The organism is Nonlabens xiamenensis (assembly GCF_003865345.1).
Taxonomy (GTDB): Bacteria; Bacteroidota; Bacteroidia; order Flavobacteriales; family Flavobacteriaceae; genus Nonlabens; species Nonlabens xiamenensis.
Window position 1 is genome coordinate 1 of record NZ_RMVE01000007.1, and the last position, 57,671, is coordinate 57,671.

The window sequence follows — 57,671 nt, forward strand, 5'->3', positions numbered from 1 at the left end:
TTTCCAACCAAACTTTTCTGCAAAAAAATTAAAGTTTTTTTAAACCCAATTCTCAATTACCTCATTTCCAATACCAAACACAAAAAGTTTTTTTTAGCCTTTACCCCTTACCCCTCAAGAACCTGATCAGACTCCGCAATAGCCCACACAACAAACCCTAGAATAAATACACGCATCAATACTTTCGCGAAAGCGATCAATCTATACGTAGAAAGAAATGGATCATGCTGTCGGTAGTTGGAAATAAAAGGTGGAACCTTCATTTTCCTCACTGAAAACTTTAATGGTCGATTCGTGTAACTCCAGAATCTTTTTTACAATAGCCAACCCAAGACCTGCTCCATTTTTAGCAAAACCCTCGCTGGTTTGCTTGAATCTTTCAAAAATCGTAGACTGCATTTCAGGAGCGATGCCTATACCAGAGTCGTTGACTTTAACGGAGCAATAACCGGCTTTTGTTTCCAGTTGTATGGTTATTCGACCATTTTCAGGAGTGAACTTAAGGGCATTGTCCAACAGGTTCTGAAGGGCTCTCTCAATCAAGCTTATATCAGCGCGCACCAAAATATTCTTATTGTCTGCTACCTCCAGACGGAGATCTATATTCTTTTCGGTGGCGAGTATCTGGTATTTGGACACCAAATCCAAACACAGATCCGTGATAGAGAATTGCTCGATCAATGGTTCTATCTGTTTGGCCTCAAGTTTTGAATATTCAAAAAGTTGTTCCACTAAACCGGTGAGCTTATCAGTATTGGAGCTGATGACTGCAAGGTATTTTTGTTGTTCCTCTACGGACAATGTATCGGATTTTTCTTGAAGGGTTTCGGCATAGCCTTTAAGTATAGCCAGCGGAGTACGTAAGTCATGGGATACATTGGCAATTAACTGCCGGCGCAATTCATCTACACTTTTTATTTCTTCTAAATTGGCATTGATGGTGTCTGCCATATCATTAAAGGTATGTGCGACCACGGCGATATTTGTTTTTTCGGGATGCTCTATCCTAGCGCTGAGATCGCCTTCTTTAAATCGACGGGCTGCCAGTGTGATTTTCCTAAGGTTCTTTGTTAAAAACCAAATGGCTCCCAATCCAATGAGCAACGTGAATAAAGTGGTCAGTCCAATGGCTCCAAGGCCAAAACTCTTGATGTATTTACCGAATATATTAGCGCTAGCGGTTTGGTAAACCTCACCAGACAATATTATATATATGTAACCAGACCGACCTTGATCGGTGAAAGGTGCAGCGGAAAATATCTTCTGTTCCTGTGGATCTCTGGGATCATCCCCCAGATAAAAACCAGTTCCATTACTAGCCAAAAAATCGCTGATGGGTGTGGTATTCACATATTTGGTCGGTTCGCCTGGGTTATGATCCAATACGACAGAGTAAAGCACCTCACCGTCATCGGCCAGCATATACACCTCTATACTGCGATTGACCGCCATCATATCATGCATCAAATCTCCAAAGACCGCCTTATTGACGCTTCCATCCTCTAGGAATGGTCTGGCTTCTGCAAATTTTTCATCAATTAAGTGTTGGGCTAGTGGTGCATTGATCTCTTGTTGGGTAGCCAGATGATGCTGGTTGGAAAAATGATTTGTGATCAATATATAGGATACTGCCATTCCCAAAATAAGCAGTGAAAGAGCAACCCATAATTTAAAAACCAATCTAGGTGTCAGGGTGGCTGAAGTCTTGCGGCTCATATTAAATCTCTTCATTAAAACGATATCCTATACCCCAAGTGGTCAATATATATATAGGATGTGACATATCGGGCTCAATTTTAGCACGTAGTCGATTGACATGGGAATTCACGGTGTGTTCATATCCTGAGAAATTATACCCCCAGATGATGTCTAACATTTCGGAACGACTATAACTGCGACCAGGATGGGTTCCCAACAGCACGAGCAAATCAAACTCTTTGGGTGAAAGTTCTATTTTTTTGTCGTTGAGAGTGACCCGCCTCATTTCCACATTAATTTTCAGGTCCCCAAAATCCAATTGAGAATGATCTGAGGAGCCAGTGGTTTTTTTCTCACTCCTTCTCATGACTGCCTTGGCACGTGCTTTCAATTCGCGAATCGAAAAAGGCTTGGTGATATAGTCATCCGCACCGATTTCCAGCCCCAGGACTTTATCTATCTCTTCGCTCTTTGCGGTCACCATGATCACTGGTGTATCTTTTTTCTTTCTGAGTTCTCGGCATACTTCTACTCCATTGATTTCAGGAATGGAGAGATCCAGAAGAATGAGGTCATAATCGTTAGACAAAGCTTTATCTAATGCCGATTTACCATCATTTACACTTTCCACATCCGCGTTGAGATCCTTCATATGGATTTCGAGCAAATCGACGATATCTAAGTCGTCCTCCACAATGAGTATTTTATTTTCCATATTCACAAAGCAAGGAAAAGCCTATCACAAAAAGGTCACGAGATGTCTCAAAAAGTTGATCTCATGGTTATCCCCTTGAGATATGATAAGGGTTAGTTTGTACTGTAAACATAAAACAATTAATCATGAAAACTTACATTTCCCTTTTCGCTATGGCTATCCTACTATTTTCTGGATGCTCGAGCGATGATGATGCTGGTGAGCGAAATACCACATCCAATCTTAATCTAAATATCGACAAATTGGAAGACCTAGGACCCAATTATGCTTATGAAGGCTGGGTGATGGTTAATGGGTCGCCCGTTACCACTGGAACTTTTACTGTAGATGGTAACGGTAATTTGAGCCAAACCAGTTTTCCAGTCGACACTGAAACCTTGGAAGCAGCGACAGCCTTTATTTTAACTATTGAGCCTAGTCCAGATCCAGATCCTGCACCTGCCGCTAGCAAGTATTTGGCTGGAGAATTCACTAATAGTACAGCTAGTATTTCTACCAACTTCGGTCCTGCTCCCGGTGACTTTTCCAATGCAGCTGGATCGTTCTTTTTACGCACTCCCACCGATGAAACAGGAATGAACAATGGAAATGACACTAGTGGTGTTTGGTTTGGATTACCAGGCATGCCTCCCTCTGCAGATTTTGTTCTTCCAACCCTTCCTGAAGGATGGATTTATGAAGGCTGGGTTGTGGGTGATACAGGTGCTTTGTCTACAGGAACCTTTACAGATTTTGGTGCACGTGACAGCAGCAACGGCTTTTCTGGAACACAGAACAATGCAGGACCGCCAGTACCAGGAGAAGATTTCTTCAATAACCTACCCGCCGGAGAACCTTCCCCATTTTTGGTTCCTGGACGCAATGTTGTGATCACGGTGGAACCGGTACCAGACAACTCTCCTGCCCCATTCACTTTGAAGCCATTGGCCAAAATAGCCAACTCTGATACCGCGCCATCGGCTCAAAGCTTTGACAACAATGTCACCAACACTTTTCCCACAGGTACAGTTTCAAGATAGTTTTTTGGTTGGTTAGTTTGGAAAGCGCTCGATGAACAATGGTCCATCGAGCGTTTTTTTATTGGGGGTCAATGTCTAATAGAAATCAACGCTTTTAGTATGAATAGAGTTAAAGATTCTTTCAGTGAAAAGAGGTAGAAGTAAGTGAATAAATGAAAAGGTAAGCCCGAAAAGAAACTCATTTCACAAAGATGACGGAGTTCAAATGATCCCCATCTCCAAACTCACAAGTCTCATTGGTAGGATCCATTATCCAATTTCCGTCAACAATGAATTTATATTGATATTTTTCATAGGATAAGGGTACCTGAACAGTCCAATAATCTCCCTGCCTGTTCATAGGTTTCTTATTGTGTTGCCAGTTTGAGAATCCGCCGGCAAGAAACACTTCTTGATAAGCTTTATCCTATAAACGGAATTCGACAGCTTTCATTTTAGTGATAAGACTGTTGTATTCTCCGTACTCATTGGGAACCTTCAAGGCAATTTTTAGTCTTTTACCTTCCAATAGGGTTTTCATGATGATACCATGTCTCTTTCTTTTAAAAGTTAGAGAGTCTGTAGCACGGTCGGTGAGATAGATTTGATCAATTCGATTGCCTTTGCGGTCAGTTTCAAAAAGGGTGATTTGTTTCAGGAAAAAATCAATGTAGACCTCAAAGCCCTTCAGGTTATAGTATCCTAGAATTCCATTGATCTTAGATCGGGTAACACGCTCAATATGACTGAGGTTGATCAGGTCTGCATAATTTAGAGTCCATTTCAAAACCATCGATCAGTAGTTGGTTGATATTAGCTTCCCTTACATAGCTTAATTCTTTATTGATCGAGAAGGCTCCTTTTGACCCTGAGCCATTCCCATAAATACGTTTATTAAGTACCATCGCGAGGAACCAGTATCAATAATAAAAGGTCCGGTAGCTCCATTGACAGAGGCTATGACTGTAATTAAGTTACCCTTTAATTCAAAAGGCATACGAACTGTATGTTCACTCAGCTTTTCAGCGGAAGGGAAGCTTACGGGTGTGTCTAGCGGAATAATGTCAGTCGCACGGGTAGTATGAACCGCCAACAGCAGACAAAGTAAAGTCAGGTATTTCACGAGTCTAAAGTCTTGGTTACACATAACGACCTGAACATAGGCGATTTGTTACATGCAATATACTAAGAAAGTTACTGATCCCGCTTCTTGACCTGGTATGGGTGTTTAAGAAACGCTTTCGCGAAAGCGTAACCTTGAGCATAATTTCGTCTGAAAAATTCAATGGCGATATGAGCCAGAACGGCACAACCGGCTAACATAGCAAATAATGGGAGTAACGAGTCGGTGAGGTAGTGGGCGACAAACCAACTCGCCAGGGAACCGAAAATCATACTAATTGCCCCAACAAATGCACTTGCACTTCCTGCCCTTTTGGTAAACGGATTAAGGGATAAGGCGGTAACATTGGGGTTTTGAAAACCAATAAGCGTCATCATACAGAATAAAGTTGGATAGATCATCCAGAATGAGTCTCCATCTTCAAGGATATAGATAAAGCCAATAACGCTGACCAGCACCAATAGCGTACTCACTACATAGGTAATTTGGAAAGTAGTAAAGCGGATTAGAAAAAGACGATTGATCTGGCTGCCCGCGATCAATCCTGCAGCATTGCTCCCAAAAATGTATCCAAAACTTTCCTGACTCATTCCAAAAAAGTCCAAAAAAATAAAGGGTGCTGCCGCTACATAACCCAATAACATACCGATCACAAAACCTCTTGCCGTTGAAAAAAGAAAGAAGTCATGATTTCTATAAATACCCCAATACTCGCGTAAGACAGGTATGGGGTGCAAAGGGGCTGCGGGATTGGGCCGCGTGCTTTCAGGGAGCAAAAAGACCACATTAAATAACATCAGAGAGGCAAATCCGGCCAGTCCATAAAATATCATCTCCCAATGGTAATGCGCAATTACATAACCGCCAATGGTAGGTGCAATAATAGGAGCAATTCCCATAATCAGCATTAGTGTGGAGAGAACGTCGGCAACTTTATCCTCATCAAAAAGGTCCCTTACAATCGCCTTACTCGCCACCATTCCAGCACATGCGCCGAGGGAAGTGAAAAATCTCAAGGTGGCCAATGAAAGTACATCCCAGGCAAAGGCACTTAACAAACTTGTAGAAATATAAAGTATCAGACCAAAGATCAATGGTTTCCTGCGACCAAAACGATCCATAAGCGGCCCGTACGCCAGCTGTCCCAAACCAATTCCTATAAAATAAGTGGTAAGAGTAAGACCGATGGCACTGGTATCCACCTTAAAATCACCCGCTATCTGTTTAAAGGCGGGTAAGTAAGCATCGATAGAAAAGGGTCCTACGGCAATCAATAAGCCTAAGATCAAGATGATACCGACTCTACGGCCCTTACTCATTTTATTCTTCTCCACCAATTTTGCCTTCATTTTGCAAAACTAAGTTTATCCTGAACTATGATAAAGCTATTCACAAAGCTTTACCATTTCCTAACGGGAGTTAATTTGTATTTTTAGGCTTCAAATTTGAATCTATGAGAATACTTTGCTGCATCCTTACCTTGGGATTATTGCTTTCCAGTTGTAAACAAGACAAAAAAGCACCCCAGGAGGTCGCACCTACCGAGTCCAGAGAGCCCTCGGAAGCAAGCCAGAAATCTAACTCAACCGAGGAACCAGACATCACAACTAAGGCTGGTTTGGTGGCTCAACAAGCCGGAATTGAACAATGGAAACAAGTGGAACAAGTCCAATTCACCTTTAATGTGGAAAAAGGAGGAAAAAATCTAGTGTCCCGTCAGTGGACCTGGAATCCCAAAAGCGATATGGTCCAATTGATTTCTAAAGGAGAAACGGTAAATTTCAATCGGCGGTCACTCAATGATACGATTACCAAAAGCGCTGATCGCAGTTTTGTAAACGATGTATACTGGTTGTTACCACAATTCAAGTTGGTTTGGGATACCGGAACAAAAATCACCTATCCCACAGAAGACTTAGTCAGAATAGCGTATGTAGGTGATGGTGGCTACACCCCAGGAGACCGATATGACTTGCGTCTGAATGACCAAAATAGGATCACCCAATGGGAGTATTACCCGCAAGGCTCAGACAGCCCTACAATGACCACCACTTTTGAGGATTACAAAACTTTCAATGGTATCGAAATTGCCCAACAGCACAAGGCGGTGGACGGTGATCTGAACATTTATTTTACAGATATCAACATCCTTAAAAACAAGCAATAATGGCTTTAGAAACAAAGCTTGAGGAAGCACACGAGTTGGATAAAAAGGATACGCTATCCCGCTTTCGCGAAAGCTTCCACATTCCAAAACACAAGGATGGCAGCGATAGTATTTATTTTTGCGGGAACTCGCTGGGACTTCAACCCAAACAAACCAAAGAATTTCTCGAACAGGAGCTTAATGACTGGGCGGGTCTGGGAGTAGAAGGACATTTTCACGCTCAAAACCCGTGGATGCCCTATCATGAATTCCTATCTAAAAAGATGGCAGAAATTGTTGGCGCGCAACAGCATGAAGTGGTGGTAATGAATACGCTAACAACCAATCTACACCTGATGATGGTTAGCTTTTACCGTCCTGAAGGCCGCAGGCGCAAAATACTAATCGAGGGTGATGCTTTTCCCAGTGATCGCTACGCAGTAGCTTCTCAAATTAAATTTCACGGTGGAGATCCCGCTACAGACCTGATTACTTGGCAACCCAGACCTGGGAATAATACGCCAGACATGGATGATCTGAAAACAATTTTAGAGCAACAAGGTGACCAGATTGCATTGATCATGGTTGGAGCCGTCAACTATTACACCGGACAGTTTTTTGATCTGAAGAGCATCACTGAACTGGGTCACAGTTATGGAATTATGGTAGGTTTTGACTGTGCCCATGGCGCTGGCAACGTGGATTTGAGACTGCATGAGTCAGGAGCAGACTTTGCCGTATGGTGTACCTATAAGTATCTGAATTCAGGACCAGGGAGCTTGGGGGGTTGCTTTGTACATGAACGCCATGCCGACCGACCTGAATTGCCCAGGTTTACCGGTTGGTGGGGACATAATAAGGAGACCCGATTCAAAATGCGGGACGATTTTGAGCCCATGTATGGGGCTGAAGGATGGCAATTGTCCAATCCGCCGATTTTAAGTATGGCTGCGATTCGGGCCAGTCTGGATCTATTTAGTCAGGCTGGTTTTAAGGCCTTGAGAGAAAAATCCGTTCAACTTACCGCCTATCTGGAATTTTTACTACAACAGATGCAAGGTGATCGTATTTCCATCATTACTCCTTCCGACCCCAACTGGCGAGGCTGCCAATTATCCCTGGCAGTAAAGGATGCAGACCGTAGCCTTTTTGATGCTATCACTGCCAAAGGTGTGATTGCCGACTGGCGTGAACCTGATGTGATACGTATTGCTCCGGTTCCTTTATATAACAGTTTTGCAGATTGCTGGAAGTTTGTTGATATTTTAAGCTCAGAGATGTGAGTCACAAGAATCCCTTAATAAACCACTTGCAAGCTTACGTGTTGCTCTCTATGGCTAGTATGTTGCTGCTTACAATAGGTTGGGTGTTCCTGCGATCTATTGAAAATAATGTATGGTACAATATTCATTTAGTGGCTGGTTTTGTCTTGTTTGTATTGCTTATACAGTGGGTGACGCTTAAACAAGCCAAAATGAAAAGTATCATGGGCTGGATTGCCTTGTCAATATCCATTGTTCTATCAATGATAACCAGCTTATTCATCATTCCATTGATATTCATCCTGATAAAAGGATCTGTATCCATCTTAGATGCAACCGACCAACTCCAGGGTATGAGTTTTGTTATACTTCTGCTCCTGCAGCTGAGCTTGATTATCCAATTTATCCGTTCCTACCGCAAAAGCTTACATAACGTATGAAAACATCAAACAAAGACACAAAAATACTGATTGCTGGTGCTGGACTCTGCGGATCCCTACTGGGATTGCGACTGGCTCAACGTGGCTATCACGTGGATATTTTGGAAAAGCGCCCAGACATGAGAAAACAGCTGGTGGATGGCGGTAGATCTATTAACCTGGCTTTGTCTGATCGTGGACTAAAAGCCCTCGAACTTGTGGGACTTGAACAGCAGGTAAGGGAACTGTGTATACCCATGCATGGTAGATTGATCCATAATGTGGACGGTAGTACTTTCACTTCCAATTACAGCGGTCGTGCAGGAGAATATATCAACTCTATTTCGCGGGAGGAATTGAACAAATTGTTACTGGATGAAGCTGATCGATATGATCGTGTACAGGTGGATTTTGACGACGAGATCCGATCGGTAGACCTTAAAAATGCCCAGCTCACCTATCAAGATTCAGAGAGCGGCCAAGAAAAAACATGGAACGCAGATATCTTACTGGGTACCGATGGAGCAGGTTCGGTTGTGCGCAAGGCGATGTCCCGTCAGCGTGATTTTCTATTTTCCAACAGTTTAAATTGGCTACCCCATGGCTATAAAGAATTGAGTATACCACCGCAAGAAGATGGTGGCTGGCGCATTGAAAAAAATGCTCTGCATATATGGCCTAGAGGAGGTTTTATGCTCATCGCCCTGCCTAATCTCGATGGTAGTTTTACCGTGACTCTTTTTATGCCCTATACCTCAGACGGTCCTTGCTTTGATCAATTGAAGGATGATCAGGAAATAATGGGCTTTTTTAGGACCTATTTTCCAGATGTGGTCGAACTCATACCAGATTTGACCGAGCAATTTCATACCCATCCCACGCCACCTTTGGGAACGGTGCGTTGTTCTCCCTGGACGGCTTATAATAAAACTTTGTTGTTGGGAGATGCGAGTCATGCTATCGTACCTTTCTATGGACAGGGGATGAATGCTAGCTTTGAAGATGTAAGTATTTTTGATCAATTGTTGGACAAGCATGAAATCTGGGGCGAACTTTTTCAGGCGTTTTCAAAACAGCGCAAACCAGATGCCGATGCCATCGCTGATCTTGCACTAGACAACTTTGTAGAAATGCGTGATAGTGTGGCACACCCCAATTTCAAAACCAAAAGACAGATTGAAATGAAGTTGGAGTCCGCTTTCGCGAAAGCGCAATACCAATCTAAATATTCCCTGGTCACTTTTCCTGCTCCTGGCGTAGGTTACAGGGAAGCCATGCTGCAAGGTCGTGCCCAGGATAAAGCCATTTTATGGTTGCTCGATCAAGGAATGATTACAGGAGAGGAACCTGCAGAAGAATTGCTTGAAAAGATTAAAGCCAAGGCCAAGGAAGTGCGATGGCTGCAACAATAAGCCTCATCAACCAATCATAAATTAGTCATCTAAAATTTAAGCATATGGGAGTACTATCAGATAAAGCAAAACCAAGGGGAAGATATCCTCATATCAAGCGAGTAGGTGATTTCCTGATGGTTTCAGGAACAAGTAGCCGTAGACCTGACAATACCTTTGCCGGTGTAGAAGTAGATGAGATGGGAACCACTAACTTGGATATCAGAGCACAAACCAAGGCCGTCTTAGAAAATATAGACGCCATCCTCAAAACAGAAGGTGCCAGTCTCAAAAATGTAGTGGATGTCACGACTTTTTTGGTGAATATGAATGATTTTGGCGGATATAATGAAACTTACGGCCAATTTTTTGATTACGATGGTCCAACCCGCACCACGGTAGCCGTGCATCAATTACCGCATCCACATCTGCTGATTGAAATTAAGGCGATGGCTTATCTACCACTTTGATGAGTTAGTTGTCAATCTTTTTAAAAAAATAATCAATCATGAACAGACGCAGATTCATCCTCCAATCCTCTAAGGCAGGGGTTGCCTTAAGTTTGGGTGCTACCCTGATGGCCTGCATCGATCAAAATACAGATACTGTGGTTCAACCTAAAAAATCAAAAGTCATTGCCCTCTGCACTTGGGGCTTTTCTGAAGCCAATGCCGCTGCTGGTAAAGCTCTGGAATCAGGTTCTACTGCATTGGAAGCTGCCATTACTGGTGTAGCTGTAGAAGAAGCAAATATCAAAAACAGCACAGTAGGTAAAGGTGGTGCCCCAGATAGAGAAGGAAATGTCACTCTAGATGCCTGTGTAATGGATGCCAATGGAGATTGTGGCGCGGTGGTTTGTGTGCAAAATATCACCCACGTCGCCGCTCTCGCAAAAGTTGTCATGAAAGAAACTGAGCATGTCATGCTGGCCGGCGAAGGCGCTGAAGAACTGGCTTACCGTCACGGTTTTCAAAAAGAGAACCTACTGACGGAAAAAGCTGCTGAAGATTATAGAGCTTGGTTAAAAACAAGCAAATACGAGCCTATCATAAACATTGAAAACCACGACACTATAGGAATGTTGTGTATGGACCAGCATGGTGATATCGCTGGAGCCTGTACCACCTCTGGTTTATCTTATAAAATGAAGGGACGTGTCGGTGACTCTCCGATTATTGGCGCAGGTTTATTTATAGACAATGAGGTAGGTGGAGCTGCTGCCACAGGAATGGGCGAAGAAATTATGAAACAAGTAGGCAGTTTTCTGATCGTTGAACTGATGCGTCAAGGTAAGAGTCCGCAGGAGGCATGTGAAGTGGCCATGCAAAGAATTGTATCCAAAAATAAAGATATCAATAAATTTCAAGTTGCTTATATTGCAATCAATAAAGCTGGAGCTACTGGAAGTTATTGTATCCACCCTGGTTTTTCCAGAATGGAATATAGGAATGGGAAAAATACCCGTATTCCATCAGCCGCGCATTTTACCAACTAATTAAAAAAACCAATGACAACAAAATCACAAAAGAGCTTCGGCTCTGCCTTTGCCTTTCTGACCAGCCTTTTTTTCATGTGGGGTTTTATTACCGTTTTGGTGGATGCCCTGGTTCCTAGATTGAAAGACGTATTTGAATTGAGTTACGGTCAGTCAATCATGGTGCAATTTGCCTTTTTCGGCGCTTTCTTTTGTTTTGCTATTCCTTCAAGTTTTTTATTAGAGAAAATAGGTTATCAACGAGGTATAGTTACAGGTCTATGTATTATGGGAGTTGCCTGTCTCCTATTCTATCCGGCAGCAAGTTATCGCGAATTCTGGATTTTTATTACGGCATTTTTCACCTTGGCCGCAGGGATCACATTGCTACAAGTAGCAGCTAATCCTTATGTCACACTGTTGGGAGATGAAAAGACAGCTTCCAGCCGACTCAACTTATCCCAGGCCTTTAATAGCTTTGGGACACTTTTAGCGCCTATTGCCGGAGCCTTATTTCTTTTGAGCGATTCTGTCATGACCAGCGAGGCAATTTCAACCCTCTCTGAGCCCGACAAGATTGATTATTATGCCCAAGAGGCCTTGACCGTGCAAGAACCTTTTTTGATCATAGCAGGAGTGCTTTTTGCACTAGCTGCGGTATTTGGTTTTACCAAACTGCCCTCGCTTCTCAAACAAGCGCCAAAAGATGGTTACAAACAACTCTTAAGTAATCCAAAGTTCATGCTCGGTGTCTTGGGTATTTTTATGTATGTAGGTGCCGAGGTATCCATCGGTAGCTTTCTAGTTAATTATTTTGAAGAACTAGAGGTTATTCAAGCCATTAAATCCAGTGATTTCTTAAGTGGGCTTTCTTCATTTTTGCTGATTGGAAAGGATATCACTGATGTGGACGCTAAGGCGATTCTGGGCTCATTTGTCACCCTGTATTGGGGAGGTGCGATGATAGGACGATTTATTGGTGCTTTCCTGATGAGATTTATCAGCAGCGGGAAGTTGTTGATGATTTTTGGAATGTCGGCGATGGTGATGATCATCCTCTCGGTGAGCAGTAGCGGAACCACAGCGATGTTTAGTATTCTGGCTGTAGGACTCTTTAACTCCATCATGTTCCCGACTATTTTTAGTCTGGCATTGGATGGGCTGGACAACCTAAAAGCTCAAGGCTCTGGATTATTAGTCATGGGAATTGTAGGTGGAGCCTTTATTCCTAAGATTGTCGGAACCATAGCTGATGCGTTTGGGACCGAAGCAGATGGGTCGACAACAGGAACAGGGTTGAGTATCGCATTTTTGACGCTTTTATTGTGTTATGCATACATTGCTTTTTATGGATCCAGTAAACGTCATGTATAAGTCATTAAAGGTTTGGTTTGATATCCGTTCCTGGCAATTATACACCAAATGAAAAACAAAAAACCCGATCCTTGAGGATCGGGTTTTTTAATGAGCATTTGTCTAAATTACTAATTCCCAAATAAGTTACTTAACTATATTGCTCAATTTCAAATTCCCGCTTAAGCTATGCTATTGATAACAAAAGGAGGACAACAATGATACAACCCAATTATTGCTTGCGCAATGTATCTAAAGGCTTAAAACAGGGTATATAACGAGTATTGAACACCTGTGAACGAAAAAATAAGATTTGTAGGAAAAGTAGACGTCAAATTATGATGCTTGCATAATAAAAGTCTGCAATTTTATACAGCAGTTCAATTGAAGCAACAAAAAAGCCTGGATGTAGGTCCAGGCTTTTTAAGTATTTTAAACAGAGGATATTTATCCACCGAAATCATCAAAACGGATGTTTTCAGGATCCACACCAAAGTCTTCTGCCATTTTACCTACGGCATTATTCATCAAAGGCGGACCACAGAAATACACTTCAAGGTCTTCAGGTGCCTCGTGTTTGTTCAGATATTGATCAATCACCACTTGGTGTATAAACCCGACAAATCCATCACCTTCCTCGTCATGAATGTCCTTTTTGACTTTCCAATTGTCTTCTTCCAATGGCTCAGAAAGTGCCATAAAAAATTTGAAGTTAGGGAACTCTCTTTCCAACTCACGGAAGTGCTCTATATAGAACAATTCGCGCTTGGAACGCCCTCCATACCAATAAGTGACCTTACGGTCTGTTTTAAGCGTTTTAAAAAGTTGATACAAGTGAGAACGCATAGGCGCCATCCCGGCTCCACCACCTACATAAAGCATCTCGGCATCAGAGTGATTAATGAAGAATTCGCCATAAGGTCCTGAAACGACGACTTTATCTCCGGGCTTTTGGTTAAAAATATAAGAACTGGCTACCCCAGGGTTGACATCCATCCAACCATTCTTGGCTCGATCCCAGGGCGGTGTGGCAATACGTACGTTCAACATGATATCGCGCCCTTCTGCTGGGTAGGAAGCCATGGAGTAAGCACGTTCAACGGTCTCTGGGTTTTTCATTACCAATGGCCATAAGTTGAATTTGTCCCACTCATCCTTAAACTTGTCAGGAGTTTCATGTTCTTCAGGGTGTGCAGTAATATCCATTTCCTCGTAACGCACCTCGCATTTTGGAATTTCGATCTGGATGTATCCACCCGCTTCGTAATCCATATCTTCTGGCAAGCGCACAACAAACTCTTTGATAAAAGAGGCTACGTTATAATTACGTACAACTTCGGCCTCCCACTTCTTGATTCCGAATACCTCTTCTGGAATCTCGATCTTCATGTCTTGTTTCACCTTTACCTGGCAACCCAATCTCCACCCTTCAGCGATTTCCTTTCTGGTAAAATGTGGCTCTTCTGTCGGAAGAATGGTACCTCCACCTTCCATGACAATACATTTACATTGGATACAGGTTCCACCTCCACCACAAGCAGAAGGAAGGAAAAGCTTGTTATCTCCCAAGGTTCCCAAAAGCGTGCTTCCAGAGCCAGTCGTTATATCCTTCTCTCCGTTTACATTAATGGTCACGGGACCAGAAGGCAAGAGTTTGGATTTGGCTCCCAATAAAAGGGAAACCAGTAAAAGAATAAGTGTAAGGAAGATCAATACACTTGCAAAAATGGTAATCATATTAGGATCCATACCTGATGTCGTCTTTTAAATTTCTATTCCCATAAAACTCATAAAGCCCAAAGCCATGAGTCCGGTTATAATAAATGTAATTCCCAATCCTCTCAAGGGAGCTGGAACATTAGAGTAAGCAATTTTTTCACGAATAGCGGCGATCGCTAGGATGGCCAAAAAGAATCCAAAACCACTTCCTACTCCATAGGTAAGTGCTTCAGAGATCCCGCCAAAATCTTTTTGTTGCATAAATAATGATCCACCCAAAATCGCACAGTTTACAGCAATCAAAGGGAGGAAAATACCCAAAGCACCGTACAATGCTGGAGCAAATCGCTCTACTACCATTTCCACCAGCTGCACCATACTCGCAATTACAGCGATAAACATGATAAAGCTTAGGAAGGAAAGGTCAACCGTTGCATATTCCGGATCAAGCCATACCAAGGCACCAGGTTTTAACAAATAGGTATCCAGCAACCAGTTGATCGGCACTGTGATTCCTAATACAAATACCACGGCAGCTCCAAGACCGACCGCTGTCTTGACCGACTTTGATACGGCCAGATAAGAACACATACCTAAGAAATAGGCAAAGACCATGTTCTCAATAAAAACGCTTCTTACAAAGAGGTTAATTAAATCCATTTTCTCTATTTCTTAAGTTTAGTTTTGTTCGATGAGGGTTCTGTTACGACTGCGTTGTACCCAGATGATGATACCTACAGTAATCAAAGCCATTGGTGAAAGCAACATCAATCCATTATTGGCATAACCAAAGTCATAAAAGGATTCAGGAATCACTTCGCTTCCAAAAAGTTTACCAGCTCCTAATAGTTCTCTAAAAAAGGCTACCAAAATCAGGATAAAAGCATAACCAGCGGCATTACCAATACCGTCCAAAAATGATTTATATACGCCATTCCCCAACGCAAAAGCCTCCAAACGTCCCATCACGATACAGTTGGTAATAATCAACCCAACAAATACTGACAATTGTTTGGAAACGTCATAGGCATAAGCCCTTAACACCTGGTCTACCAAGATCACCAAAGCTGCAACAACCACCAATTGAACGATGATACGTATACGAGACGGAATCAAATTACGGAGAGCACTAACGATCATGTTACTGAATGCCATTACGGCCATAACCGCCAGTGACATCACTATCGCTGGCTTCAATTGAACTGTAATCGCCAAGGCACTACAAATCCCCAATACCTGAACCGTAATCGGGTTGTTGTCGGTAAGGGGATCAGATAAAAGTTTTCTGTTTTTCTTCCCCAAAAGCCCTTCCCTTTCATCCGTATCGGACAGGAACAGGATGAGTTCTTCTTTTTTCTTTAAATCTTTTTCTTCAGCCATTCGACTAGTTTTTTATCGCTTTCGCGAAAGCGGCATCTCCTTATAGGTTAGCAGCCACTTTTACGTTAGTGTTTTCTTTGAAATAAGGCAGGTAATTTTTGAGTCTTTCGGAGATCATGTCGGTCACGCCATCACCAGTAATGGTCGCTCCAGAAATAGCATCCACGGCATTATCATCTTTGTTATCGCCCCCTTGGTAACCTTTGGCAACGGACACACCGATAAAATTACCTGATTCATCCAGGATCTTCTCGTCTTCAAATCTCTTTCTGAACCATTCTTGGGTGATCTCTGCCCCCAAACCAGGAGTTTCTCCCTTGTGGTCAAATACGGCTCCTTTGATGGTGTTCACATCATCCTTTAGAGCTACATAACCCCAGATGGCATCCCAAAGCCCCTTCCCTCTTAGCGGAACCACATAATATTTGACCCCTTCCACATCAGCCACATATAAAGGAAAAGATTGCTCCTCTACTGGCTTTTTGAGTTCTTTTTTAAGATCGACTTCAAAGGCATTGACCTCTGGCTTTTCTTTACCGTCAGCACCCAAGGCAATACGCTGGGTGATGTGTTTATCAAAAAGTACTTGTGCGCTATCTCTGGAGGTAGAAATCCCTACCGTACCGAGGATGTTTTGCATTTTTTCTTCCTTGACGTTTTTGGCCTGAGCGGGTTGCAGTTGCGTCGCCGCAAAAGCAAGTGCACTGGCTACTACCGCAACAAGAATTACGGCAAACAAAAAAGTATAGCTATTTGAATTCCTATCCATTACTAAGCAGTTTGAAGTTTAACCTGTGCTTTTTTGGCACGTTTCTTACGTTTACTCACGTTGGCCTGGATCACATAATGATCGATGGTCGGCGCAAAAACATTCATCAACAATATCGCCAACATGATTCCTTCCGGATAAGCTGGATTGAAGATACGTATCATGATTCCAAAGAAACCGATCAGGATTCCGTAGATCCACTTTCCTTTAAAAGTTTGTGCAGCACTCACTGGGTCAGTCGCCATAAATACGATACCAAACAATATACTACCTACCACCAGATGTTGCCAGAATGGGAAATTGATCAACTGGTTGGTTCCTAATTCCATTAGCGTTGCGTCCCAACCACTTAAATTAAGTGCATCTACCGCTGATGCATCATTATATACCTGATCCATAGTGATTCGGTCACTGTCGACCAATTGCATAATAAAATCACTACCTAAATCACCAAAGAAGTTAAAGATAGCTCCCATGGCTGCTCCACCGATCAATCCGCCCAAGATAATTCTCCAGCTACCGACTTTGGTAGCGACGAGGATGATGGCACCAATGAGCACCATCAAAGCAGAAGTTTCAGCAACGGATCCCGGAATATAACCCATGAACATGTCGTTAAAAGAGATATTGGTCATTACCGAGGATTCTTGTACAGGCACACCAGTAAACGCCACAGATTCTGCAGCGGCGCCCATTATTTCACCGTCATAAGTACCACCTGCCAAAGCTCCCAGAATAGTTTCTCCAGAAACGGCATCGGTAGAACCTTCATGCACCCAAATTGCGTTACCTGACATATATAGTGGGTAAGCAAAAAAGGCAAAGGCACGAGCGGTTAAAGCTGGGTTTAAAATATTCATTCCAGTACCACCAAAGGCTTCCTTACCGATCAATACGGCAAAAGCTACAGATAGTGCCAGCATCCAAAGTGGGATATCAACTGGAAAAATCATCGGAATCAAAAGACCCGTAACCAAGTATCCCTCATTGACCTCGTGTCCGCGATAAATTGCAAAGATGAATTCAATGGTCAGTCCTACAATGTAACTCACCAAAATAAGTGGAGTTACCAGTATCGCTCCTTCCAGGAAAGCGTCCCAGAAAGGCACATCAAGTACACTTCCCAACTGTCGCTCCTGATAAAGATACTGGGCACCCGTGTTCCACATCCCAAAAAGCAAAGCTGGAATCAAAGCAAATACCACTGTAATCATGGTACGCTTCAAGTCTACCACATCACGGATGTGAGCCCCTTTTTTTGTCGTGTGGTTAGGAGTGAATAAAAAAGTGTCAAAAGCGTTGATCGCTGGAGCAAATTTTTCAAGTTTTTGTCCAGGTTCAAATGGCTTTCGCGCTTGGTCTAATTTGTTTCTAACCCATTTCATAGTCTATCCTACTTCTGTTATCATTAGATCCAACCCCAGACGAATGGTTTCCTGTGCCTCAAGTTTGGATGTATTTGTAAAATCAATAAGTGCAAAATCTTCTGGAGCAACCTCATAGATGCCCAGGTTTTCCATCTTTTCGATATCTCCCGACATACAGGCTTTGATCAGCTGTAGCGGATAGATATTCATCGGCATCACTTCTTCCATCTCACCAGTCACTACCAATGCACGTTCCTCTCCATTGAGGTTGGTATCGACTTTTTTCTTACCGCCGAAAAGTTTAGCCAACGAAGTACCCGCATTAGAAGGTACACTGTTCCTTGTAAAAGGCAACCAACCCAATAAAGCGTATTCATTTCCTTCTGGTATGAGGGTTAAGGTGTTGTGGTAAAAATTTAAATACTGGTCATTGCTCAATTTGTCACCAGTAAGGACATCTCCAGAAATGATTCTCGTCTTCTGGGTATTGACATTTTTAACGATGGTATTGACATTGGCACCAGCGATAAATCTGTAATACTTCCGGTCAGCCTCAGCCACATCAGTACCCGCCAGCGCAACAGTTCTTTCTGGTTGATAGGTTCCTGTTAGAAATAGATTTCCAATCGTCACCACGTCTTCGGCACCTACAGTCCAAACACGCTCACCCATATTGATCGGATCGATCTTGTGAATTTGCACCCCCACGTTTCCGGCAGGATGTGGTCCTTTGACCTTATGTATAACAGCATCCTTTACTGATGTAAGTGCAGAATCTTTTTTCACACCCAGATGAACGGCACCAGAAGTCAACTTGCTTAAGGCAGTAATTCCCGCCTGGAAAGCTTCCATTCTATCAGAAATGATAAATTCTGCATCTCCAGCCAATGGCGCAGTCGTGTAAGCAGAAACAAAGATAGATTTTGGTGTATCTTCAGAGTTGGCTACAATGCTATACGGACGCTGAATGATAAATGGCCAGCAACCGCTTTCCAACAATGTCTCACGTATTTGATCCGCACCAGCTGTAGCAGGATCCAATTTACCGTGATTGACCGCCTCATTGGTTCCATCTGGCTTGATGTGTACCTCTAGGATTTTTCTTTTGGCACCTCTTACGATCTCCACCAAAGTTCCACTTACCGGAGCGGCAAATTTGACCTTTTCGTCGTATTTGGAATAAAAGAGAGGCTCACCGGCTTTTACGGTAGCGCCTTCTTTGTATAATAATTTGGGAACGACAGCGTGAAAATCAGTTGGCTTCACGGCATAGATGGCAGACTGCGGTGCTTGTACAAGCTGCTTGTCAGCCTCACCTTTGAGCTTAAGGTCCAGCCCTTTTCTTACTCTAATGTCCTTTGACATAGGATGTTGGATTTAGTCCTTTTTAAAAGTCCGCAAATTTACGCAATAAAGCACGTAATAACATGGGTGATTTTTATTTAGAAATATTCTAAATAGATGCTGAAGCTGATTTTGGCACCGCTTTCGCGAAAGCAAACACCAAACAAGCTTTTTAAGCTATATTTACCCTCAAGCAAATTTGTATATGAAGTCGCAACTGCTATCAATACTTACAATTGGCATGGCTTTAATGTCTGGCATGTCCCAAACCATGGATGAACTGGTCAATGACCCAGATTATATCAAAACGGTCACTTTTAATAAACCGCCAGAAAACATGTTGCCAATCTTTGAAATGGGAGAGGTTTTTGCCCTGAGTTTTGACGATGTGATCGCTGATGAAGCCGACTACTATTACCAGTTTGAGCATTACGATTACGACTGGAAACCCAGCCGACTTTTTAAGAATGAATTTCTGGAAGGTATCGATGATATGCGCATTTTCAATTATCGCAACTCCTTTACGACTGTTCAGCCTTATTCGCATTACGAGCTGCGCATCCCCAATCAATTTACCCAAGGCTTCAAAGTCTCTGGTAATTATATGATTCATATCTACAATACGGATCGGGAGCTCGTTTTTTCTAGGAAATTTATGGTGTTGGATGAAAAAAGTAGTGTGGGTGTAGAAATCAAACGGGCTAGAGATCTAGAATATGTTAATACGCAACAGCGGGTTCAGTTTTTTGTCGATAGTCGAGAAATCAATTTTCTTAACCCAGATCAACAGTTAAAAACAGTATTGATCCAAAATTGCGATCTGACGACCGCTATATCCGGCATCAAACCCCAATTCAATCTAGGCAACAAGCAAGTGTACCGCTATGATGAAGAAACTTCATTTTGGGCTGGCAATGAATATTTGAACTTCGAAAACAGGGATTTTAGATCGCCCAATGTCAATATTGATTATGTCACCAAAGAAGAACTCTACAATGCGTTTCTGTTTGCGGATGGTCCTCGCATACTGGACGAGTACACGTTTAATCCGGATATCAACGGGAATTTTCTGGTTACCACCCTTGATAACGAGGACAATGCCGTACAAGCAGAATACGTGAACATCCACTTTGCGCTGGATCCCAATGGATTAGAATTAGCCCCTGATGCTCGCATTTTTGTGATGGGTAATTACAATGCTTTCCAGTTGCAGCCAGAAAACGAGGCTATTTTCAACCCTAAATCTGGGCGATATGAGGCCACTATATTGCTGAAACAAGGTTTTTACAATTACAGATACACCGTAGTGTATGAGAACGGTCAAGTTGCTCCTGGATTGATCAGTGGCAACAAATGGCAAACAGAAAATCAGTACAGCGTCCTCGCTTACTATCGCGAGTTAGGCGGCAGGTACGATCAGTTGATCGGTATTGGAGAAGCTAATTCAAGGAATATTACCAATTAGTCTAGCGACAAGTAATTCTATAGTTTATGAAGTAATTTTTAATGACTTCATTTTTACCGAATACATCTTGATAATTTAATGGTACTACAGAATTTGTTTTTCCTCTTGGAGACATTTGGTAAGAAACAATAGTGTATTCTTCTGATTCATTATCAGAGATATCGGCTCGCGACATAAATTGATCCTCACATTTGCTAAATTCACCTTGTCTATCTAATGCTCCTAAATGTTCCAGCTGGATATAAATACCATCTTTTTCCAGGAGAATTTCGCGACTTGAAATATCAAAATTGGCTTCATCGCTTCTACCGGCAAGTATATCCTATGGCTCAGTTGAGAATAATAGACTGTCTTTCGTTGTTTCAATAGACTTAAAAACATTAAGCCTTACCATGAATTTATGATTTTTAAGCTCATTTCGAGCATCCCTTCGCATCCCTCTATGTCTTTCAAATTCTAATTCAATAGAAACCAAACGCTTATTTAGTGACTCAAATATTGGTCGTAATAAAGAAGTGATATTATAAGAAATGACTTGATTACCTAATTTTCTCGATTTCTTTATTTTTCTGTTTGAATAGGTTTGCTTTTGAATCTGCTAAAAAAACGCTTTCTAGAATTTCAATATTGGTGTTAAAAAAATCGCGTCTTTAGCTTCCGATTTAAATAGTTGTAAGTTCGTAAAACCTATTGAGGTAATACTCAATTTTGATGTATCGGCAAAAATTGATAAATCAACTGACCCTTTTTGGATTACTATACGTAGCGTTTTTTTCTGAAGTAACGTTTACAAAAGGAATAATATCTTTTGAAGAAATATCTAGAACCATGACTTCTTGACAATAAACTACAGGACTGATTAACGGTGAAATACAAGCTAACTTATCCATAGTAATTTTATTTAAAAACAGACGCGATTTTTACAAATCGCACCTGTTTAAAATATTTGAGGGAATTAAGCTAACTATTCTTGAGTTTAAAATCCTATAAGGATCGCATCTCAGTTACCACTATCCTAGTCAGTACTGCTTATTATTAAACGCTTTCTAGCAATTTTCTTCAAAGAGGGAAGAGCTAGCAAAGTAGCAAGAGAAAGAACGAAAAACATCAAAAAAATAAGAAAACCAACAAGGGAAAAATAATACTTCCATCCAGAAGGAGAATGTAATGTATGAATATTATTCGAGAAAGTGATCCCTGAAAGAATTGTCGCAACAATCGAGATCAAAAGGCTGAAAATAATCATAGCTTTACCCCAAAAAAACAATAATTTATTCCAGTTCATATAGATTGTTAATTGTTTATATCCTTGCAAAGATATCACATAATAAAAACAAAAAGACGAGTTGAGAGAATGATAAGCATCCATTAACAAATCATTGTGAAAATTGTAAAATCTATGTAAACTACATGTTATTAAACCTATAATTCCTATTTTCTATACAATAATTATATTTAACCGCAATTTACCGTCCTTACATGAAACCAACCACCCGATCGCTTATTAAATATCGTGGAGAAGAATGCCTGAATTGTGGTGTTCCTTTGGATGAGCTCGACAAATATTGTCACCAATGCGGCCAACTTAATTCGACCAAAAAACTCGCGCTCAAGGACTTCTTTAGCGAATTTTTCTCCAATGTATTTTCTTACGATAGCAGAATTTGGCTTACCATCAAGCATCTATTGTTCAAACCAGGTTATGTGAGTAAACAGTTCATCAAAGGCAAGAGATTGAGTTATGCCAATCCCTTCCGATTTTTCCTGAGCGTGTGTATTGTTTTTTTTCTAATGGTTCAAGGTCAGGAATTACTCGATGAGTTTACCGACGATCAGATCCAAAAGGCAGTGGAAAAAATGGTCGACAAGGAACTGGCTGACAACGAACAGGCTGACAACGAGATCGAGTTGGGCAACGGGATAATCAAGATCCAGCCAGATGAAGAAAAAGACCTGAAGGACTTGACTGAAGAAGACCTGGCCAAAATTGAGAAAAAGCCTGTTGTGGGGAAATACGTGGCCAAGAAAATACGTGATGAACAAAAAAAACTGGAAAAGGAAACAAAATCTAAGCCTGTTGAGAAAAAGGATACGGTAGTCAATGGAGAAAACTCGATAATCTCTCAGCTAGAATTGGACTCCCTGGGCTCAGTGAAACGTTTTTTTACGCAGATAGATGAATACCAGGATTTCCATTATCGCACTAAAATTGCAGACCCCTCCACCGCGTTGGAAAAAATGGAGCACCGCAATACAGGATACAATCGATCTATGTACGACAAAGCTGTGTTAGCTGATACGATTACCAAGGACCCCTCAGTACTATCCGCGATTATCGTTCCCAAATTACCAATTTTTCTGTTTCTATTCACCCCATTTTTAACCTTGGTTTTTTGGCTATTGTATGCGCGACGATCCTTCAATTATATGGAGCACCTCATCTTTGCATTCAACGTATTCACCTTTGTTTTTTTGAGCTGCATCATTTTATTGTTGGTCCAATGGCTCTCATGGGGCTATGTCGATCTCACCGAATTCTTCTTTTGGTTCATCGGGCCCTTTTATATGTATAAAGCCATGCGCAATTTTTACGGCCAACGGCGTTTTAAAACCTTTATAAAATTTTTAATGGTAAGTTTTATCTTTGCCATAGGACTAATGATAGGCTTAAGTTTATTACTTTTGATAGGTATTGTTCTCCACTAGAATATGATACAACAGGTAACAAGAGGTATAAAGATCTCGGTTCGCACGAGTTTTGAAGGTACATTTTATAAGAATTATAAGATGCACTTTGCCTTTTCGTATATCATCACCATTGAGAATCAAAGTAAAGACAGCGTACAGCTCAAGTCCCGTCATTGGAAGATCAAGGACAGTTTGAGCCGCACAGAGCATGTGGATGGCGAGGGTGTAATTGGAAAAAAACCTGTCCTAAAGCCTGGAGATTCACATACCTATCAAAGTGGCTGCCTGTTGAGTTCGCCATTTGGGAACATGAGCGGCTTCTATAGCATGGTCAATTTTACCACCACCAATCAGTTTGGTGTAGTAATTCCAGCGTTCAAACTCAGTGCTCCCTTTGCTCTGAATTGATATCGCTTTCGCGAAAGCGGACAACTTCCCATACTATTGACGCCAGCACTTACCAAGCTCAGATTCGAATTTATCTTTGGATTTCTTTAGCCTTATCCGCTAGTCCTTCCGAGGGGAAATTTGTATTTTCACCGGCAAATCAAAAAAATTTCACATGGCAAAAGGATTTTTCAATGTGCCCGTTGCAGTCAACGAGCCCATCAAGTCATATGCACCAGGAACACCAGAACGTGAAGCCGTACTTTCGGCCTATCGTAAATTATGGAACACCCATACCGAGGTTCCTTTATATATCAACGGAAAGGCGGTCACCACGGGAGACACCCAGGAAATCAGACCACCTCATGATCATCAGAAAGTAGTGGGAACTTACCACCGCGCCGGAAAAAAAGAGGTACAAAAAGCCATTGCCAGCGCATTGGAAGCACGTAAAAAATGGTCCCAAATGCGTTGGGAACAACGTGCTGGAATATTTTTAAAAGCAGCCGAGTTAGTGGCTGGACCCTATCGCAACCGCATCAACGCTGCGACGATGATCAATCAGTCTAAAACAATCTTTCAGGCCGAAATTGACAGTGCTTGTGAATTGGTTGATTTCTTAAGATTCAATGTCGAGTACATGACAGAGATCTATGCAGAGCAACCTGAGTCAACCTCAGATGCCTGGAACCGATTGGAATATCGACCTTTAGAAGGTTTTGTGTATTGTATTTCACCTTTCAACTTTACAGCCATTGCAGGAAATCTTCCTGCCAGTGCAGCCTTAATGGGGAACGTGTGTGTTTGGAAGCCCAGCGATCACCAGATGTTAAGTGCGCAGGTCATCGCCGAAGTCTTTGAGGAAGCAGGTGTGCCACCGGGAGTAATCAACATGGTAAACGCTGACCCGGTAATGATGACAGATGAAGTAATGACCCATCCTGATTTTGCTGGGGTACACTTCACTGGATCTACCACTGTATTTAAAGGGCTTTGGAGCAAGATCGGTGAAAACATCAACACCTATAAAACCTACCCACGCATCGTTGGGGAAACTGGAGGTAAGGATTTCATCGTCGCTCACAACACAGCTGTTCCAGCGCAAGTGGCAACGGCCATAGTGCGTGGTGCATTTGAATTTCAGGGACAGAAATGTAGCGCCGCTTCCAGGGCTTATATTCCCAAAAGCCTATGGCCAGAGATTGAAGAATTGATTCGCCGTGATGTTGAAAGTTTTAAAATGGGCTCGCCAGAAGACATGAGTAACTTCATCACCGCCGTGATCCATGAAGGTTCATTTGACAAATTGGCCAAATACATCGACCAAGCTAAAAAAGATAAGGCAACCGAAGTCATTATCGGTGGAAATTACGACAAGTCAAAAGGTTGGTTTGTTGACCCTACCGTTATTGTTACCACAGATCCTCATTATACGACCATGGAAACTGAGTTGTTTGGTCCTGTGATTACCGTTTACGTTTACGAAGATGACAAGTACAGCGAGATGTTGGAATTGGTAGACAACACCAGTGAGTATGCATTGACCGGAGCTATTCTAGGACAGGATCGTTATGCGGTGGAAGAAGCAACCATGGCCCTACAAAACTGCGCAGGAAACTTCTATATCAACGATAAGTGTACCGGAGCAGTAGTGGGACAACAGCCATTTGGTGGTGCCAGAGCCTCTGGAACCAACGATAAGGCTGGCTCAAAACTGAACCTATTGCGTTGGGTTTCTCCACGAATGATCAAGGAGACATTTGTCCCTCCTACTGATTATCGTTACCCTTTTATGGGTTAATCCGATTCGTCCAGAGGATATAAAATAAAAAGCTTCAATCTAAATGATTGAAGCTTTTTTAATTTTCATTGCTTAATGAATTCGCACATGGACAAAAAAAAATCCGAATCTTTTAGATTCGGATTTTATATCAATGCTGCTCTAGCTTAATCAAAATCTTGGTTCACACCGATGGCAGCTCTTTGCACGTTCACAACGCTTCCAGAATCATTGACCACAAAAGCAACGATTTCTGCATTGTTAGCATTTCTCAGACTAGAAACGTTTGCAGAAAGAGTAGTTTCATATACATTCCCTGCGGCTTGTTGATCAGCAGGAATATCATCACCAAACAAGTTAGTAAGATTAGCTCTCAACACGTGATCATGCTCAAAGTTCACTATGGTGGAGGCACCTCCGTAGTTATTCGTGTAATTGGTTTGGTTTTCAGTAAGATTATTCTCCAAAACATATACGACTAATTTCAGATTTTCCTGATCTAAATCAAAACCAGTCTTAACTGTTGTGGTAACAGTTGATCCTGAAACTGAAGAGTTGATGGCCAAACCAACAGGAACAACTTCTTGAAGATAACCAGCTGGCTGAGATAGGTTCATGGCATCACCACTCTGTGCGTTCCAATCTGCACCTCTGTTTAAAATTCCAGTAGGAAATCCACGTACACCGAATTGATTACGCATCTGCCCTTCTCCAGAAAAAGTCATAGAGTCTCCATTATGTATAGCTATACTAATGTATTTATCTCCATTGTCTTGCGCATTGAGGTTTTCAATAGACTGAGACATTCTTGGACACCAGCCGCACCAAGCTCCTGTATAATCTTCAATCAACATTTTTGTAGTATAGGATGGCTCGATTACTTCTACCGTAACGGTATTGGAGGTCTCCGTATCAATAGTCGCCATGATACTTTTGGTTCCTGTACCCACTAGACGGGCAATGTTACCTGTTAAGGCGACGTCATCTACAGTGATTGCAGCTTGCGAAGTTACATCAGTACTTCCTCTAAATACAGTTACTACAACAGAGGTATTGTCGAATACCTGGGACTTATTGACTTCCAGGGTAAGCTCATTATTATTTGAAGACGTATCTCCGTCATCCGTCCCTTCAGAGGAACAGGAAGCAATACTAACGGCTAAAAACAAAGTGAGGATTTTGAAATAATTGGTAATTTTCATAGTTTAGGGTTTTAACATTTAATTATGGATAATGTAAAGATATATATTTTTTTGACATTCAAGTACTAAAATTTATTTTTTTGAATAAATATCTGATTTGCAACTACAAGTATTAAACATAGTTCAGAAAATTAATTATCATTGCACTTCAAAACTATTCCTTTATTATGAAAAATTTAATAATCTTACTTTTCTTGATAACAGCCTGTCAAGTTCATGCCCAGACTGAGCTCCCCGAAGTCAGCCTAAAAAACATTAAGGGTAAAAAAATCAATCTCCAAGAACTATCTAAAGACAAGCCAGTGGTGTTATCTTTTTGGGCCACATGGTGTACTCCTTGCATGCGAGAATTGGATGCCATCAAAGAAGACTACACTGAAAAACAAAATGAGTTTGGTTTTGAACTGGTAGCCATCGCAACAGATGATGCTAGAACCAAGCAGCGAGTAAAAACTGAATCTTTGGGAAGGTCCTGGCCCTATGAAATCCTTCTCGACACTCGTAATGAAATCATTCGAGCCTTAGGGAACCCTCAGATTCCTCTTACTTTGATTGTGAAAAACAACAAGATCGTTTACAGACATTCCAGTTTTACCCCTGGTGCAGAAGACGAACTTTTTGAAGAGTTTCAAAAACACTTGAACTAATTAGTTGTTTTCAACCTAACTATCCAATTTCACATGAAGTATTTTATTTATATGGTGATCATTTGTTGCTTCACCCTCAACCTTTATGGCCAAGACGGAAGCTTTTCAGGTGGTTTTGAATCAAACACACAATGGTACCAGACTGATGAAGGCCTAGGAGTACAAGCACCCCAGGATCAGTTGAGATCCAACAACTATTTTAAGCTCAACTATTCCTACGGGAAATTTACTGTAGGCGCTCAGTATGAAATGTATCAGCCCTCTCCATTGTTGGGATATTTCCCAGGATATGATGATAACGGTATCGCCACCTACTTTGCCAATTTTAGACACAAAAACCTGGACATCACTGCAGGGAATTTCTACGATCAATTCGGTAGTGGTTTAATTTACAGATCTTGGGAAGACCACACCTTAGGAGTAGACAACTCTATAAGAGGTATAAGGGTGAATTATCAATTTACCGATTATCTAGAAGCCACTGGCTTTATAGGTAATCAGCGAACTGGTTTTGAACTTTCCGAAGGAACCGTTCAAGGTCTTAACACAGAATTTGACCTGGGAGGTTTACTCGAGTTAGAAACAAGTATCAATATGGGCGCGAGTTATGTAGGACGCTTTCAAGAATCGACCAGCCCTGATCCCGATTTCCCTGCCACAGTAAATGCCTATAGCTTAAGGTCTGATGTGTTCTTTTCCAGATTGAATGTCGGTATTGAATATGTCTATAAAGAACCTGATGCTTATGTATTAAATGGCACGGTACTCAATGGAAACTACAGCGATGGGCAGGCACTATTGATCAATACTGGATACGCTCTTCCTGGACTCGGAATCAATGCTACTTTTAGAGCTTCGGAAAACATGGGATTCTTTTCTGACCGTGAAGCAGCCGGCAATGCCTTCCTGCAACAAACCATCAATTTTATCCCAGGTTATACTAAACAAAGCAGTTATGCCGTGAGCAATATTTATGTTTATGCACCACAAGCCATACTTTCTCCAATTGAAAATAAGGCAGGTGAAATAGGTGGTCAAATAGATGTGGTATATACTGCTCAACCCGGCACCTGGATTGGTGGTAAAAAAGGAACCACTTTTTCCTTTAATTATTCTAATTGGTCTGGGCTTGACGCCGAATTTGACCTTACGGATAATACTTATGAGGCCTCTTTATTTTCAAGAGGCGAGCGTTATTTTGAAGAATTCAGCCTGGAAGTGTATAAAAAATTCAACGATCACTTTTCTACCAAACTTACTGGTACCCAAACCTATTACAACGGTGTAATCATTGAAGGTTCCTCTTTTGAATTGAATGGTACTGCTATTATCGCCGATTTCCTTTACGATCTTGATCAAGGTCGCAGCATTAGGTTAGATGTTCAACACTTGTCGGCCGATGCCGATAGAGGAAATTGGGCTGCATCTACCTTAGAATATGCTTTCAATACCTCACTCTCCTTATATGTAGCCGACCTGTATAACTATGATGAAACCGATATTCATTACTACTCTGTAGGTGGAAGTTATACCAAAGGACGTACCCGTGTCGCTGTCAACTATGGAAGACAACGTGGCGGACTAATATGTGTAGGTGGTGTGTGTAGGTTTGTTCCAGAAAACACAGGATTTACCTTAAACTTGAGCACTAACTTTTAAAAGTTATAGATCACAATAAATGACGCCATCCTCAGGGATGGCGTTTTTATTTATAATGGTAGATGAACTACTTTCTTTGTTTCAAAAAATGGATCTTCAAAGACCTGATCCAACTCATAAATCTGTGCCTTGGGAAAAGAGGACAACTCTACACTAAGATCTCCACCTTTTAAATATAGGATCCCATTCTTGATCGCGTGATGACTCTCCTTGCGTACTTTATTACGTGTCCATTTGACAAAATCTGGCATATTCGTTACTGCCCTGGAGACGATAAAGTCAAATTTCCCTTTGACTTTTTCTGCTCGTCCATGTTCAGTAGTCACATTGGTTAATCCCAATGCTTCTACGACTGCATCTACCACTTTTATTTTCTTCCCAATTGCATCAATTAAGTGAAAGCTGGTTTTGGGAAACATGATAGCCAGTGGAATACCCGGAAAACCTCCACCAGTGCCGACATCCATCACGCGAGTTCCACCAGGTTTATTGGGTAAGCTTTCGCGAAAGCGAACTACAGAAACGATCCCCAAAGAATGAAGGATATGTCGGGTGTACAACTCGTCAATATCCTTACGGGAAATCACATTGATCTGGGCATTCCATTCCTGATATAAATCACCCAACTGGGCAAATTGCTCCTCCTGCTCACTGGTGATGTGCGGAAAGTGTTCTTTGATGATCTGATGCACGCTTTTTACTTTTTTACAAAAATAAAGGATTAATTCGCTACACAGTCCATGGTTAATTGGGCAGTTATGATATTTTTGTAGCTTAATCAACTTTATTATGGACCAACGACTCTCTGAACGCATCAATAACCTGCCCACCAGCGCTACGCTAGCAATGGCCGCCAAGGCTCGTGAACTCAAGGAACAAGGAAAAGATATAATCGGATTGAGTCTGGGTGAACCTGATTTCAACACCCCTGATTTTGTCAAGGACGCCGCGATCCAGGCCATTAACGATAATTACAACAGTTATACACCTGTAGATGGCTATGCCGAATTAAAAGATGCTATCATTCATAAATTTAAGCGCGACAACCAACTCACCTATGACCGCAGTCAGATCGTTGTATCCACTGGAGCTAAGCAATCCATCGCCAATGTGGCCATGGTTTTATTGAACAAAGGTGATGAATGTATATTGCCTGCACCTTACTGGGTGAGCTACTCAGCGATCGTAGAGCTGGCTGAAGGTGTTCCCGTGGAGGTCCGTGCGGGAGTTGAGCAAAATTTTAAGATTACGCCAGCACAACTCAGGGATGCCATCACCCCAAAAACAAAAATGATGCTGTTTTCCTCTCCCAATAATCCCTCAGGGAGCCTTTACAGCGAGGAAGAATTACGTGGCCTTGCTGAAGTTTTAAAAGAATATCCAGACATTATAATAGTCAGCGACGAGATTTACGAACACATCAATTATGTGGGAAAACACGCCAGCATGGCGGCCATCCCAGAGATGTATGACCGTACGGTGACAATTAACGGCGTGAGTAAGGCCTTTGCCATGACCGGATGGCGTGTTGGATATATTGGCGCACCTACATGGATAGCAAGAGCTTGTAATAAAATGCAAGGACAAATCACCAGCGGAACCAATTGTATTGCCCAGCGTGCGGTCATCACGGCTTTAGAAGCACCAGTTTCCAAGATCCAGTTCATGATTGATGCCTTTGCAGAACGCAGGGACCTTATTCTTTCCTTACTCGCAGAGATCAATGGTTTTATTACCGATACACCTGAAGGTGCTTTTTACGTTTTTCCAGATATTTCAGCTTGGTTTGGCAAGGAAGTTAGAGGTCACAAGATCTATAATGCGACCGACTTTTCATTAATGATTCTGGAAGAGGCCAACGTCGCTACCGTATCTGGTGATGCCTTTGGAGCTCCCAATTGTATCCGCATTTCTTATGCAGCCAGTACAGACCAGATCAAGGAAGCTATGAAAAGGATCAAGGAAGTTTTGCAATAGATCTTCTGTTTTAACAGAGATCAAATTGCAATTCATGCCACTTTAAAATGGACCAGGTATTCTTTAATTTCAAAAGAATACCAAGAAAATCGGATCATCGATTTCTCCAGAAGAATGGTGTCAACAGGATCAGTACGGTAAAGAGTTCGAGTCGGCCGATCAGCATCAAAAAGCTACACCACCATTTGCCAATCTGGGGAAGACCGGCAAAATTATCTACGGGGGACAGGTCACCAAAAGCTGGCCCAACATTTCCAAGGCTGCTCAACGCACCTCCTATTGCTGTGTCAAAATCTAGCCCCAGGGCCGCCAGGCCTACTGCGCCTACAATAAAGGAAAGCATGTAAAGAATAAAGAAACCCAGGATGTTGAATACGATACCGCTCTGTAAGGCTTTTCCATTATACCTCACGGGTAGCACAGCGTTGGGATGCAGTGTACGCTTAAATTCCATGATTCCGTTGCGTATCAAAATAATATGCCGCATCACCTTGACCCCACCAGAAGTCGAACCAGCACTACCACCCAAGAAAAACAATCCAAAAAACATGATCGTAAGAAACGGCGTCCATAAGGTATAGTCTGCTGTCACAAAACCTGTGGTGGTGATAATAGCCAACACCTGAAAAAAGCTGTGTCGTAACGCACTTTCTGCCTCACCTAATACCTTGGGATGCGCAATCGAACTTATGGAAGTATCGGCCTGAAAGTAGATCAATAAAGCTCCGATCAGCGAAAACCCGATGACAAAACTCACGTACCATTTGAACTCTGTATCACCGATGATTTTACTAAAACGGCCTTTGAAGCCAAAATAGCTCAATACAAAATTCATTCCTGCGATAAACATAAAAACAATGATGATCCATTGGATGGCAGGATTGTCGTTCCAATAGGCAATGCTCGCATTTTTGGTGGAAAAACCTCCAGTGGAAAGTGTACTTAAGGCATGGTTGACTGCATCAAACCAGCCCATACCGGCCAGTTTTAATAGGATAGTTTCAATACCCGTGTAACCCACATAGATCAGCCATAATCTTTTTGCAGTATCTGTAATACGCGGATGCAACTTGTCGGCACTGGGACCTGGAGCCTCGGCAGCAAACAACTGCATTCCCCCGATTCCCAAAAGCGGCAGAATCGCAACGGCCAAGACGATGATTCCCATTCCACCGATCCAATGTGTTAAACTGCGCCAGAACAAAATACCTTTAGGCATGATCTCAATATCGTTCATGATACTAGCACCCGTCGTAGTGAAACCGCTCATGGTTTCAAAAAACGCATCTGTATAGGTGGAAATAGCTCCAGTAAACATGTATGGCATGGTACCGGCAAAGGCCATGATCAACCAGCCCATGGTCACAATCAAATATCCTTCCTTGCGGCCCAATTCCTTGACGTGGTTTCTTGTCAGATACATTACTACTGCTCCAGATGCTATAGCTACTCCTGCAGCCATCAGAATATCGTAACCTTCCGACTCTTGATAAATAGCACTCACCAATGCACAGAGGGACATAAAACCACCATTAAATAGCAGCAACAATCCCATGATATAGATAATGATCTTATAATTGAGTCTGGGCATTATAAAAAGAGTTTTTCAACCTTGGCTATGGATCTGGGCAGGCAGCATACAACCACACGGTCACCGGCCTCAATTTTAAAGTTACCCAGTACTATGTTCCCCACACCTTGTCTTATCACACCACCGATGATTGCACTACGCGGCACTCCGGCACTGGCGATCGTTTTATTACAGACTGCACTTTCTGGTTTAACGATAAATTCCAACAGTTCTGCATTCATGTTATTCAGTTTGGTCATGGCGACCACTTCACCCTTACGTACGTATCTAAAGATATTATTGGCCGCAAGCAGTTTTTTATTGATCAGTGTATCTATCCCAATACTGTGTGATAACTGAAAATAATCCATGTTTTCCACCAGCGAAATTGTTTTCTTTACGCTTTTGCTTTTGGCCATTAAACAGGAAATGATATTGGTCTCGCTGTTTCCAGTCACAGCAATAAAGGCATCCATCTCATGTATACTTTCTTCTTGGAGAAGTTCCACATTGCGACCATCACCATTTAAAACCAATACATTGGGCAATAGGTCAGCCAGATCAAAGGCTTTTTTGGCATCTTTTTCTATGAGCTTCACATTCACCCCAGCCTTAGAGAGCTGGTCTGCACTTTGTCGACCAATGTTGCTTCCTCCCAGAATCATCACATTTTTCATGGCATGTTTGGTCTTACCGGTCAGCTTATACAGCTCGTCTACTCCGCCTGCCGTCGTAATGAAATACACTTGATCTCCCTCCTTAAACTGGGTATCCCCTCTAGGGATCAAAGTATATTGAGTACCGAATCGTTGGATTGCGATGGGCATGAAATGAATTTCAGGGAAAATCTCTCCCGCCTGTTGCACCGTTTTCCCAACAAACTGGGCGGTACGTTGTAGGTTCACACCTACCATGGTCAGTGCACCATCTTCAAACTCATAACTGTCGTTAAAAGCACTTTGGTTGAGCAACAGTTCGATTTCCTTACTGGCCAACGACTCTGGCGAGATCAATTCGTCAATTCCGAAACCTGAAAATCCTATCTGTTCCTGATGATCTAAAAATTCGGTATTGGTAATTCTAGCCACTGTACGTTTGGCTCCCAACTGCTTGGCCAATACGGATATGGTGATATTGGTGGTTTCACTACTCGTAACCGCAATTACCAGATCTGCCTCATCCACCCTGGCATCTTGAAGAATTTTAATGGAAGTGGAGTCTCCCTTAAGGGTTCTGATATCCAAATGTGTATCTGCATAATGTAGATTTTCAGCAATTGGATCAATCAGTGTAATGTCTTGTGATTCATAGGAGAGTAGTTTGGCTAAATGAAAGCCTACTTCTCCAGCTCCTGCGATAAGGATTTTCATACAATCGATTCTGTGGAAGCTCAAAGATACTGGAATGAGCGCTATTTCTTAAAACTTGCGATAGATTTTACGAACATGATGTTATTGTTTCCGCTTTCGCGAAAGCGAAATACCCACAAGCTCCTCGGTCTGCCTTATCTTTGCAATCCCAAAAACCTACAATCGTGGCTGAAGAAGTTAAACCATACAACGAAGATTCTGGAAAGAAAGAACAGGTGACCAAAATGTTTGACACCATCAGCGGTGAATACGATGGCCTAAATCGTATGATTTCATTGGGACTGGACCAGAAATGGAGAGACAACGTAGTTAAAATGGTAGCTGCACATCAACCAGAAACCATCATGGATATCGCTACCGGGACTGGCGATCTGGTCATTAAGATGGCAGAACAAACGCAAGCCAGTCAACTAATTGGCCTGGACATTTCCTCTGGTATGTTGGAAATAGGAAAACTGAAGGTTCAGAAGGAAGGATTGGAAGACCGGGTAAAAATGGTATTGGGAGATTCTGAAAATCTTCAATTTGAAGATAACAGCATTGATGCGGTCACCGTTTCTTACGGTGTACGCAATTTTGAAGATCTGGAAAAAGGCCTGGGAGAGATCCTTAGGGTATTAAAACCAGGCGGAATTCTTGTGGTACTGGAAACCAGCGTTCCTGATAAATTCCCTTTTAAGCAAGGTTATTACGTTTACTCCAATTTGATCGTTCCTACCCTAGGCAAACTATTTTCCAAGGACAAAACCGCTTACGGTTACCTATCTAAAAGCGCTTCTAAATTCCCATACGGGGAAAGATTCAACAATATTTTGACCAAAGTTGGGTTTAAAGAAGTACAAAACGAATTACAATTTCATGGTGCCTCCACCATATACAAAGCAGTAAAAGCATAATATGAGGTTATTCATTCTCATTTTGGTTGCCGCATTTGGGGTGCAGACCGCAAACGCGCAATTATTTTCAAAAGAAAAAATTAAAAACCTGGAGAATTTTGACAAGAAATTTTTGTCATGGGGATATTACCTTGGTTTCAACTCCTATGACTATAAATTTGATTACAATGAGATCACCGAAGAGGTGGAAACCGAGACTTCCATAGGTTTTAATGTAGGGCTGGTAGGCGATATGCGCATCAACAATTACCTCAACATCAGATTGGAGCCTGGGATCAATTTTGCCACTAGAAACCTGACTTTTCCAGATCCGTCATTAATGACAGAAGCTCAACGCCAGCGGGAAGTAACCTCGACTTATATTCATGTTCCATTGTTGTTGAAATTTTCCACCAAGCGGTTGAACAATTGGAAGCCCTTTGTGGTCGGCGGAGTCTCTTGGTCCCACAACCTGTCTAGTAATGAGGAAAATCCTGACGACAACCTTGCCGGTCAGTTCCGTCAAAAAACCAATGTTTTGAATTATGAATTAGGATTGGGGGTGGACCTTTATTTGTTTTATTTCAAATTCACGCCTTCCATCAGAGGGGTATTTGCTTTGGGGGATGAACTCGTTCGCGATGCCGATCCAAACAGTCCTTACACCGGAAATATTTCCAGCATGCAATCGAGGGGAGTATTTATCAATTTTACCTTCCAATAGGCCGCATCCATTCTCCCAGAAGTATTGCGGTGGCCATGGCGACATTGAGGCTTTCGGTATCCTTTTTATCGCCGTATTGCGGTATACTCAAGGCCGTACCCATTTCCAAAATACTTGAACGGATACCTCGGGACTCATTTCCCACAATAATCATGGCGTCGTCAGGCAGTGGTTCTTCATATAAGCTCTGACCTTCCATGGTAGATGGAAACAACGCCAGTTTGGTCTGCCGACAAAAAACTTCAAGATCCGTATAGTGCAGGTGTACGCGACCTAGTGATGCCATACTGGCCTGTACACATTTTGGGTTATAAGCATCTACGGTTTCCTTACTGCAAACCAAATGTTGAATCCCAAACCAATCGGCCAGACGGATGATGGTCCCAAAGTTTCCAGGATCCTTGATATCGTCCAGACCCAAAATTTTTCCTTCTTGAGGAATTTCTGTTTCTGCTGGTATTTCAAAAACAGCCAGATAGCCGGGTGCAGTCTTCAGGAAAGAAATGCTATCCATCTCTTTTTGGGTGATCACTTCAGGCTTCAAGTCATTCAATTCACTCTGCCCTGGCGTACAAAAAATATCCTTGACAATAAGATGGCATTGAGCCAGTTCTCTTATAGATTTGTAGCCCTCTACCACAAAGAGTCCGTGCGCTTCCCGATTCTTTTTTCTGGACAGCGATTTGATGAGCTTTATCGTGGCTTTGGTAATCATATATAATTGTATTTTTGAACTTTTGACTATGGGAAAAACGGGACTTTATGCAAAAATAGGTTTATTTACCTTGCTTGTATGGCTCATTGTTTCCTGTAATGCGATCAAACGAGTTCCTGACGGCAAGTTATTGCTCATGGAAAACCGAATAAAGGTCGATAGTTTAGAACCTGAAGATCCTAGGGTAGCTACTCTCCCATTACAACAGCCTAATCAGCGACTTTTAGGGGTTCCATTGAGGTTACACATTTACAACCTGGCGCGCCCTCACCGCGATTCCATTTACCTCAAATGGATGCAGGAACACCCTAATCAATTAAAGCGAAGGAACAAATTACTTTCTGAAAAACAGACCATTAAGTTGGGTGAAGGGCTCACCGGCATCAATCGTTGGATCAAACGCACCGGTGAAGAACCCAGTATCATCGACCCTGCTTTAATCACAAAATCTGAAGAACGACTCAAGGCCTGGTATTGGAACCAAGGTTATTTCAATACTGAGATCAGTTCTGAAGTGGTCGAAGAAGAATGGGATAAACGCGCGCGGGTAGAATACACCATCACACGCCATAAACCCTACATCGTGGACAGTCTCAACGTGCAGATCAGCTCTCCAGCCATTGATTCACTGTACAGGCTCACCCAATCTGAAAGTATTTTGGAAAACGGAAAGCAATATTTTACGCCAGATATCAACGCAGAACGCGAACGCTTAAATTCCTATTTCCGGAACCATGGTGCCTTTCATATGGAAAAGGAGAAGATCAGATTTGAAGGAGACACCGTAAATACCAATCATAAAGCCAATATCACTATGATCATTGGGGATCGTGAGATTGAGGTTGCCGATTCTGTCGTACTCAAACCCTACCAAATCCATCGCATCAGTCAGGTCAATATCATACCCGAATATCAAAACGCGCTGGGCAGCCTCGCCGCCGATACCACCCAGTACAAAGATTACCAGATCATCCGGTATGGCAAACGCAAATACCGTAGTAAAACCCTTACCGATGCTGTTTTCTTTCATAAAGGAGATGTATATAGAGACCTTGATCGTGACCGCACCTACAGACGTATCACTGAACTGCGCAGCTTTCTTTATCCCAGTATCAGGTATGAGAAAGATCCAGCAGACTCTACTGGAACGGATTTAATTGCCAACGTGCTACTTACCTCCAAAAAGAAATTTGAATTCACCTATGGAGTCGAGGGTACCCACAGTAATATCCAGACCATCGGTGTAGGTTTGAACACCGCCTTGCTCATACGCAATCTATTTAAGGGAAGCGAATTACTGGACATCTCCTTCAGGGGAAATATAGGCGCGAGTTCCAATGCCGCCAACGGTGACAGTCGTTTCTTTGACCTACAAGAATTAGGTGCAGATATCAGGTTAAGTTTCCCCAGGTTATTTTCACCTATCAATCTAGACCGATTGATCCCCAAATACATGTCACCATCCTCAGACCTGTCCGTAGGATTTTTCAGCCAGACGAATATTGGACTGGATAAACAGAGTCTGAATGGAGCCTTGACCTATAACTGGAGGCAGACGCCTATCAAAAGTACCCGGGTAGATTTAGTCAACGCACAATACGTGCGCAACCTGGATCCAAATAACTTTTTTAACGTCTTCCGTAGCAGTTATGGTAGTCTCAATGACATTGCTCAAGACCTTAACCTTATGGATCCCACTTATGTTAATGATAACAACAACTTAAGTATTCCGGACGGGACCCAAAATTTTATTGTTGACGCTATTGACGGTACATTGCCCGTGACCGCTGAGCAAAGGGAGATCGTCAGAAACATTAGAGAAAGACGGGAGAGACTTTCCCAAAACAACCTGATCATCTCTTCCAGTTACAGCTGGACCAGGAACAATCGAGCCGGTATTTATGATGAAGATTTTTCCAGGTTTAACATACGTTTAGAAGCCGCGGGTAATGTACTTTCTGGAGTTTCCAGTCTGGTGGGTGTAGAGAAAAACAGCAATGGAAATCGGCGGGTGTTTGGAGTAGAATACAGCCAATACTTCAAAACCGAAATTGACTACATTAAACATTGGGAGTATACTAACAAACATGTATTTGCCATCAGGACTTACGGTGGCGTTGCCATTCCTTACGGAAATGCAGACAACATACCCTTTATACGGTCCTTTTTTGCAGGAGGACCTAACGATAATAGAGCTTGGCAGGCCTATGAATTAGGTCCAGGAAGAACGGGAGGACTGAACGATTTCAATGTGGCAAATATGAAATTAGCTTTTAATGCTGAATATAGATTTCCGCTTTTTGGAGCAATAAAGGGAGCCATATTTGCTGATGCGGGAAATATTTGGAATGTACTAGACAGTGAGGATGATCCAGATGCTATCTTCAACGGTGTGAAGGATCTTGAATTCCTGGCCTTGGGTACCGGCGCCGGTCTGAGATATGACTTTGGTTTCTTTGTCCTAAGATTGGACATGGGCTTAAAAACTTATAATCCAGCTTTGGAGGAAGGTCGCCGTTGGCTGACCGAATTTAAACTGCCGAAATCTGTCCTAAACGTCGGAATCAACTATCCTTTCTGATTCGGATCACCCTGGGGTTCATTTTTTACGTATTTTTGTCATCCAACAAAAGAAAACTATGAGTCACAACATCAAACCCGGCGTAGCTACCGGAGACCAGGTCCAAGAAATCTTCAACCATGCCAAAGCCAATGGGTACGCTCTTCCGGCTGTAAATGTCGTCGGATCAAACACGGCCAATGCAGTCATGGAAACCGCCGCAGAACTCAATTCGCCCGTGATTATACAATACTCTAACGGAGGATCCGTATTTAACGCTGGTAAAGGAATGAGTAATGAAGGTCAACGGGCAGCGATTTTAGGCGCCACAGCAGGAGCTGAACATGTGCATAGATTAGCTGAAGCCTATGGAGCAAGTGTAATATTGCATACCGACCATTGTGCAAAAAAGTTATTGCCCTGGATCGATGGACTATTGGATGCTAGTGAAGCACGCTTTCGCGAAAGCGGAAAATCACTCTTCTCTTCCCATATGATCGACTTGAGTGAAGAACCACTAGAGGAAAATATAGAAATCTGCAAAAGATACCTGGAGCGCATGTCAAAAATGAACATGACCCTAGAGATAGAATTAGGTATTACTGGTGGTGAAGAAGATGGTGTGGACAATAGTGATGTGGACGAGTCAAAACTTTACACCCAACCAGAGGAAGTAGCCTATGCCTACGAGGAATTAAAAAAAGTAAGCGATCGTTTTACCATTGCTGCGGCTTTTGGAAATGTACACGGCGTGTATAAACCTGGAAATGTAAAACTTACTCCCAAAATCTTGAAAAACTCGCAAGAATATATTTCTGAGAAATATGGTGTTGAGCACAATCATATTGATTTTGTATTTCACGGTGGTTCAGGTTCTACCCTTGAAGAGATACGTGAAGCCATAGGTTATGGGGTCATCAAAATGAATATAGACACCGACTTACAATGGGCTTTTGCTCATGGCATCAAGACCTACATGGATGACAACAATGACTATCTGTTGTCTCAAATTGGAAACCCCAGCGGAGCTGATTCACCTAACAAAAAATACTACGACCCGCGCAAGTGGCTGCGTGTGGGCGAAGAGTCTTTCAAAGATCGTTTGAAAAAGGCCTTTGAGGACCTCAATAATGTAAACACACTTTAATTCATCGTGAATTCTGAAACTGGAATTCTAAAAAGTCTAGACAATAATATGGCTTGGTTTAAAAGAGATAAAAAAGGAATCACCACCCCGACGGAGGCCAAAAAGGATACGCCTAAAGGTCTGTGGTATAAATCTCCTACTGGAAAGATTATTGATACGGATCAGTTGAAAAACAACTTCTACGTCAGTCCAGAGGATGGGTATCACGTTCGAATAGGTAGTAATGAGTATTTTGAAATCCTATTTGATCATAATGAGTACGAGGAATTGGACGCCACAATGGTTTCTAAAGACCCTTTAAAATTTGAGGATACTAAAAAATACACAGACCGTGTAGAGGCGGCTCAAAAGAAAACCGGTTTGAAAGATGCAGTGCGCACGGCAGTTGGAAAATCTGGCGGACATGATTTGGTAGTAGCTTGTATGGATTTTGCCTTTATCGGTGGTTCCATGGGTAGTGTAGTAGGAGAAAAAATTGCCCGTGCGGCAGATCATTCCTTACAAAACAACATTCCCTTCATGATTATTTCCAAATCTGGAGGTGCCAGGATGATGGAAGCAGCGCTTTCTCTGATGCAATTGGCTAAAACCAGTGCCAAATTAGCACAGCTTAGTGATGCAGGAATCCCATATATTTCTCTCTGTACTGATCCTACCACAGGAGGTACAACAGCTTCATTTGCTATGTTGGGAGACATCAACATCGGTGAACCTGGTGCTCTAATTGCCTTTGCCGGACCACGTGTAGTTAGAGATACGACCGGAAAAGAATTGCCCGATGGATTTCAGACGGCCGAGTTTCTTTTAGAGAAAGGCTTTTTGGACTTTATTTGTCCGAGACACGAACTGAAGGAAAAAGTAAATCTTTATCTGAATTTGATTTTGAACAGAAAAGTAGAAGTCGCCTAAGCTGTTCTTGTAACTTTTTTAAAAATCTAACGTCCCATAAGGCAGCATCCCTTATGGGACGTTTTTAATGATATTAACCATGCAATCATCCAACCAATATTCTGCCCCTAATCAACATCAGGTTTATCCGCCTCACTACAGCTATCGGGCCCATATTCCCCCATTGAGCTTTGGGGAGGCGATTAAATTAAGTTTTGAGAACTATGCTAATTTCTCTGGCCGAGCCAGAAGATCGGAATTCTGGTATTTTAAGCTCTTTCAATTGATCTGTTTACTTCCACTATCCTTGTTGGTGTTGTTTACAAGTTTTATAGGAGAAGCTGCGGCGATCCTGTCCGTCATGTTCGCGGTCATTTTCTATGTAGCACTAGTAATTCCAAGTCTTTCCTCCTCGGTTCGCCGATTTCACGATACCGGCAATTCGGGTTGGCTAGTGCTGTTGGATTTATTTTGTATAGGTGGCGCCTTGTCACTTATATTCGGTTGTTTTGACAGCCAGGCTTATACCAATCAATACGGACCAGACCCAAAACGCAGAGTTGATCGTCATTTTTAACCCTATTTTAGACAACTGATTGTCTTGTTCTGGTTAACTTAACATCATGAGATGGATCATTCTATTGTTCTTGATGTCTATATTTTCAAATGCACAAATTCCGGAACTTACCCAGCACCAATGGAATCACCGACTACTGATTACTTTTAGCGATGTAGAAGAAGCTTCAGCTCAACAACGTTTTTTTGAGCAGCAGAAAAGCCGTTTTGAAAAAAATATTGAAGGGTTGAAGGAGCGAAAACTGTTGTTGTACGTCGTTTTTCCTAATCGCTATACGCAGTTGAATCCTGAGAATCCCAAAGATGCAAAGTGGATAGCTCAACAAGATCTTTACAAATTTGTAAATAAGAAGGATGCGGTAATGGGAATCCAATTGATTGGTCTGGATGGTGGAACCAAACTGAACAGAGCAGATTGGGTTGAATTGACTGACATATTTCAACGAATTGACGCTATGCCAATGAGACAGGCTGAAATGAAAAATGATCAAAAGCATTAAAGCATATTTAAGAGCTTTTGGTGCATTCTCAATTATTTTTATGACCGATGAAAAACGGAAAACTCTACGACCTCATTATTATTGGTGCTGGTCCAATAGGTATCAATTGTGCTCTGGAGGCAAAGAAAAAAGGCCTAACCTACCTTGTTCTGGAAAAGGGACCCATTGTCAATTCACTTTACCACTACCCGACCAATATGCAGTTCTTTTCCACCAGCGAGAAATTGGAACTCAACGATATTCCTTTCATTTCTAAAGAGGCCAAACCCAGTAAACAAGAAGCATTAGAGTACTACAGGCGCATTGCTACTTCTAATGCACTTAAAATTCATCTTTTCGAAAAGGTACTTAAGGTCAAACGTCCCAAGCATTTTAAAGTAGAAACAAGCAAATCAACCTATCACAGCAAGCATATTATAGTTGCCACTGGTTTTTATGATTTGCCCCAAATGATGAATGTCAAGGGAGAATCATTGCCTAAAACTACCCATTATTATGACGATCCGCACCTGTATGCCTTCCAGGAGGTTGCGGTGGTAGGAGCCAGTAACAGCGCAGTAGATGCTGCGTTAGAAATTTATCGTAAAGGCGGGAATGTTAGTATGATCATTAGGGGTTCAGATATCGGAGAGCGGGTGAAATATTGGGTAAAACCAGATATTGAAAACAGGATCAAAGAAGGCTCTATCAAAGCCTATTTTAATGCTGAGGTAAAGGAAATAACTACTGATAAAATCATTATCAGCCACAAAGGAAAAGTAAAGAAAATCACCAATGATTTTGTGGTGGCCCTAACCGGTTATCAACCCAACTTTGCTTTTTTGAAAGATATGGGGATTGAGCTGGAAGGACCAAAAAAGATCCCAGTCTATGATGAGGAAAGCATGGAAACAAATGTTTCCGGAATATTTCTGGCAGGTGTCATTTGCGGAGGCAAGGAAACCCATAAATGGTTTATTGAAAACAGTCGTGTACACGCCAAAAGAATCATAAATCATATCGCCTAAGGGTATCTCCCTTAGTGATCTCTACACTACGCTCCAAGATCGCTCTATGTTTTAAGGTAAATGCAAAACTTGCCTAAGTTGGCTTTTCCGACATCTAATGTTTATTCATCCAAAACTTGACCTGAAGCAATTGCTTAAACTCTGATTTTTTAAGCCCTGGTAAAAAGCCGATACTAAAAAAACTCCTTCTCGACTGGTCTCTTACGTATAAAGGTAATGTCCCACATCCATCGTGATGTCTCAAGGAATTTATTGTTTTCCCAAATTACCCTCCATCATTTGTAGTCATTCAAGCCCGCCTTTAGGCTTGCTTTCAGGTTCAATCTGAGTCAGGAAGTCGGCCACAGCATCCACTTTAGAACAAGTTTAATTGTATGACTTATCTGGAGTTAGTAAATATCGCTTTCGCGAAAGCGGAACAAAAACATCTATTGAGCAGTGTATCCACCATCTACGGTGTAGTAACTACCGTTGACAAAACTGGCCTGATCTGAACACAGCCAAAACACCAATGCGGCTACTTCTTCAGGCTCTCCCAAGCGTCCAATTGGGTGGGCGGCAATCAATTGTTCTTTCTGTTCTTCATCTAACTGGTCCAATAAGGGGGTTTTGATATAACCTGGTCCTACGGCGTTTACCCGGACACCTTGTTTTCCATACTCGATGGCTGCTGTTTGAGTGAGCCCTACGACCGCATGTTTAGCCATCACATAGGCGACCGATTGAGCTGTACCAACTGAACCGAGAATGCTAGACATATTGACGATAGCACCCCCACCAGAGTTGATGATGGCAGGTATCTGGGCCTGGCATCCATAAAGAACACCATGCTGATTGATATCAATCACTTCCAGATAGGATTCAGCTGAGTAATCAGCGGTTAAGTTCATTTCCCCACCAATACCAGCGTTATTCACTGCGCAATGCAAAGCCCCATATTTGTCCACAGTTTTTTTCACCAATTCCTTACAGGCCTGTCTATCTGAAACATCTGCCTTGATAAAAATGGCATCCGCAGACTGTTGGGAAATTTGATCGACTACCTGACGGCCTCCTTCCTCATCGACATCACTAACTACTACATTATAATTCGCATCGGCAAATTTCAATGCAATCGCTTTTCCTATTCCACTCCCAGCTCCGGTAATAATTACTGTTTTCTTCTCCATGTTTTCTTTTGAAGATAGAATATATCCTGAAAGCTTGCTGTTAAGAATTTGAGAATTTAGTCTTTGTTTTGACTCAGTAGTGCCATCAAATCAGGATCTTGTCCTAATAATACAGACTCGCTATTGATACGTCCTTCCAAAGGCCCATTTTCTAAATTCAGCACTCCCCTAGGACATACAGCGCTACAAATACCACAGCCCACACAGCTGGATCGGACGATGTTTTCTCCTTTCTGTGCATAGGCCCGTACATCGATTCCCATCTCACAATAGGTTGAACAATTTCCGCAGGAAATACATTGACCTCCATTAGTTGTGATGCGGAACCTGGAAAACAGGCGTTGCTGAAAGCCTAGAATAGCAGCCATCGGACAACCAAATCTACACCAAACGCGATTTCCAAATATGGGGTAAAAACCGGTCCCAATGACACCAGAGAACACTGCTCCAATCAGGAAGCCGTAAAACTGATTTAATTTCCATGACTCAAAAAAGAAGAGTCGGCTGGAGTTGTCTGTATAAGTATATAACAGAATGCCGATGACGATCACGAAATAGGCTATCGCTCCAATCTTGGCATCTTTGGCCAGTTGCTCACGACGGAAAATAAAGGCAAAACCAAAAACCAAGGTAAGCAGTCCAACCACCAGCCAGATAAACAATTCCTTACTTAACCACAGGTTGTCATAAATCACACTTTGGGTTCCTTTTTCTATAAATATGTCGGCCTGTGATCGATCCATTGGCAATAAGGTAGCCTGTTTACCCTCTTGAACCTGAGTAATTCCTTGTCCGTTATCAGCAGCTTTTACCACATCAAATGGAATTTCAATACCTGAGGTATCTTTAAGGGACAATGGCTCTGTAGCATCTGAACGATCTAGATAAATGACCCGTTGCGCCCCAGCCGATTGTGCGGCGAGTACCACCTCATGGACAGGTTTGTCCTCTTGAGCACCGATAAATACTACTTTGTCCTGAAAATCATTCCAACTTCCAATACTGGAAGCACTCTCATTCCCTTTGAGAAAGGAATAAACAACAGCAGTTGTCATCACTACTGCAAACACCACTACGCTATGAATAACCCACCTCTCAATTTTCCAGGCATATTGTTTTTTGTTGGACAATTGACGGAAAGAATCTCCAGCTGTTTCTGCTAATCCGCCACAGCCACAAACCCAACTGCAATACCATCTTTTTCCGTATTTGTAAGTCAATATCGGGGTGATGACCAGGATGGATAGCACCCCAAAAATAAGCATGGCAACACCAAAACTACCGTGACTAATAAATTCCTGTAATTTGTATCCATTGAAAAGGTCATAGTTGAGCGGCCAGATGTTTTTAAAATCATAATACGGCTGATTCAAACGGGTCATGATTTCTGGAATAATGAAGGCAAAGGCAGTTTGGAAAAACATCACACTGGTGGTACGGATAACCTCGTATGAATTATGCCTGTACTTCCAAATAAATTTGATTCCAAAAGATAGTATGGCTATGGTATAAAGTGTCCCATAAACAAACCATTGGGAGGCCGGACCTCCATTGAGCAACTTGGACAGCGGATCAAACAAAGCAATAACTCCCTTGTTTTCTCCTTCTTCAACCAACCCTAGGTATTGTGGATAGAAATATAGCAACACATAGAATCCAGAAAGGGAAAGTATGGCCAGCCAGGCCCAAATTCCTCTGCCCGATATGCTTTTAAACCATACCCCATCATTTTTGATTCCCGCGCTCTTATCCTTGTAAGATGCCCAGGCAAATCCAATAATACCTGCAGAAATAGCACCTAAGGAAAGACTAAGCCACAAGGTCTTATTGGGAAAATTAACATTGAATGCAGCCATGAGTAATATGGCCATTCCCGCCCATCCTATGGCTGTAAATAGCTTCTGGCCAGTGTTCAGAGATTTGGGAGGTTCTCCCGTCAGTGAAAGATTGCGTTGGTAAACACCCATGTGATTTAAATTATGTTGGTTAATGGCAGCATTAATGACTCAGTACTGAATCCTGCGATTGGTTGATAAAATCTTTTTTAATAGCTTCAAAAGGCTTTTTATAAAATTCTGGGTCAAAGCCTGCGAGATCAAGATTGCGAATGACCTCATCCACCGTTGCCCCATTGCTGAGCCACTGATCAAACTGTTTGTGTTGTAAACGGATCATAAAGGTGTTGATACCAACAAATTTTCTGGTAGCCAAATGATATTCAATGGTGATGGCCCGATTAGAATCCTTTTCCTTCCAGTGATAGTGTGCATTTCCTTCCTTGGGCTTGTTCCAAACCCAACCGTAGGTCTGGTATTCAATATCCATAAACTTTGCGCTATTGAACCAATGGCCAGGATTCCATGCGGTAGGATTTCCACAGAGGTTTTGGGCCAACGTTTCTCCCATCATTCTACCCGTATACCAAACGGCCTCTACCGCTTTGCGCTCCCCAACTGGTTCTCTTTGCTCAGCACAATCACCTATCGCATAAACATCCGGAACATTGGTTTGCAAAAACCGATCTACTAATATTCCTCTATTGGTCTCGATTCCGCTATCTTTTAAGAAATTGATCTGAGGTCTAACTCCCGCGCAAAGCCCAACGAAATCGCAGTCTATACGCTCCCCTTTTTTTGTGGTAATGGCATGAACTCTACCGCTGCCGTTATCCAAGATTTCATCCAATTCCTCCTCATGCCTGAGATCTACGTGATGCAATTTTATATGTTGGGAAATCAATTGCGCATCGGGTGCAGGCAATACACCATCCCAGAAGTATTTTTCACGTATCAAAAAGGTTACTGGAATTTTTCTGGTCAATAACATCTCAGCCAGCTCAACTCCGATTAAACCGCCACCTATGATGACAGCCCTTTTACAAGTCGAATTGTCCGGTGCATTTTTTTCCAACAGTTCCAAATCCATTTTAGAAACCAAACCTTGAACGCCATCCAGATCTTCTCCAGGCCAGCCAAATTTATTGGGAATACTGCCTGTAGCCAACACCAACTGATCGTAGCTAATAGTTTGACCTTGCTCTAGCAGTACTTCTTTTTGATCAACATTTACTCTCTTGACCCAAGCCTTTACCAATTCCAGCCGATTCTTTTTCCAAAACCAGTTTTCGTAGGGTTGGGTATGCTTAAATTTCATGTGGCCCATGTAGACATACATCAAGGCCGTACGGGAAAAAAAGTAATCGGTTTCACCAGAGATGATGGTGATGCGATGATCAGAGAGTTTTCTGATATGTCTCGCTGCCGTCACTCCGGCGATTCCATTTCCAATAATCACAATATGTTTCATGGAGGTTTTTGTTTCAAGGCAATTACAAATCAAAGCATTTTATGCAGTTTATCCCAGGTGGATATCACCTGCATTATGGGTTATATTTCCCGACCTGGTCTTCGGATCTGGGATCGTACTAAGTTATACAAATATGCCCAACAGGAATAAAATGAATACTATTCGCAAAATAACACCAGGTGCATTGATCGTTTTTTGGTCGTTTATCAGCATATTTGGCAATGATTTAGCCCAAATTTTGGTCAAAAAAGATAACCTTGAATCGTCAACAACCTCAACATATGGCTTGTAGTATACAGCGCATTTTATTTCTTCCGCTCATTATTTTTACTTTGGGATGTAATTCTCAAAATAATTCAGACACCTCTAAACACCACCAGGACAAGGCCCGTAAAATCAATGGTATTACTTTCGTCGCCACGCGGAACCCAATTGATGACTCTGGGATCAAGCCGCTCAATGCCTACCATGCCAATTATGCAGCCATTGTGCCCTATGCCTGGATGCGCAGTCTTGATAATCCTGAGGTCATTTATAGCGTAGACCAAGGCTGGTGGGGAGAAAAGCCAGAAGGCGTGCGTAAGACCATTGAATTGATGCACGAGCAGCACATAGAAGTAATGCTCAAACCACAAATATGGATAGGTCGTGGTTCCTATACCGGTGATATTCAGTTAAAGGATGAGGCCTCGTGGCAAGTGTTGGAAAAATCCTATACCGATTATATTTTGAGATTTGCCAAAATCGCGGAAGAGAAAAACGTAGGTATGTTTTGTATAGGCACAGAACTGGATTCCTTTACCAGGGAACGTCCTCAATTCTGGCTGGAATTGATCTCACAGATCAGAGCTGTTTATTCGGGTAAACTCACCTATGCAGGAAATTGGGACAGTTATAAAAAGATTGACTTTTGGAGTGCATTGGACTATATCGGAGTGGATGCCTATTTCCCGATCAGCAGTGAGAAAACACCTGAAGTCGATACGGTCAACCAACACTGGTCCAAATGGAAGAAAGAGTTGAGATCGCTTTCGCGAAAGCACAACAAAAAAATCCTTTTTGCAGAGTATGGTTATATCAGCGCCGATTACGCAGGTCAGGAACCATGGAAAAATGCTGGAGAAGACCGGGCAGTTAATGAGCAGGCCCAACAGATTTTACTTGAAGGTTTGTATAATAATATTTGGGATGAAGAATGGTTTGCCGGTGGTTTTTTATGGAAACACCATGCTGAAAAAAGTCGCAGGAGAGGCTACGAAAAACGATTTACCGTACAAAACAAATTGGCTCAATCCACGGTAAGTGCTGCCTATAAAAAATACAAAGAATAAGCTTATAGAGTCATGCTAATTTAAGGGTGCTTATCATATCGCCTTATCCAGAATAATTGATTATTGGAGGTTAAGCTTGTGACGCACTTCCTAGGTTGGTCAAGGATGAACGCGGATCAGAAGTTTAAAGTGCTTAGAAGGAATAAACAACTTCTAATTTGTAGTCTTTCAAGGATTCTTCGGCCTTTTTGATATCCTCGGTAAACCCGAGTATGTAACCACCTCCACCAGAACCACATAACTTGAGGTAGTAATCGCCTGTATCCAGACCTTTCTTCCAAAGATCATGGAATTGGGCAGGTATCATAGGTTTAAAGTTGTCCAATACGACGTGGCTTAATTTTTTGACATTGCCAAAAAGACCTTTTACGTTTCCGCTTAGGAAATCTTCTACACACATATCGGTGTATTTGACAAACTTATCCTTAAGCATTGATCTAAATCCTTCCTGCTTCATGTTTTCCATGAAAATGTTCACCATAGGAGCAGTTTCTCCCACCATTCCAGAATCCAATAGGAATACCGCGCCTTTTCCATCCAATTGCTGGGAAGGAATTCCGGCAGGTTCAATATCTTCTTTGGAATTGATCAGAATAGGCAAGCTCAAATAGGAATTCAATGGGTCCAAACCAGAGCTTTTTCCATGAAAGAAACTCTCGATTTTCCCAAAAATATCTTTGAGCGTCAATAATTTTTCGCGGGTCAGATTTTCCAACACCGTGATTTTCTCTGTAGCATATTTATCATAGATGGCAGCTACCAGCGCACCGCTGCTTCCCACGCCATACCCTTGAGGGATACTGGAATCAAAATACATTCCAGCCTTCACATCTTCTCTGAGTGATTGGATGTCAAAAGCAGGAAATAACGGATCTTCTAGGGTCAATTGCTCAATATGGCCAGCGAGCCTTTCTAGATTATTATTGCTCTGAGCGTGCACTTTACTTAGATTGTCACTTATTTTCAGTGCTCCTTTGTAAAAATTATAAGGGATAGATAAGCCTTTGGAATCCTTGATGATGCCATACTCACCGAACAGTAAAATCTTGGAATAAAATAGCGGTCCTTTCATAGGGTTGGGGTTAGCACTTACTTGCGCCAGTGCCAATATAATCACAAATATACTGCGAGTTCTGACAATATTGCGCCAATTTGTTGTTAATCAACTCTTCCACAATCTCTTTATGTTCGCGTGGGTAGAGCAAATGCACGTTAGCTCCCGCATCTAGCGTGAAACATAAGGGAATGCCTGTTTCCTTCCTAAACGCCCAAACTTGCTCGATAATCGACAAAGTTTTGGGTTTCATGAGAATAAAATACGGATGGGAAGTCATCATCATGGCGTGCAGGGTTAATGCTTCGCTTTCTGTAATTCTGATAAAAGTATCCAGATCACCTTCTTGAAGTGCATTTTTCAACATCTCCAGGTTTTCATGGGCTTGTTCAAATCTCGCTTTCGCGAAAGCGTGCCCGTTCATTAAATCATGACCTACACTTGAACTTACTACTTTCTCCCCTTTGTCCACTAATAAAATGGTATCCTGGAAGTTTTGGAAAACAGGATGTAATAATTCGGTCTTGTCTACCCCGTATAAGTCCGTGCTGTCCACGGTTTTGATATGTTTTCCCCAGAGTACAGCGCTTCCCTTAATACTTCTACAGGCACTTCCCGAACCTAACCTGGCTAAGAAAGAAGTCTTATCTGCCGAGACAGTTGTACCGGTAAGCATAGATTCAAAATCCATGATACAGGCGCTCAGAGCAGCCATACTACTCGCACTACTGGCAATTCCAGAGCTATGCGGGAAAGTGTTGACCGTGTCGATCTTGAACTGGTACTGAGTGATCCAGGGGCAGTAATTTTTGATACGCAAAAAATAATCTTTGATTTTGGGCGCAAATTCAGGTTTTTTGCGACCGTCATAACTGATACTGAAACCGTGGTCGCCCTTGATGGCTTTTAGGCTGGTAACGGTATGACATTCCTTAAGTGTGAAGCTGAGCGATGGATTAGCAGGCAGTTGCATCCCGTGTTTACCCCAATATTTGACCAGGGCTATGTTTGAAGGTGCCTGCCATCGGGTTTCCATTTGGTCTAGGAAATCCACAGATTCCCTGAGTTGAAATTGCTCTTCCACGCCTTTGGGTTTACTGCAAAGATATGCATCGCTAAGCGCTTTGCCACATTTCAGGGACACAAGTTCAACCAGGTTGCCGAATGTTATGGCGTTATTCTTTTGCTTTTGCTCCCCTGATCTGTCAGCCGCTATTACATCATGGATGCAAAGTTTTTGATTTGTCGAACTAAGATGGATATGGCATAAAATGACCTCATTCCATGTTGATATTTATATACCATGTAGGATTTTAGTCTGTCATCTGTAACAAATTTGTGCCAAAAGTGTCCAATGGTTAGCAAGCAGACAAAAACCCGTATTTTTAATCGCCGTATCAGCAAAGACCTATGTTTATATACCTGCGAGTACTGAAGGAGAGCTTATTTTTTGCCGTGAATGCACTGCGCACCAACCTGTTGCGGACATTCTTGTCCGTATTAGGGGTAACTATAGGAATTTTTGCCATCATAGGTGTTTTGGCAGCGGTAGATTCACTGGAAAACAAGATTACTGAAAGCTTGAGCAGTTTGGACATCTCAACCATCTATGTACTTAACCGTTCCTTTGGACCAACAGAATTGGAACCCTATCAATACGAAAAATTTCCTAACGTTACTTACGAGGAGTTTCAAATGCTGGAACGCAGTATGCCAGATATAAGTGCCATCACCTTTACGCAATTCACTGGACCAGAAAATATAAAATTTGAAGGTAAAACCGCTACCGGCGTCAATATTATTCCTGGCACGGAGGCTTTTTACGAGCTGGAAAAATTAAAATTAGCCCAGGGCAGATTCTTTAATGCGGCAGAATCCAATGCTGGGAGCAATGTGGTGGTGATTGGTAGTGAGGTGGCCAAAAGTTTATTCGGTGAATTTAACCCGATCGGTCGCAGGGTCAGACTTTACGGGAATAAATTCACGGTGATCGGCGTATTGGAAAAGGAAGGCGCAGGATCCTTTGGACCCTCCAAAGATGGTAGCGCTTATCTGCCCGTCAATTTTACTCGGCGAATTTTTGGAGATAACAACAGATTACGTACGGCTGCTCTTATTCTTAAACCCAAAAAAGGCGTGGATCAGGATGCATTTATTGCACAATTTGAGCAAACTTTACGCAATTACAGGGGATTAAAACCTGGTGAAATCAGTACCTTTTTTATCAATCCGCTGAAAGGATTTGCCGATTTCCTGGACCAGCTTACCTCCACTTTGACCTTTATTGGTGTTATTATTTCTGGATTTTCTATGTTGGTAGGAGGTTTTGGAATCGCCAATATAATGTTTGTGAGCGTTAAGGAACGTACCAATCTGATTGGTATTCAAAAATCATTGGGCGCCAAGAGTCGTTTTATTCTTTCCCAATTTTTATTTGAGAGCATTATCCTGGCGGTTTTTGGTGGTTTTTTCGGTTTATTTTTTGTCTGGCTGGGTATTTTGGTAGCCAACAGCATTGCTGAAGATTTTACTTTTATGTTGAGTTCGTTTAATATCTTATTAGGCACCAGTGTAAGTGCCCTTATCGGACTGTTGGCTGGAATTATTCCAGCGATTTCGGCGGCGAGATTGGATCCAGTAGAGGCCATTCGTACGGGAATGTAAAGGCCGTCGGCTCTTGGACTTTTAAAACTTATTCCTAAGGCCATTTTGCCTTCAATTTTTATTTTACTTCTTGTCCATCCTTTGCCTGAAAACCAGGCGGTCAGCTGCATCCAATATCCTATCTTTGCAAAAAATTGAGAGTCATGAGCAGAGGTAAGGAAGGTGGAAAAAGCAAACCCAGTGGCCGCAGTGGTGGTAAGAGTAGTGCTGGCGCCAAAGGAGGCAACAGACGCAATGCAGGATCCCAGGATCACAAAGGAAAATCCAGCGCCCGAGGCAATTCCCCTACCGAAAAACGCAATACCCGTGGTGGAAAAAACCAGATCATTGGTACTTCCCGCAGCGGTAAGCCAGTGACCAAAAAAGAATACATTGAGCGCAAAAAAGCCGAATCCAGTCCTAAAAAGAAAAAAAAGGACGACGGTATGCGCTTGAACAAGTACATCGCCAATTCTGGTTTGTGCAGCCGTCGGGATGCCGATATCTACATCAAGGCAGGTAGTGTGACCGTCAACGGTAAGCCTGTGACAGAAATGGGCTTTAAAGTTCAACCTGGCGATGAAGTACGCTTTGACAATCGTCCCATCGAGCCGAAGAAAAAAGAATATTTCTTATTGAACAAACCCAAAGGTTTTATCTCTCCGAGAAAAGGGGAATTGGCCTCCAAAACCGTCATGGACCTGATGGCCAACGCTTCACCCAACAACTTACATTTTGTAGGCCGCCTCTCTCGTGCTTCTCTTGGACTGATGTTGTTTACCAGCGATCTTGAAATGGCCAACAAACTCAACAATCCAAAGCACGAATTACGCCAGATGTATCACGTGGCACTGGACCGCAGTTTTAAGCATGAGGATTTGGTGCGATTGCGTCAAGGTATCGTCATTGATCGCGAACAAGTCAATATCAAGGAAGTCAATTATGTAGAAAACGGACGCAACAATGAGATTGGAATAGAACTATTCAGCGGCAAAGACAATATTGTACCTCGAATCTTTGAAAGTATAGGTTATGAGATCAAAATTCTAGATCGCGTAATGCTGGCCGACTTGACTAAAAAAGACCTTCCCAGAGGTCACTACCGCAAATTGACCGATCAGGAGGTGATCAATCTGAAAATGCGGAAGTAAAATTTTAACGTAGCTCTAACACTTGTTTAAGTACATTTGGTCAGATTTAGTGGAAGGAAAAACAATTCCTGTTCCGACTAAAAGATATTTGAATTGAACACAAAATACATCGATCTCATCGATCAGACTTATTATTTCCCTACCGAGGAATTTAAGTTAGAAAATAACCAGTTGCATTTCCATGATATAGATCTCATGGCTCTGGTAGAAGAATACGGCGCACCCCTCAAATTTACCTATCTACCCAAGATTTCTGAAAACATCATCAGGGCAAAATCTTGGTTTGATTCCGCTTTCGCGAAAGCGGACTATCGCGCAAAATATCACTACTGCTACTGCACCAAGAGTTCGCACTTCAAGCACGTCATGGATGAGGTGCTTAAAAACGATATACATATTGAGACCAGTAGTGCTTTTGATATACATATCGTCAACAAGCTGAAAGCAGAAGGTAAAATTAAAAACGACACCTTTGTGATCTGCAATGGGTTCAAAAGGGACCAATACATTCAAAATATTGCTCGACTTATTGATTCGGGACAGAATTGTATCCCTATCATTGACAACTACGAGGAATTGGACCTGCTTACTGAGGCCACAGACAAAAAATTCAATGCTGGGATACGCATCGCTAGCGAAGAAGAACCCAAATTTGAGTTTTATACGAGTAGGCTAGGTATCGGTTATAAGAACATACTGAATTTTTATAAAGCACAGATTGAGGAAAACTCGCAAGTGGACCTTAAGATGCTGCACTTCTTCATCAATACGGGAATAAGAGATAACGCTTATTATTGGAATGAACTACACAAGTGCTTAAAGGTATATGTGAGTCTAAAAAAGATCTGTCCCACGCTGGATAGCCTGAATATAGGAGGAGGTTTTCCGATCAAGAATTCGCTGGTGTTTGATTTTGATTATGAGTACATGGTTCATGAAATCATCCATCAAATCAAAATGGTTTGTGATGAAGCTGGTGTAGACGTACCACATATCTTCACTGAATTTGGTTCATTCACAGTTGGTGAAAGCGGGGGAGCCATTTATAAGGTATTGTACCAAAAGCAACAGAATGATCGAGAAAAATGGAACATGATCAACAGTTCGTTTATCACCACTCTTCCTGACTCTTGGGCGATCAGTAAGCGATTTATATTACTCGCACTGAATCGCTGGAAGGATGAATATGAACGTGTTTTATTGGGCGGACTTACTTGTGACAGTGATGATTATTACAACAGTGAGCAGAATGTAAATGCCATTTATCTACCCAAATACCACAAGGACAAACCCTTGTACATAGGTTTTTTTAATACAGGAGCTTATCAAGAAAGTATAGGCGGGTATGGCGGCATACAACACTGTCTGATTCCTGCTCCACAACATGTCCTGATCGATCGGGACGAAAACGGTAATATCAAGACTAGACTCTTTAGAGAACAACAATCCAGTGAGCAAATGCTACAGATACTGGGCTATCAATAAATAGGTTTAATTACTTTTATCACCATGAACAACAATAATTATGCAGGCATAGATGATCAGTATGCAGGATTGGACCTTGCGTCCATCGTGTTAATCCCGGTGCCTTATGACGGAACCAGCACCTGGCAAAAAGGAGCTGATAAAGGCCCAGAAGCCTTTCTGGATGCAAGTCGGAACATGGAACTTTATGATATAGAAACCGATTCAGAGGTGTATCATCACGGTGTGTTCCTGGCAGACCCGGTCACTGAGAATAGTTCGCCAGAAGCCATGGTTGAGGCCGTACATCAAGCGACTAAAAAATACATCAAGAAAAACAAGTTTGTAACCCTTTTTGGTGGTGAGCATTCCGTTTCCATAGGGTCGATCAGGGCCTTTAACGAGATGTATGAAAACCTGAGTGTATTGCAAATTGACGCCCATGCTGATCTGCGTAAGGAATATGAAGGTAGCAATTGCAATCATGCCTGCGCCGTTTATGAAGCCAGTCAACATACCAATTTAGTACAAGTAGGCCTGCGTTCCATGGACAGCATCGAACTGGGCGTAAATGATCCTGAAAAAATGTTTTTTGCCCACGAGATGGTCCAGGACGACTACTGGCAAGAAAATGCCACAGAAGCCTTGGGAGAAAATGTTTTTATCACGATTGACCTGGACGCTTTTGACCCTTCCATCTGTCCCAGTACAGGAACTCCTGAACCAGGCGGATTGTTTTGGTATGAGACGCTGGACTTCCTGAAACGCGTGTTTGAAGAGAAAAATGTGGTAGGCTTTGACATTGTAGAATTATGTCCGAATCCTAATGAAAAATCCTCTGATTTCCTGGCAGCCAAACTTTACTACAAAATGCTGAGTTATAAATTTCAAAACATTGCTCTAGAGGGAGAGGAAGGCTATGATGCAGAGAATACTTTCGCGAAAGCGGGATTGAAGAAAATGAAAAATATCACAGAAGATTAAAATTAAAAATATGGGTCAACCGATCACGGAATTTATAGAAAAATACTTTTTGCATTTTAATAGTGCCGCACTGGTAGATGCTGCCAAGGGCTATGACGATCAACTTAACCAAGGCGCTAAAATGCTGGTATCCCTGGCTGGCGCCATGAGTACGGCAGAGATCGGTAAGATTTTTGGCGAGATGATCAGACAGGACAAGGTCCACATCATCTCCTGTACGGGCGCTAATCTAGAAGAAGATCTGATGAACCTTGTTGCCCATAGTCATTATAAACGGGTGCCCAATTACCGGGACCTGACCCCACAAGATGAATGGGAACTATTGGAAAAAGGTCTTAATCGTGTAACCGATACTTGTATTCCAGAAGAAGAGGCTTTCCGCAGATTGCAGGAACATATCTTTAAACTTTGGAAACAGGCTGAAGAAAAAGGCGAGCGATACTTCCCACATGAGTATATGTACCAACTTTTATTAAGTGGTGTGTTGGAGGAATATTATGAAATCCCCATTGAGAATTCCTGGATGTATGCTGCAGCCAAGGCCAATCTGCCTATAGTCGTCCCTGGATGGGAAGACAGCACGATGGGTAATATTTTTGCCAGCTATGTATTAAAAGGCGAATTGAAGGCCAGTACTGTCAAGAGCGGTATTGAGTACATGACCTTCCTGGCCGATTGGTACACCGAGAACAGTGAAAAAGGGATTGGTTTCTTTCAAATCGGTGGCGGTATCGCAGGAGATTTCCCGATCTGTGTAGTTCCTATGCTGTATCAAGATATGGAGCGTACAGACACCCCTTTTTGGAGCTATTTCTGTCAAATATCTGATTCAACCACCAGTTATGGAAGCTACTCTGGTGCAGTTCCCAACGAGAAGATCACCTGGGGGAAATTGGATCAAAATACGCCAAAATTTATCGTAGAAAGCGATGCAACCATCGTGGCACCATTGATTTTTGCCTATCTGTTAAAAATGTAACCGATGAAAAAAATTCTTTTTTTAAGCCTGCTACTTATACCCTTTATAAGTTGGGGACAATATCGCTGGACCGAAGCCGTGGTGACCTTAAACAATGGAAAAACCCTTACAGGCGAAGCCAAAATACCGCTGAACGGAGCAGGCTTTACATTTGGACTGAAAAATTGAAATTCAGAAAAGAATCTGGAGACAAAAAGCAGAAGTATAGGGTCCACGAGGTAAAACAAATCCTATTTACCGTCCACTACAAAGAAAAAGTAGATGGTAAAAAAGTCAAAAAAACCAGACAGGATATCTATCTACCTGTATTACTAAAAAAGAGAAATAAAAAAGACCTGCTGGTGTTTATGCAGGAGGTTGTGCAGGGAGAAGTTAGTCTTTACGGGAGAACGGTTGTACAACAGAGTGGTAATATGGCCTTTGGCATGACAGGATCGGCTGCTCTCCCAGTATTCATTCCAACCTGGCATTCCCACAACGAATTATATGTTGCTAGACCTGGTCAGGAGGCACAAATTATCAACCAGGTGAGTCTTTTTAAAGGCTTCAAAAATAGGGCTTCAGAATATTTTGATGATTGTCCTGTATTGGTCGAGCAATTACAGGAACGGGAGTTAAAAAAAGAAGATCTAAGAGAGATTGTTGAGTTGTATAATTCGACTTGCGGTAGAGGTTGACTAATGGTCATGACCAGA

General features: G+C 42.1%; 54 protein-coding genes. 31 read left to right on the forward strand and 23 right to left on the reverse strand.

The window, feature by feature from the left end:
- Nucleotides 1–222: 222 nt before the first annotated feature.
- A complete protein-coding gene (locus EGM47_RS15410) occupies nucleotides 223–1,731 on the reverse strand; it encodes a sensor histidine kinase (RefSeq protein WP_240642493.1) in 1,509 nt (502 codons plus the stop codon).
- Complete coding sequence (locus tag EGM47_RS15415) at nucleotides 1,718–2,392, reverse strand: response regulator transcription factor (protein WP_317126905.1); 675 nt, start codon at nucleotides 2,390–2,392, stop codon at nucleotides 1,718–1,720. Before EGM47_RS15415 ends, EGM47_RS15410 begins: the two co-directional genes overlap by 14 nt.
- A gap of 146 nt (nucleotides 2,393–2,538) precedes the next feature.
- On the opposite strand from EGM47_RS15415, the gene EGM47_RS15420 reads away from it, so the two are divergent.
- Nucleotides 2,539–3,432 carry a hypothetical protein gene (locus EGM47_RS15420; RefSeq protein WP_124981736.1) on the forward strand — a complete coding sequence of 298 codons (894 nt, stop codon included), beginning with the start codon at nucleotides 2,539–2,541 and terminating at the stop codon, nucleotides 3,430–3,432.
- Between the two features lie 178 nt (nucleotides 3,433–3,610).
- Here the strand turns inward: EGM47_RS15420 and EGM47_RS15425 are convergent, their stop codons facing one another.
- The 4 genes from EGM47_RS15425 to EGM47_RS15440 all read right to left on the reverse strand — a co-directional run bounded on the left by EGM47_RS15425 (nucleotide 3,611) and on the right by EGM47_RS15440 (nucleotide 5,883).
- Nucleotides 3,611–3,820, reverse strand: coding sequence for a glycogen-binding domain-containing protein (locus tag EGM47_RS15425; protein ID WP_124981737.1), 210 nt, complete (start codon nucleotides 3,818–3,820; stop codon nucleotides 3,611–3,613).
- Between the two features lie 18 nt (nucleotides 3,821–3,838).
- Nucleotides 3,839–4,198, reverse strand: a complete 360-nt coding sequence (locus tag EGM47_RS15430) for a hypothetical protein (RefSeq protein ID WP_124981738.1) — start codon at nucleotides 4,196–4,198, stop codon at nucleotides 3,839–3,841.
- A 45-nt stretch (nucleotides 4,199–4,243) separates the two neighbouring features.
- Nucleotides 4,244–4,534: a hypothetical protein gene (locus EGM47_RS15435; protein ID WP_124981739.1), complete on the reverse strand. Its 291-nt coding sequence runs from the start codon at nucleotides 4,532–4,534 to the stop codon at nucleotides 4,244–4,246.
- A gap of 71 nt (nucleotides 4,535–4,605) precedes the next feature.
- Nucleotides 4,606–5,883 carry a multidrug effflux MFS transporter gene (locus tag EGM47_RS15440; protein WP_124981740.1) on the reverse strand — a complete coding sequence of 426 codons (1,278 nt, stop codon included), beginning with the start codon at nucleotides 5,881–5,883 and terminating at the stop codon, nucleotides 4,606–4,608.
- Nucleotides 5,884–5,987: 104 nt separating this feature from the next.
- Here EGM47_RS15440 and EGM47_RS15445 point away from each other — a divergent pair, with 104 nt between their 5' ends.
- From EGM47_RS15445 to EGM47_RS15470, 7 genes are read left to right on the forward strand one after another with little or no spacing between them, the layout of a single operon-like run.
- Entirely contained in the window at nucleotides 5,988–6,701 is a 714-nt protein-coding gene (locus tag EGM47_RS15445) for a selenophosphate synthetase (RefSeq protein ID WP_124981741.1), read from the forward strand.
- The gene (kynU, locus tag EGM47_RS15450; protein WP_124981742.1) at nucleotides 6,701–7,963 is read left to right on the forward strand and encodes a kynureninase; all 1,263 of its coding nucleotides are present in this window, start codon (nucleotides 6,701–6,703) and stop codon (nucleotides 7,961–7,963) included. The genes EGM47_RS15445 and kynU overlap by 1 nt, the downstream gene beginning before the upstream one ends.
- Nucleotides 7,960–8,382, forward strand: a complete 423-nt coding sequence (locus EGM47_RS16445) for a hypothetical protein (RefSeq protein WP_164510930.1) — start codon at nucleotides 7,960–7,962, stop codon at nucleotides 8,380–8,382. The genes kynU and EGM47_RS16445 overlap by 4 nt, the downstream gene beginning before the upstream one ends.
- The gene (locus EGM47_RS15455; RefSeq protein WP_124981743.1) at nucleotides 8,379–9,773 is read left to right on the forward strand and encodes an FAD-dependent oxidoreductase; all 1,395 of its coding nucleotides are present in this window, start codon (nucleotides 8,379–8,381) and stop codon (nucleotides 9,771–9,773) included. The genes EGM47_RS16445 and EGM47_RS15455 overlap by 4 nt, the downstream gene beginning before the upstream one ends.
- Before the next feature lie 44 nt (nucleotides 9,774–9,817).
- The gene (locus tag EGM47_RS15460; protein ID WP_124981744.1) at nucleotides 9,818–10,222 is read left to right on the forward strand and encodes a RidA family protein; all 405 of its coding nucleotides are present in this window, start codon (nucleotides 9,818–9,820) and stop codon (nucleotides 10,220–10,222) included.
- A gap of 38 nt (nucleotides 10,223–10,260) precedes the next feature.
- The gene (locus EGM47_RS15465) at nucleotides 10,261–11,247 is read left to right on the forward strand and encodes an isoaspartyl peptidase/L-asparaginase family protein (protein WP_124981745.1); all 987 of its coding nucleotides are present in this window, start codon (nucleotides 10,261–10,263) and stop codon (nucleotides 11,245–11,247) included.
- A gap of 12 nt (nucleotides 11,248–11,259) precedes the next feature.
- Nucleotides 11,260–12,600: a sugar MFS transporter gene (locus tag EGM47_RS15470; RefSeq protein ID WP_124981746.1), complete on the forward strand. Its 1,341-nt coding sequence runs from the start codon at nucleotides 11,260–11,262 to the stop codon at nucleotides 12,598–12,600.
- A gap of 426 nt (nucleotides 12,601–13,026) precedes the next feature.
- Here the strand turns inward: EGM47_RS15470 and nqrF are convergent, their stop codons facing one another.
- Genes nqrF through EGM47_RS15500 form a run of 6 tightly spaced genes read right to left on the reverse strand, consistent with a single transcriptional unit; the run spans nucleotide 13,027 to nucleotide 19,179 of the window.
- Nucleotides 13,027–14,316, reverse strand: a complete 1,290-nt coding sequence (gene nqrF / locus EGM47_RS15475; protein WP_124981819.1) for an NADH:ubiquinone reductase (Na(+)-transporting) subunit F — start codon at nucleotides 14,314–14,316, stop codon at nucleotides 13,027–13,029.
- A gap of 27 nt (nucleotides 14,317–14,343) precedes the next feature.
- On the reverse strand, nucleotides 14,344–14,958 hold the full coding sequence (nqrE, locus tag EGM47_RS15480; RefSeq protein ID WP_124981747.1) for an NADH:ubiquinone reductase (Na(+)-transporting) subunit E: 615 nt from the start codon (nucleotides 14,956–14,958) through the stop codon (nucleotides 14,344–14,346).
- Nucleotides 14,959–14,976: 18 nt separating this feature from the next.
- Nucleotides 14,977–15,678: an NADH:ubiquinone reductase (Na(+)-transporting) subunit D gene (locus tag EGM47_RS15485; protein ID WP_124981748.1), complete on the reverse strand. Its 702-nt coding sequence runs from the start codon at nucleotides 15,676–15,678 to the stop codon at nucleotides 14,977–14,979.
- A gap of 40 nt (nucleotides 15,679–15,718) precedes the next feature.
- Nucleotides 15,719–16,447, reverse strand: coding sequence for a Na(+)-translocating NADH-quinone reductase subunit C (locus EGM47_RS15490; protein ID WP_124981749.1), 729 nt, complete (start codon nucleotides 16,445–16,447; stop codon nucleotides 15,719–15,721).
- A 2-nt stretch (nucleotides 16,448–16,449) separates the two neighbouring features.
- Nucleotides 16,450–17,832, reverse strand: coding sequence for an NADH:ubiquinone reductase (Na(+)-transporting) subunit B (gene nqrB / locus EGM47_RS15495; RefSeq protein ID WP_124981750.1), 1,383 nt, complete (start codon nucleotides 17,830–17,832; stop codon nucleotides 16,450–16,452).
- A 3-nt stretch (nucleotides 17,833–17,835) separates the two neighbouring features.
- Nucleotides 17,836–19,179: a Na(+)-translocating NADH-quinone reductase subunit A gene (locus EGM47_RS15500; protein WP_124981751.1), complete on the reverse strand. Its 1,344-nt coding sequence runs from the start codon at nucleotides 19,177–19,179 to the stop codon at nucleotides 17,836–17,838.
- Nucleotides 19,180–19,399: 220 nt separating this feature from the next.
- Here EGM47_RS15500 and EGM47_RS15505 point away from each other — a divergent pair, with 220 nt between their 5' ends.
- Complete coding sequence (locus EGM47_RS15505) at nucleotides 19,400–20,623, forward strand: type IX secretion system plug protein (RefSeq protein ID WP_240642495.1); 1,224 nt, start codon at nucleotides 19,400–19,402, stop codon at nucleotides 20,621–20,623.
- A 1,015-nt stretch (nucleotides 20,624–21,638) separates the two neighbouring features.
- Here EGM47_RS15505 and EGM47_RS15510 read toward each other — a convergent pair.
- Nucleotides 21,639–21,908, reverse strand: coding sequence for a hypothetical protein (locus EGM47_RS15510; protein ID WP_124981752.1), 270 nt, complete (start codon nucleotides 21,906–21,908; stop codon nucleotides 21,639–21,641).
- Nucleotides 21,909–22,102: 194 nt separating this feature from the next.
- Between EGM47_RS15510 and EGM47_RS15515 the strand changes: the two genes are divergently transcribed.
- From EGM47_RS15515 to pruA, 3 genes are all read left to right on the forward strand, one after another.
- Complete coding sequence (locus EGM47_RS15515) at nucleotides 22,103–23,329, forward strand: DUF3667 domain-containing protein (RefSeq protein WP_124981753.1); 1,227 nt, start codon at nucleotides 22,103–22,105, stop codon at nucleotides 23,327–23,329.
- Between the two features lie 3 nt (nucleotides 23,330–23,332).
- Nucleotides 23,333–23,719 carry a Co2+/Mg2+ efflux protein ApaG gene (gene apaG, locus EGM47_RS15520; RefSeq protein ID WP_124981754.1) on the forward strand — a complete coding sequence of 129 codons (387 nt, stop codon included), beginning with the start codon at nucleotides 23,333–23,335 and terminating at the stop codon, nucleotides 23,717–23,719.
- Between the two features lie 154 nt (nucleotides 23,720–23,873).
- Entirely contained in the window at nucleotides 23,874–25,499 is a 1,626-nt protein-coding gene (gene pruA, locus EGM47_RS15525; protein ID WP_124981755.1) for an L-glutamate gamma-semialdehyde dehydrogenase, read from the forward strand.
- Between the two features lie 146 nt (nucleotides 25,500–25,645).
- Here the strand turns inward: pruA and EGM47_RS15530 are convergent, their stop codons facing one another.
- Nucleotides 25,646–26,680 carry an Omp28-related outer membrane protein gene (locus EGM47_RS15530; RefSeq protein ID WP_124981756.1) on the reverse strand — a complete coding sequence of 345 codons (1,035 nt, stop codon included), beginning with the start codon at nucleotides 26,678–26,680 and terminating at the stop codon, nucleotides 25,646–25,648.
- A gap of 167 nt (nucleotides 26,681–26,847) precedes the next feature.
- Here EGM47_RS15530 and EGM47_RS15535 point away from each other — a divergent pair, with 167 nt between their 5' ends.
- Nucleotides 26,848–27,327: a TlpA family protein disulfide reductase gene (locus EGM47_RS15535; RefSeq protein ID WP_124981757.1), complete on the forward strand. Its 480-nt coding sequence runs from the start codon at nucleotides 26,848–26,850 to the stop codon at nucleotides 27,325–27,327.
- 33 nt (nucleotides 27,328–27,360) lie between these two features.
- Nucleotides 27,361–28,986, forward strand: coding sequence for a DUF6029 family protein (locus EGM47_RS15540; RefSeq protein ID WP_124981758.1), 1,626 nt, complete (start codon nucleotides 27,361–27,363; stop codon nucleotides 28,984–28,986).
- A gap of 50 nt (nucleotides 28,987–29,036) precedes the next feature.
- On the opposite strand, the gene rsmG is transcribed toward EGM47_RS15540, so the two are convergent.
- Nucleotides 29,037–29,678 (reverse strand): 16S rRNA (guanine(527)-N(7))-methyltransferase RsmG, encoded by a 642-nt coding sequence (rsmG, locus tag EGM47_RS15545; protein WP_124981759.1) that lies wholly within the window; start codon nucleotides 29,676–29,678, stop codon nucleotides 29,037–29,039.
- A gap of 97 nt (nucleotides 29,679–29,775) precedes the next feature.
- Between rsmG and EGM47_RS15550 the strand changes: the two genes are divergently transcribed.
- Nucleotides 29,776–30,963: a pyridoxal phosphate-dependent aminotransferase gene (locus tag EGM47_RS15550; RefSeq protein WP_124981760.1), complete on the forward strand. Its 1,188-nt coding sequence runs from the start codon at nucleotides 29,776–29,778 to the stop codon at nucleotides 30,961–30,963.
- Between the two features lie 94 nt (nucleotides 30,964–31,057).
- Here the strand turns inward: EGM47_RS15550 and EGM47_RS15555 are convergent, their stop codons facing one another.
- Together EGM47_RS15555 and trkA are read right to left on the reverse strand one after the other, a co-directional pair.
- On the reverse strand, nucleotides 31,058–32,554 hold the full coding sequence (locus EGM47_RS15555) for a TrkH family potassium uptake protein (RefSeq protein ID WP_124981761.1): 1,497 nt from the start codon (nucleotides 32,552–32,554) through the stop codon (nucleotides 31,058–31,060).
- Nucleotides 32,554–33,912, reverse strand: a complete 1,359-nt coding sequence (trkA, locus tag EGM47_RS15560; RefSeq protein ID WP_262707070.1) for a Trk system potassium transporter TrkA — start codon at nucleotides 33,910–33,912, stop codon at nucleotides 32,554–32,556. Before trkA ends, EGM47_RS15555 begins: the two co-directional genes overlap by 1 nt.
- 155 nt (nucleotides 33,913–34,067) lie before the next feature.
- Here trkA and ubiE point away from each other — a divergent pair, with 155 nt between their 5' ends.
- Together ubiE and porT are read left to right on the forward strand one after the other, a co-directional pair.
- Nucleotides 34,068–34,799, forward strand: coding sequence for a bifunctional demethylmenaquinone methyltransferase/2-methoxy-6-polyprenyl-1,4-benzoquinol methylase UbiE (ubiE, locus tag EGM47_RS15565; protein ID WP_124981763.1), 732 nt, complete (start codon nucleotides 34,068–34,070; stop codon nucleotides 34,797–34,799).
- Between the two features lies 1 nt (nucleotide 34,800).
- Nucleotides 34,801–35,502 carry a type IX secretion/gliding motility protein PorT/SprT gene (gene porT, locus EGM47_RS15570; RefSeq protein ID WP_124981764.1) on the forward strand — a complete coding sequence of 234 codons (702 nt, stop codon included), beginning with the start codon at nucleotides 34,801–34,803 and terminating at the stop codon, nucleotides 35,500–35,502.
- Here porT and EGM47_RS15575 read toward each other — a convergent pair.
- On the reverse strand, nucleotides 35,489–36,217 hold the full coding sequence (locus EGM47_RS15575) for a TrmH family RNA methyltransferase (protein ID WP_124981765.1): 729 nt from the start codon (nucleotides 36,215–36,217) through the stop codon (nucleotides 35,489–35,491). The genes porT and EGM47_RS15575 overlap by 14 nt on opposite strands.
- Nucleotides 36,218–36,245: 28 nt before the next feature.
- Between EGM47_RS15575 and tamL the strand changes: the two genes are divergently transcribed.
- The 6 genes from tamL (at nucleotide 36,246) to EGM47_RS15605 (ending at nucleotide 42,895) form a co-directional block, all read left to right on the forward strand.
- A complete protein-coding gene (gene tamL / locus EGM47_RS15580) occupies nucleotides 36,246–38,798 on the forward strand; it encodes a translocation and assembly module lipoprotein TamL (protein WP_124981766.1) in 2,553 nt (850 codons plus the stop codon).
- Nucleotides 38,799–38,856: 58 nt separating this feature from the next.
- On the forward strand, nucleotides 38,857–39,924 hold the full coding sequence (fbaA, locus tag EGM47_RS15585; RefSeq protein ID WP_124981767.1) for a class II fructose-bisphosphate aldolase: 1,068 nt from the start codon (nucleotides 38,857–38,859) through the stop codon (nucleotides 39,922–39,924).
- Between the two features lie 48 nt (nucleotides 39,925–39,972).
- Entirely contained in the window at nucleotides 39,973–40,833 is an 861-nt protein-coding gene (gene accD / locus EGM47_RS15590; protein ID WP_124981768.1) for an acetyl-CoA carboxylase, carboxyltransferase subunit beta, read from the forward strand.
- Nucleotides 40,834–40,912: 79 nt separating this feature from the next.
- Complete coding sequence (locus EGM47_RS15595; RefSeq protein ID WP_124981769.1) at nucleotides 40,913–41,389, forward strand: DUF805 domain-containing protein; 477 nt, start codon at nucleotides 40,913–40,915, stop codon at nucleotides 41,387–41,389.
- Nucleotides 41,390–41,435: 46 nt separating this feature from the next.
- Complete coding sequence (locus tag EGM47_RS15600; protein ID WP_124981770.1) at nucleotides 41,436–41,888, forward strand: DUF4174 domain-containing protein; 453 nt, start codon at nucleotides 41,436–41,438, stop codon at nucleotides 41,886–41,888.
- 47 nt (nucleotides 41,889–41,935) lie between these two features.
- Nucleotides 41,936–42,895 carry a YpdA family putative bacillithiol disulfide reductase gene (locus tag EGM47_RS15605; RefSeq protein WP_124981771.1) on the forward strand — a complete coding sequence of 320 codons (960 nt, stop codon included), beginning with the start codon at nucleotides 41,936–41,938 and terminating at the stop codon, nucleotides 42,893–42,895.
- Between the two features lie 428 nt (nucleotides 42,896–43,323).
- Here the strand turns inward: EGM47_RS15605 and EGM47_RS15610 are convergent, their stop codons facing one another.
- Genes EGM47_RS15610 through EGM47_RS15620 form a run of 3 tightly spaced genes read right to left on the reverse strand, consistent with a single transcriptional unit; the run spans nucleotide 43,324 to nucleotide 47,370 of the window.
- The gene (locus EGM47_RS15610) at nucleotides 43,324–44,064 is read right to left on the reverse strand and encodes an SDR family NAD(P)-dependent oxidoreductase (protein WP_124981772.1); all 741 of its coding nucleotides are present in this window, start codon (nucleotides 44,062–44,064) and stop codon (nucleotides 43,324–43,326) included.
- A gap of 56 nt (nucleotides 44,065–44,120) precedes the next feature.
- The gene (locus EGM47_RS15615; protein WP_124981773.1) at nucleotides 44,121–46,031 is read right to left on the reverse strand and encodes a 4Fe-4S binding protein; all 1,911 of its coding nucleotides are present in this window, start codon (nucleotides 46,029–46,031) and stop codon (nucleotides 44,121–44,123) included.
- Between the two features lie 31 nt (nucleotides 46,032–46,062).
- Nucleotides 46,063–47,370, reverse strand: coding sequence for an NAD(P)/FAD-dependent oxidoreductase (locus tag EGM47_RS15620; RefSeq protein ID WP_124981774.1), 1,308 nt, complete (start codon nucleotides 47,368–47,370; stop codon nucleotides 46,063–46,065).
- Between the two features lie 281 nt (nucleotides 47,371–47,651).
- On the opposite strand from EGM47_RS15620, the gene EGM47_RS15625 reads away from it, so the two are divergent.
- Nucleotides 47,652–48,701: a glycoside hydrolase family 113 gene (locus tag EGM47_RS15625; RefSeq protein ID WP_124981821.1), complete on the forward strand. Its 1,050-nt coding sequence runs from the start codon at nucleotides 47,652–47,654 to the stop codon at nucleotides 48,699–48,701.
- Between the two features lie 133 nt (nucleotides 48,702–48,834).
- Here the strand turns inward: EGM47_RS15625 and EGM47_RS15630 are convergent, their stop codons facing one another.
- Both EGM47_RS15630 and EGM47_RS15635 read right to left on the reverse strand, forming a co-directional pair.
- Entirely contained in the window at nucleotides 48,835–49,773 is a 939-nt protein-coding gene (locus EGM47_RS15630; protein ID WP_124981775.1) for a mevalonate kinase family protein, read from the reverse strand.
- A gap of 10 nt (nucleotides 49,774–49,783) precedes the next feature.
- Nucleotides 49,784–50,791: a diphosphomevalonate/mevalonate 3,5-bisphosphate decarboxylase family protein gene (locus EGM47_RS15635; protein WP_164510933.1), complete on the reverse strand. Its 1,008-nt coding sequence runs from the start codon at nucleotides 50,789–50,791 to the stop codon at nucleotides 49,784–49,786.
- Nucleotides 50,792–51,165: 374 nt separating this feature from the next.
- Here EGM47_RS15635 and EGM47_RS15640 point away from each other — a divergent pair, with 374 nt between their 5' ends.
- The 7 genes from EGM47_RS15640 (at nucleotide 51,166) to EGM47_RS15665 (ending at nucleotide 57,653) form a co-directional block, all read left to right on the forward strand.
- Nucleotides 51,166–52,419 (forward strand): ABC transporter permease, encoded by a 1,254-nt coding sequence (locus EGM47_RS15640; RefSeq protein ID WP_124981777.1) that lies wholly within the window; start codon nucleotides 51,166–51,168, stop codon nucleotides 52,417–52,419.
- Nucleotides 52,420–52,562: 143 nt separating this feature from the next.
- Nucleotides 52,563–53,549 carry a pseudouridine synthase gene (locus EGM47_RS15645; RefSeq protein ID WP_124981778.1) on the forward strand — a complete coding sequence of 329 codons (987 nt, stop codon included), beginning with the start codon at nucleotides 52,563–52,565 and terminating at the stop codon, nucleotides 53,547–53,549.
- Nucleotides 53,550–53,642: 93 nt separating this feature from the next.
- Nucleotides 53,643–55,034 (forward strand): type III PLP-dependent enzyme domain-containing protein, encoded by a 1,392-nt coding sequence (locus EGM47_RS15650; RefSeq protein ID WP_124981779.1) that lies wholly within the window; start codon nucleotides 53,643–53,645, stop codon nucleotides 55,032–55,034.
- A 24-nt stretch (nucleotides 55,035–55,058) separates the two neighbouring features.
- On the forward strand, nucleotides 55,059–55,997 hold the full coding sequence (gene speB, locus EGM47_RS15655; RefSeq protein ID WP_124981780.1) for an agmatinase: 939 nt from the start codon (nucleotides 55,059–55,061) through the stop codon (nucleotides 55,995–55,997).
- Nucleotides 55,998–56,007: 10 nt separating this feature from the next.
- The gene (locus EGM47_RS15660; protein WP_124981781.1) at nucleotides 56,008–56,976 is read left to right on the forward strand and encodes a deoxyhypusine synthase family protein; all 969 of its coding nucleotides are present in this window, start codon (nucleotides 56,008–56,010) and stop codon (nucleotides 56,974–56,976) included.
- Between the two features lie 3 nt (nucleotides 56,977–56,979).
- Complete coding sequence (locus EGM47_RS16450) at nucleotides 56,980–57,144, forward strand: hypothetical protein (protein WP_164510932.1); 165 nt, start codon at nucleotides 56,980–56,982, stop codon at nucleotides 57,142–57,144.
- Nucleotides 57,141–57,653 (forward strand): hypothetical protein, encoded by a 513-nt coding sequence (locus tag EGM47_RS15665; protein WP_124981782.1) that lies wholly within the window; start codon nucleotides 57,141–57,143, stop codon nucleotides 57,651–57,653. The genes EGM47_RS16450 and EGM47_RS15665 overlap by 4 nt, the downstream gene beginning before the upstream one ends.
- Nucleotides 57,654–57,671: the final 18 nt, after the last annotated feature.

Coding starts and splice junctions, on each gene's coding strand:
- EGM47_RS15410 (WP_240642493.1), bottom strand. CDS start 1,731: ATGAAGAGATTTAATATGAGCCGCAAGACTTCAGCCACCCTGACACCT.
- EGM47_RS15420 (WP_124981736.1), top strand. CDS start 2,539: ATGAAAACTTACATTTCCCTTTTCGCTATGGCTATCCTACTATTTTCT.
- EGM47_RS15440 (WP_124981740.1), bottom strand. CDS start 5,883: ATGAAGGCAAAATTGGTGGAGAAGAATAAAATGAGTAAGGGCCGTAGA.
- EGM47_RS15445 (WP_124981741.1), top strand. CDS start 5,988: ATGAGAATACTTTGCTGCATCCTTACCTTGGGATTATTGCTTTCCAGT.
- kynU (WP_124981742.1), top strand. CDS start 6,701: ATGGCTTTAGAAACAAAGCTTGAGGAAGCACACGAGTTGGATAAAAAG.
- EGM47_RS15455 (WP_124981743.1), top strand. CDS start 8,379: ATGAAAACATCAAACAAAGACACAAAAATACTGATTGCTGGTGCTGGA.
- EGM47_RS15460 (WP_124981744.1), top strand. CDS start 9,818: ATGGGAGTACTATCAGATAAAGCAAAACCAAGGGGAAGATATCCTCAT.
- EGM47_RS15465 (WP_124981745.1), top strand. CDS start 10,261: ATGAACAGACGCAGATTCATCCTCCAATCCTCTAAGGCAGGGGTTGCC.
- EGM47_RS15470 (WP_124981746.1), top strand. CDS start 11,260: ATGACAACAAAATCACAAAAGAGCTTCGGCTCTGCCTTTGCCTTTCTG.
- nqrF (WP_124981819.1), bottom strand. CDS start 14,316: ATGATTACCATTTTTGCAAGTGTATTGATCTTCCTTACACTTATTCTT.
- nqrE (WP_124981747.1), bottom strand. CDS start 14,958: ATGGATTTAATTAACCTCTTTGTAAGAAGCGTTTTTATTGAGAACATG.
- EGM47_RS15485 (WP_124981748.1), bottom strand. CDS start 15,678: ATGGCTGAAGAAAAAGATTTAAAGAAAAAAGAAGAACTCATCCTGTTC.
- EGM47_RS15490 (WP_124981749.1), bottom strand. CDS start 16,447: ATGGATAGGAATTCAAATAGCTATACTTTTTTGTTTGCCGTAATTCTT.
- nqrB (WP_124981750.1), bottom strand. CDS start 17,832: ATGAAATGGGTTAGAAACAAATTAGACCAAGCGCGAAAGCCATTTGAA.
- EGM47_RS15500 (WP_124981751.1), bottom strand. CDS start 19,179: ATGTCAAAGGACATTAGAGTAAGAAAAGGGCTGGACCTTAAGCTCAAA.
- EGM47_RS15505 (WP_240642495.1), top strand. CDS start 19,400: ATGGCTTTAATGTCTGGCATGTCCCAAACCATGGATGAACTGGTCAAT.
- EGM47_RS15510 (WP_124981752.1), bottom strand. CDS start 21,908: ATGAACTGGAATAAATTATTGTTTTTTTGGGGTAAAGCTATGATTATT.
- EGM47_RS15515 (WP_124981753.1), top strand. CDS start 22,103: ATGAAACCAACCACCCGATCGCTTATTAAATATCGTGGAGAAGAATGC.
- apaG (WP_124981754.1), top strand. CDS start 23,333: ATGATACAACAGGTAACAAGAGGTATAAAGATCTCGGTTCGCACGAGT.
- pruA (WP_124981755.1), top strand. CDS start 23,874: ATGGCAAAAGGATTTTTCAATGTGCCCGTTGCAGTCAACGAGCCCATC.
- EGM47_RS15530 (WP_124981756.1), bottom strand. CDS start 26,680: ATGAAAATTACCAATTATTTCAAAATCCTCACTTTGTTTTTAGCCGTT.
- EGM47_RS15535 (WP_124981757.1), top strand. CDS start 26,848: ATGAAAAATTTAATAATCTTACTTTTCTTGATAACAGCCTGTCAAGTT.
- EGM47_RS15540 (WP_124981758.1), top strand. CDS start 27,361: ATGAAGTATTTTATTTATATGGTGATCATTTGTTGCTTCACCCTCAAC.
- EGM47_RS15550 (WP_124981760.1), top strand. CDS start 29,776: ATGGACCAACGACTCTCTGAACGCATCAATAACCTGCCCACCAGCGCT.
- EGM47_RS15555 (WP_124981761.1), bottom strand. CDS start 32,554: ATGCCCAGACTCAATTATAAGATCATTATCTATATCATGGGATTGTTG.
- porT (WP_124981764.1), top strand. CDS start 34,801: ATGAGGTTATTCATTCTCATTTTGGTTGCCGCATTTGGGGTGCAGACC.
- EGM47_RS15575 (WP_124981765.1), bottom strand. CDS start 36,217: ATGATTACCAAAGCCACGATAAAGCTCATCAAATCGCTGTCCAGAAAA.
- tamL (WP_124981766.1), top strand. CDS start 36,246: ATGGGAAAAACGGGACTTTATGCAAAAATAGGTTTATTTACCTTGCTT.
- fbaA (WP_124981767.1), top strand. CDS start 38,857: ATGAGTCACAACATCAAACCCGGCGTAGCTACCGGAGACCAGGTCCAA.
- accD (WP_124981768.1), top strand. CDS start 39,973: ATGGCTTGGTTTAAAAGAGATAAAAAAGGAATCACCACCCCGACGGAG.
- EGM47_RS15595 (WP_124981769.1), top strand. CDS start 40,913: ATGCAATCATCCAACCAATATTCTGCCCCTAATCAACATCAGGTTTAT.
- EGM47_RS15600 (WP_124981770.1), top strand. CDS start 41,436: ATGAGATGGATCATTCTATTGTTCTTGATGTCTATATTTTCAAATGCA.
- EGM47_RS15605 (WP_124981771.1), top strand. CDS start 41,936: ATGAAAAACGGAAAACTCTACGACCTCATTATTATTGGTGCTGGTCCA.
- EGM47_RS15610 (WP_124981772.1), bottom strand. CDS start 44,064: ATGGAGAAGAAAACAGTAATTATTACCGGAGCTGGGAGTGGAATAGGA.
- EGM47_RS15615 (WP_124981773.1), bottom strand. CDS start 46,031: ATGGGTGTTTACCAACGCAATCTTTCACTGACGGGAGAACCTCCCAAA.
- EGM47_RS15620 (WP_124981774.1), bottom strand. CDS start 47,370: ATGAAACATATTGTGATTATTGGAAATGGAATCGCCGGAGTGACGGCA.
- EGM47_RS15625 (WP_124981821.1), top strand. CDS start 47,652: ATGGCTTGTAGTATACAGCGCATTTTATTTCTTCCGCTCATTATTTTT.
- EGM47_RS15630 (WP_124981775.1), bottom strand. CDS start 49,773: ATGAAAGGACCGCTATTTTATTCCAAGATTTTACTGTTCGGTGAGTAT.
- EGM47_RS15635 (WP_164510933.1), bottom strand. CDS start 50,791: ATGGAAACCCGATGGCAGGCACCTTCAAACATAGCCCTGGTCAAATAT.
- EGM47_RS15640 (WP_124981777.1), top strand. CDS start 51,166: ATGTTTATATACCTGCGAGTACTGAAGGAGAGCTTATTTTTTGCCGTG.
- EGM47_RS15645 (WP_124981778.1), top strand. CDS start 52,563: ATGAGCAGAGGTAAGGAAGGTGGAAAAAGCAAACCCAGTGGCCGCAGT.
- speB (WP_124981780.1), top strand. CDS start 55,059: ATGAACAACAATAATTATGCAGGCATAGATGATCAGTATGCAGGATTG.
- EGM47_RS15660 (WP_124981781.1), top strand. CDS start 56,008: ATGGGTCAACCGATCACGGAATTTATAGAAAAATACTTTTTGCATTTT.
- EGM47_RS16450 (WP_164510932.1), top strand. CDS start 56,980: ATGAAAAAAATTCTTTTTTTAAGCCTGCTACTTATACCCTTTATAAGT.